53 protein-coding genes and 1 tRNA gene (1 of these 54 cut by a window edge) are annotated in these 56887 nt (G+C 57.6%); 14 read left to right on the forward strand and 40 right to left on the reverse strand.

Annotated elements, in window-relative coordinates; all coding sequences use genetic code 11:
- Nucleotides 1-121 precede the first annotated feature (121 nt).
- The 5 genes from AC2FIP_RS07485 to AC2FIP_RS07505 are packed head-to-tail and all read right to left on the reverse strand — an operon-like array spanning nucleotide 122 to nucleotide 7067.
- Nucleotides 122-2752 (reverse strand): phosphoenolpyruvate carboxylase, encoded by a 2631-nt coding sequence (locus AC2FIP_RS07485; protein WP_496696583.1) that lies wholly within the window; start codon nucleotides 2750-2752, stop codon nucleotides 122-124.
- Nucleotides 2752-3723 (reverse strand): 2-hydroxyacid dehydrogenase, encoded by a 972-nt coding sequence (locus AC2FIP_RS07490; RefSeq protein WP_496696581.1) that lies wholly within the window; start codon nucleotides 3721-3723, stop codon nucleotides 2752-2754. The genes AC2FIP_RS07485 and AC2FIP_RS07490 overlap by 1 nt, the downstream gene beginning before the upstream one ends.
- Nucleotides 3723-4613 carry a succinate--CoA ligase subunit alpha gene (gene sucD / locus AC2FIP_RS07495; protein WP_496785823.1) on the reverse strand — a complete coding sequence of 297 codons (891 nt, stop codon included), beginning with the start codon at nucleotides 4611-4613 and terminating at the stop codon, nucleotides 3723-3725. The genes AC2FIP_RS07490 and sucD overlap by 1 nt, the downstream gene beginning before the upstream one ends.
- Nucleotides 4613-5809, reverse strand: coding sequence for a malate--CoA ligase subunit beta (locus tag AC2FIP_RS07500; protein WP_496785824.1), 1197 nt, complete (start codon nucleotides 5807-5809; stop codon nucleotides 4613-4615). The genes sucD and AC2FIP_RS07500 overlap by 1 nt, the downstream gene beginning before the upstream one ends.
- A gap of 16 nt (nucleotides 5810-5825) precedes the next feature.
- Nucleotides 5826-7067 carry a pyridoxal-phosphate-dependent aminotransferase family protein gene (locus tag AC2FIP_RS07505; RefSeq protein ID WP_496785826.1) on the reverse strand — a complete coding sequence of 414 codons (1242 nt, stop codon included), beginning with the start codon at nucleotides 7065-7067 and terminating at the stop codon, nucleotides 5826-5828.
- Nucleotides 7068-7286: 219 nt separating this feature from the next.
- On the opposite strand from AC2FIP_RS07505, the gene AC2FIP_RS07510 reads away from it, so the two are divergent.
- Nucleotides 7287-7916, forward strand: coding sequence for a response regulator transcription factor (locus AC2FIP_RS07510; RefSeq protein WP_246097171.1), 630 nt, complete (start codon nucleotides 7287-7289; stop codon nucleotides 7914-7916).
- Nucleotides 7917-8402: 486 nt separating this feature from the next.
- On the opposite strand, the gene AC2FIP_RS07515 is transcribed toward AC2FIP_RS07510, so the two are convergent.
- From AC2FIP_RS07515 to AC2FIP_RS07525, 3 genes are all read right to left on the reverse strand, one after another.
- Nucleotides 8403-8651: a hypothetical protein gene (locus tag AC2FIP_RS07515; RefSeq protein WP_496785828.1), complete on the reverse strand. Its 249-nt coding sequence runs from the start codon at nucleotides 8649-8651 to the stop codon at nucleotides 8403-8405.
- An 85-nt stretch (nucleotides 8652-8736) separates the two neighbouring features.
- Entirely contained in the window at nucleotides 8737-10971 is a 2235-nt protein-coding gene (locus AC2FIP_RS07520; RefSeq protein ID WP_496785829.1) for a CHASE2 domain-containing protein, read from the reverse strand.
- A 67-nt stretch (nucleotides 10972-11038) separates the two neighbouring features.
- Nucleotides 11039-11830 carry a FecR family protein gene (locus AC2FIP_RS07525; protein ID WP_246097172.1) on the reverse strand — a complete coding sequence of 264 codons (792 nt, stop codon included), beginning with the start codon at nucleotides 11828-11830 and terminating at the stop codon, nucleotides 11039-11041.
- Between the two features lie 495 nt (nucleotides 11831-12325).
- Between AC2FIP_RS07525 and AC2FIP_RS07530 the strand changes: the two genes are divergently transcribed.
- A tRNA-Ser gene (locus AC2FIP_RS07530) sits at nucleotides 12326-12415 on the forward strand.
- Between the two features lie 387 nt (nucleotides 12416-12802).
- On the opposite strand, the gene AC2FIP_RS07535 is transcribed toward AC2FIP_RS07530, so the two are convergent.
- From AC2FIP_RS07535 to AC2FIP_RS07625, 19 genes are all read right to left on the reverse strand, one after another.
- The gene (locus AC2FIP_RS07535) at nucleotides 12803-13705 is read right to left on the reverse strand and encodes an FAD:protein FMN transferase (RefSeq protein ID WP_496785830.1); all 903 of its coding nucleotides are present in this window, start codon (nucleotides 13703-13705) and stop codon (nucleotides 12803-12805) included.
- Nucleotides 13702-14217 (reverse strand): nitrous oxide reductase accessory protein NosL, encoded by a 516-nt coding sequence (locus AC2FIP_RS07540; RefSeq protein WP_496785831.1) that lies wholly within the window; start codon nucleotides 14215-14217, stop codon nucleotides 13702-13704. The genes AC2FIP_RS07535 and AC2FIP_RS07540 overlap by 4 nt, the downstream gene beginning before the upstream one ends.
- A complete protein-coding gene (locus AC2FIP_RS07545) occupies nucleotides 14214-15035 on the reverse strand; it encodes an ABC transporter permease (RefSeq protein WP_271948643.1) in 822 nt (273 codons plus the stop codon). The genes AC2FIP_RS07540 and AC2FIP_RS07545 overlap by 4 nt, the downstream gene beginning before the upstream one ends.
- On the reverse strand, nucleotides 15032-15925 hold the full coding sequence (locus tag AC2FIP_RS07550; protein ID WP_281972627.1) for an ABC transporter ATP-binding protein: 894 nt from the start codon (nucleotides 15923-15925) through the stop codon (nucleotides 15032-15034). The genes AC2FIP_RS07545 and AC2FIP_RS07550 overlap by 4 nt, the downstream gene beginning before the upstream one ends.
- Nucleotides 15915-17171 carry a nitrous oxide reductase family maturation protein NosD gene (locus AC2FIP_RS07555; protein WP_496701035.1) on the reverse strand — a complete coding sequence of 419 codons (1257 nt, stop codon included), beginning with the start codon at nucleotides 17169-17171 and terminating at the stop codon, nucleotides 15915-15917. Before AC2FIP_RS07555 ends, AC2FIP_RS07550 begins: the two co-directional genes overlap by 11 nt.
- A gap of 3 nt (nucleotides 17172-17174) precedes the next feature.
- Nucleotides 17175-19082: a TAT-dependent nitrous-oxide reductase gene (gene nosZ / locus AC2FIP_RS07560; RefSeq protein ID WP_281972625.1), complete on the reverse strand. Its 1908-nt coding sequence runs from the start codon at nucleotides 19080-19082 to the stop codon at nucleotides 17175-17177.
- A gap of 14 nt (nucleotides 19083-19096) precedes the next feature.
- Nucleotides 19097-21220, reverse strand: a complete 2124-nt coding sequence (locus AC2FIP_RS07565) for a 4Fe-4S binding protein (RefSeq protein WP_496786137.1) — start codon at nucleotides 21218-21220, stop codon at nucleotides 19097-19099.
- 598 nt (nucleotides 21221-21818) lie between these two features.
- Nucleotides 21819-22010, reverse strand: a complete 192-nt coding sequence (locus AC2FIP_RS07570) for a hypothetical protein (RefSeq protein WP_496691879.1) — start codon at nucleotides 22008-22010, stop codon at nucleotides 21819-21821.
- 28 nt (nucleotides 22011-22038) lie between these two features.
- Nucleotides 22039-23592, reverse strand: a complete 1554-nt coding sequence (locus tag AC2FIP_RS07575) for a cytochrome D1 domain-containing protein (RefSeq protein ID WP_496785833.1) — start codon at nucleotides 23590-23592, stop codon at nucleotides 22039-22041.
- Nucleotides 23567-24781: a heme d1 biosynthesis radical SAM protein NirJ gene (gene nirJ / locus AC2FIP_RS07580; RefSeq protein ID WP_496785834.1), complete on the reverse strand. Its 1215-nt coding sequence runs from the start codon at nucleotides 24779-24781 to the stop codon at nucleotides 23567-23569. The genes AC2FIP_RS07575 and nirJ overlap by 26 nt, the downstream gene beginning before the upstream one ends.
- Entirely contained in the window at nucleotides 24769-25269 is a 501-nt protein-coding gene (gene ahbB, locus AC2FIP_RS07585; protein ID WP_496689127.1) for a siroheme decarboxylase subunit beta, read from the reverse strand. The genes nirJ and ahbB (AC2FIP_RS07585) overlap by 13 nt, the downstream gene beginning before the upstream one ends.
- The gene (locus AC2FIP_RS07590) at nucleotides 25266-25715 is read right to left on the reverse strand and encodes an Lrp/AsnC family transcriptional regulator (protein WP_496696565.1); all 450 of its coding nucleotides are present in this window, start codon (nucleotides 25713-25715) and stop codon (nucleotides 25266-25268) included. The genes ahbB (AC2FIP_RS07585) and AC2FIP_RS07590 overlap by 4 nt, the downstream gene beginning before the upstream one ends.
- Nucleotides 25712-26701 (reverse strand): siroheme decarboxylase subunit beta, encoded by a 990-nt coding sequence (gene ahbB / locus AC2FIP_RS07595; RefSeq protein ID WP_496696563.1) that lies wholly within the window; start codon nucleotides 26699-26701, stop codon nucleotides 25712-25714. The genes AC2FIP_RS07590 and ahbB (AC2FIP_RS07595) overlap by 4 nt, the downstream gene beginning before the upstream one ends.
- A 3-nt stretch (nucleotides 26702-26704) precedes the next feature.
- On the reverse strand, nucleotides 26705-27850 hold the full coding sequence (locus AC2FIP_RS07600) for a cytochrome D1 domain-containing protein (protein ID WP_142635237.1): 1146 nt from the start codon (nucleotides 27848-27850) through the stop codon (nucleotides 26705-26707).
- Nucleotides 27847-28197 carry a c-type cytochrome gene (locus AC2FIP_RS07605; RefSeq protein WP_271948625.1) on the reverse strand — a complete coding sequence of 117 codons (351 nt, stop codon included), beginning with the start codon at nucleotides 28195-28197 and terminating at the stop codon, nucleotides 27847-27849. Before AC2FIP_RS07605 ends, AC2FIP_RS07600 begins: the two co-directional genes overlap by 4 nt.
- Nucleotides 28190-28951: a uroporphyrinogen-III C-methyltransferase gene (gene cobA, locus AC2FIP_RS07610; protein WP_281972619.1), complete on the reverse strand. Its 762-nt coding sequence runs from the start codon at nucleotides 28949-28951 to the stop codon at nucleotides 28190-28192. Before cobA ends, AC2FIP_RS07605 begins: the two co-directional genes overlap by 8 nt.
- 189 nt (nucleotides 28952-29140) lie before the next feature.
- Entirely contained in the window at nucleotides 29141-29548 is a 408-nt protein-coding gene (locus AC2FIP_RS07615) for a cupredoxin domain-containing protein (protein WP_281972618.1), read from the reverse strand.
- 53 nt (nucleotides 29549-29601) lie between these two features.
- The gene (locus tag AC2FIP_RS07620; RefSeq protein WP_496785835.1) at nucleotides 29602-31386 is read right to left on the reverse strand and encodes a NapC/NirT family cytochrome c; all 1785 of its coding nucleotides are present in this window, start codon (nucleotides 31384-31386) and stop codon (nucleotides 29602-29604) included.
- Between the two features lie 123 nt (nucleotides 31387-31509).
- Complete coding sequence (locus AC2FIP_RS07625; protein WP_496691871.1) at nucleotides 31510-33186, reverse strand: cytochrome D1 domain-containing protein; 1677 nt, start codon at nucleotides 33184-33186, stop codon at nucleotides 31510-31512.
- Between the two features lie 231 nt (nucleotides 33187-33417).
- Here AC2FIP_RS07625 and AC2FIP_RS07630 point away from each other — a divergent pair, with 231 nt between their 5' ends.
- From AC2FIP_RS07630 to AC2FIP_RS07660, 7 genes are all read left to right on the forward strand, one after another.
- Nucleotides 33418-34599 carry an NnrS family protein gene (locus AC2FIP_RS07630; RefSeq protein WP_496691870.1) on the forward strand — a complete coding sequence of 394 codons (1182 nt, stop codon included), beginning with the start codon at nucleotides 33418-33420 and terminating at the stop codon, nucleotides 34597-34599.
- Between the two features lie 98 nt (nucleotides 34600-34697).
- Nucleotides 34698-35147 carry a c-type cytochrome gene (locus tag AC2FIP_RS07635; protein WP_142635251.1) on the forward strand — a complete coding sequence of 150 codons (450 nt, stop codon included), beginning with the start codon at nucleotides 34698-34700 and terminating at the stop codon, nucleotides 35145-35147.
- A 15-nt stretch (nucleotides 35148-35162) separates the two neighbouring features.
- The gene (locus tag AC2FIP_RS07640; RefSeq protein WP_496676741.1) at nucleotides 35163-36530 is read left to right on the forward strand and encodes a cbb3-type cytochrome c oxidase subunit I; all 1368 of its coding nucleotides are present in this window, start codon (nucleotides 35163-35165) and stop codon (nucleotides 36528-36530) included.
- A 5-nt stretch (nucleotides 36531-36535) separates the two neighbouring features.
- Nucleotides 36536-37345, forward strand: a complete 810-nt coding sequence (locus AC2FIP_RS07645) for a CbbQ/NirQ/NorQ/GpvN family protein (protein WP_416383916.1) — start codon at nucleotides 36536-36538, stop codon at nucleotides 37343-37345.
- A 9-nt stretch (nucleotides 37346-37354) separates the two neighbouring features.
- Nucleotides 37355-39277, forward strand: a complete 1923-nt coding sequence (locus AC2FIP_RS07650) for a nitric oxide reductase activation protein NorD (RefSeq protein WP_496728692.1) — start codon at nucleotides 37355-37357, stop codon at nucleotides 39275-39277.
- On the forward strand, nucleotides 39274-39822 hold the full coding sequence (locus tag AC2FIP_RS07655) for a cytochrome c oxidase subunit 3 (RefSeq protein ID WP_496785836.1): 549 nt from the start codon (nucleotides 39274-39276) through the stop codon (nucleotides 39820-39822). Before AC2FIP_RS07650 ends, AC2FIP_RS07655 begins: the two co-directional genes overlap by 4 nt.
- Nucleotides 39823-39827: 5 nt before the next feature.
- Nucleotides 39828-40115, forward strand: coding sequence for a cytochrome C oxidase subunit IV family protein (locus AC2FIP_RS07660; RefSeq protein ID WP_496728688.1), 288 nt, complete (start codon nucleotides 39828-39830; stop codon nucleotides 40113-40115).
- Nucleotides 40116-40171: 56 nt separating this feature from the next.
- On the opposite strand, the gene hemA is transcribed toward AC2FIP_RS07660, so the two are convergent.
- Entirely contained in the window at nucleotides 40172-41395 is a 1224-nt protein-coding gene (gene hemA / locus AC2FIP_RS07665; RefSeq protein ID WP_496785838.1) for a 5-aminolevulinate synthase, read from the reverse strand.
- Between the two features lie 179 nt (nucleotides 41396-41574).
- Here hemA and AC2FIP_RS07670 point away from each other — a divergent pair, with 179 nt between their 5' ends.
- The gene (locus AC2FIP_RS07670) at nucleotides 41575-42267 is read left to right on the forward strand and encodes a Crp/Fnr family transcriptional regulator (RefSeq protein ID WP_271948599.1); all 693 of its coding nucleotides are present in this window, start codon (nucleotides 41575-41577) and stop codon (nucleotides 42265-42267) included.
- Nucleotides 42268-42853: 586 nt separating this feature from the next.
- On the opposite strand, the gene AC2FIP_RS07675 is transcribed toward AC2FIP_RS07670, so the two are convergent.
- From AC2FIP_RS07675 to pgsA, 3 genes are read right to left on the reverse strand one after another with little or no spacing between them, the layout of a single operon-like run.
- Complete coding sequence (locus AC2FIP_RS07675; RefSeq protein WP_281995277.1) at nucleotides 42854-43297, reverse strand: molybdenum cofactor biosynthesis protein MoaE; 444 nt, start codon at nucleotides 43295-43297, stop codon at nucleotides 42854-42856.
- A 4-nt stretch (nucleotides 43298-43301) separates the two neighbouring features.
- On the reverse strand, nucleotides 43302-43547 hold the full coding sequence (gene moaD / locus AC2FIP_RS07680; RefSeq protein ID WP_142635267.1) for a molybdopterin converting factor subunit 1: 246 nt from the start codon (nucleotides 43545-43547) through the stop codon (nucleotides 43302-43304).
- Nucleotides 43548-43550: 3 nt separating this feature from the next.
- Nucleotides 43551-44219 carry a CDP-diacylglycerol--glycerol-3-phosphate 3-phosphatidyltransferase gene (gene pgsA / locus AC2FIP_RS07685; protein WP_142635269.1) on the reverse strand — a complete coding sequence of 223 codons (669 nt, stop codon included), beginning with the start codon at nucleotides 44217-44219 and terminating at the stop codon, nucleotides 43551-43553.
- A gap of 175 nt (nucleotides 44220-44394) precedes the next feature.
- On the opposite strand from pgsA, the gene AC2FIP_RS07690 reads away from it, so the two are divergent.
- Nucleotides 44395-45279 (forward strand): DMT family transporter, encoded by an 885-nt coding sequence (locus AC2FIP_RS07690; protein ID WP_496785839.1) that lies wholly within the window; start codon nucleotides 44395-44397, stop codon nucleotides 45277-45279.
- Here AC2FIP_RS07690 and uvrC read toward each other — a convergent pair.
- The 6 genes from uvrC to AC2FIP_RS07720 all read right to left on the reverse strand — a co-directional run bounded on the left by uvrC (nucleotide 45276) and on the right by AC2FIP_RS07720 (nucleotide 51987).
- A complete protein-coding gene (uvrC, locus tag AC2FIP_RS07695) occupies nucleotides 45276-47171 on the reverse strand; it encodes an excinuclease ABC subunit UvrC (protein ID WP_271948594.1) in 1896 nt (631 codons plus the stop codon). The two genes, AC2FIP_RS07690 and uvrC, sit on opposite strands and share 4 nt — an antisense overlap.
- Before the next feature lie 290 nt (nucleotides 47172-47461).
- Complete coding sequence (locus AC2FIP_RS07700; protein WP_496785840.1) at nucleotides 47462-48241, reverse strand: SDR family oxidoreductase; 780 nt, start codon at nucleotides 48239-48241, stop codon at nucleotides 47462-47464.
- Between the two features lie 16 nt (nucleotides 48242-48257).
- Nucleotides 48258-49220: a calcium/sodium antiporter gene (locus AC2FIP_RS07705; RefSeq protein ID WP_142635277.1), complete on the reverse strand. Its 963-nt coding sequence runs from the start codon at nucleotides 49218-49220 to the stop codon at nucleotides 48258-48260.
- Between the two features lie 168 nt (nucleotides 49221-49388).
- Complete coding sequence (locus tag AC2FIP_RS07710) at nucleotides 49389-50186, reverse strand: S49 family peptidase (RefSeq protein WP_142635281.1); 798 nt, start codon at nucleotides 50184-50186, stop codon at nucleotides 49389-49391.
- Nucleotides 50187-50299: 113 nt separating this feature from the next.
- Complete coding sequence (locus tag AC2FIP_RS07715) at nucleotides 50300-51061, reverse strand: ABC transporter permease (protein WP_142635283.1); 762 nt, start codon at nucleotides 51059-51061, stop codon at nucleotides 50300-50302.
- Nucleotides 51058-51987 (reverse strand): ABC transporter ATP-binding protein, encoded by a 930-nt coding sequence (locus AC2FIP_RS07720; protein WP_496696542.1) that lies wholly within the window; start codon nucleotides 51985-51987, stop codon nucleotides 51058-51060. Before AC2FIP_RS07720 ends, AC2FIP_RS07715 begins: the two co-directional genes overlap by 4 nt.
- A gap of 154 nt (nucleotides 51988-52141) precedes the next feature.
- Between AC2FIP_RS07720 and AC2FIP_RS07725 the strand changes: the two genes are divergently transcribed.
- On the forward strand, nucleotides 52142-53236 hold the full coding sequence (locus AC2FIP_RS07725; protein WP_496785842.1) for a CaiB/BaiF CoA transferase family protein: 1095 nt from the start codon (nucleotides 52142-52144) through the stop codon (nucleotides 53234-53236).
- Here the strand turns inward: AC2FIP_RS07725 and hemE are convergent.
- Entirely contained in the window at nucleotides 53233-54267 is a 1035-nt protein-coding gene (gene hemE, locus AC2FIP_RS07730) for a uroporphyrinogen decarboxylase (protein WP_271948582.1), read from the reverse strand. The two genes, AC2FIP_RS07725 and hemE, sit on opposite strands and share 4 nt — an antisense overlap.
- Nucleotides 54268-54374: 107 nt before the next feature.
- On the opposite strand from hemE, the gene hemC reads away from it, so the two are divergent.
- Together hemC and AC2FIP_RS07740 are read left to right on the forward strand one after the other, a co-directional pair.
- Complete coding sequence (gene hemC, locus AC2FIP_RS07735) at nucleotides 54375-55334, forward strand: hydroxymethylbilane synthase (RefSeq protein ID WP_271948580.1); 960 nt, start codon at nucleotides 54375-54377, stop codon at nucleotides 55332-55334.
- Between the two features lie 469 nt (nucleotides 55335-55803).
- Nucleotides 55804-56205, forward strand: a complete 402-nt coding sequence (locus tag AC2FIP_RS07740; protein ID WP_142635290.1) for a carboxymuconolactone decarboxylase family protein — start codon at nucleotides 55804-55806, stop codon at nucleotides 56203-56205.
- A gap of 130 nt (nucleotides 56206-56335) precedes the next feature.
- Here the strand turns inward: AC2FIP_RS07740 and AC2FIP_RS07745 are convergent, their stop codons facing one another.
- Complete coding sequence (locus AC2FIP_RS07745; protein ID WP_142635291.1) at nucleotides 56336-56656, reverse strand: hypothetical protein; 321 nt, start codon at nucleotides 56654-56656, stop codon at nucleotides 56336-56338.
- 1 nt (nucleotide 56657) lies between these two features.
- Nucleotides 56658-56887, reverse strand: partial view of an OmpA family protein gene (locus AC2FIP_RS07750; RefSeq protein ID WP_496785843.1) — the 3' end only. The gene runs 1669 nt beyond the window's last position; only the last 230 of its 1899 coding nucleotides appear in the window; the start codon falls outside the window, past its right edge; it ends in the stop codon at nucleotides 56658-56660.

The raw sequence follows: 56887 nt of genomic DNA on the forward strand, positions 1-56887 counted from the left end.
CGCTGACGGCCCAGTTCGGACGTGATCGAGCCGAACAGCTCTGGGTCGCGCGCTGAGAGAGACTGGGTGAAAAAACCTTGAGTGCGTTGCGGGGCGTTCACTTTGAAACCTCCTAAAAGGGTTAGCCGGTCCAGCCAAGGCCAGCGGAAATAGCGTTCATGGATTGCAGCAGGGGAACAGGAACCGATCCTGCCTGAGGCTCGGATCGAGCTTGTCGCAGCAATTCGACCTGCAGCGCGTGAATGCGGGCCAGTTCAGCCCGTTTGCGATCAAACCGTTCGCACAGGCGAGGGAAACGGTGTCCGATAGTTTGTCCTCCCGTCAGAAATTGCACTGCACTGCAGGCGCTATCGTATTCTGCTTTGATTGACTGAAAGACGATTTGTCGGGTGTTCTCATCGTGCACTAGTTCGCCGTATTGTGCGGCGATGCCCATATCCGCCTGATAGAGCGATTTCTCCATTTCATCGACGGCAAGGCGGAACAGCCGGGAGTGCTGAAACATATCCTGCAGCACTTCATCACCGCGCGCGCCACGAAATTTGCGGAAGCTGGCCATTGCGGCCCCGAAACCATACCAGCCCGTGATCAGGTGGCGGTTCTGCGACCAGGCAAAGACCCATGGAATGGCGCGCAGATCATCCAGACTGGCCGCGCCAAAGCGACGTGCCGGACGAGATCCTATTTTCAGGCGGGCTAATTCCTCGACCGGGCTGGCCTGCTGGAAATAGTCCAGAAAGCCTGGCATCTTCAAAAGCGAGACATAGGCTGTCTGTGACAGTTCCGACAGAGCATCCAACGCGTCGTCGAACTCGGGCCGGGCCAGGGTTTCGCCGGGATTGGCGGTATGACGCAACGTGCTTGAGAGGAGCAGTTCCAGATGGGCCGCGGCTGTTCCGCGGTTGGCGTATCTGGTCGAAACAACTTCGCCCTGTTCAGTTACGCGCAAGCGCCCGGCAATTGTTCCGCTGGGTTGCGCAGCAATCGCCCGCCCAGTGGGAGCGCCGCCCCGACTGACTGAGCCTCCGCGTCCATGGAAAAACGTGACCTTGAAACCTTGCGAAGCCAGTGCCGTCACGATGCGACGTTGGGCGCGCTCCAGCTCCCATGTTGAGCAGAAATACCCGCCATCCTTGCCGCTGTCCGAATACCCCAGCATCACTTCGATTTCATTTCCATCGGTTTTGAGGCTGCGGCGGGCAAGCGGTACTGCCAAAACGTCCAGCAGGATCGCAGGGGCATTGCGAAGATCTGCAATCGTTTCGAATAATGGCACCACCGAGATATCCAATGTCTCGGACCCGAAACCGGAATAGCGGGCCAGCAGGTACACACCGAGAATATCATCGGCAGACCGGGTCATGGACAGGATAAATGGCCCAATTGCCTTGGGGTCCGGCCCCGAGCGAACACTATGAACAAGCGCTAAAAGCGCCAGCATTTCCTGCGCCTGATCGCTCAGCGCCTCGCGGTTTTGATAGGGCAGGTTTTGATCTGCCAGCTCTGATCGCAGACGGGCAGACCAGTCGGGCGTGCCATATTCCGGAGCATGTCCGGATTGTGACCAAAGTTCCGTCAGAACGTCATTCGTGACGGTTGAATTCTGACGAATATCCAGGGTTGTGGTTCGGAACCCGAAAACCGCAGCGGCGCGGCACAGCGGACGGATATGCCTCTGTGCCAGGACGTCGGCGTTGACCGCGCACAAAGCCGCATCAAGTGCCCCAAGATCGCTTACGAATTGTGAGATGTGATCGTAGCCGCCATCGGTCAGCCGATAGCGAATGGCATTGAGAGCCTGCCGGAACGGTTCGTTTCGATTGCGATCGTCGTCCGGAGTCCGGTCGATAATTTCTTGTACACGTGCACGGTTTGGCTCAGGAAGCGGCAATATGAGCGCGCTGATGCTCAACCGGCTTGCAGCTTGATCGATGGCCTGACGATAAAGATCCTGAACCGTTTCACGGCCGCGTTGCAGGGCCAGTGCGGTCATCTCGGTTGTGACATTCGGATTGCCATCCCGGTCGCCGCCAATCCAGCTGTGAAAGCGAATGTTGGGTGTTTTGGCTAGAGTCTGACCCAACACATGCAGGCAGGCCTGATCGAACCGATCCATGACCTGCGGGACGGCGTCAAAGATTGCATCCCGGAAGAATTGCAACCCCCATTCGATCTCGTCGCGCAGGCTTGGGCGCGACAGGCGAAGTTCGCCTGTCAGCCACAAAAGATCAATCTCGCCTTCCAGACCATTCAGCAATTCGGTGCGTTCGGTCGGGGTCCATCGTTGCACTTCAAGACTGACAAGATTGCGGTAGATCCGCCGGTGAATTTCCAAAACGGTGACCCGTTTGGCCTCGGTCGGGTGCGCGGTTAGGGTGGGACCGGCGCATAGGTCAGCCGTCAGTTTTTTTGTCTGGCTGTCCGTTAATTGCAGTTCAGACAACACCTCAGCAAACCCGCCTTCGACCGCTTCCGCGCCGCTTAGGGTCTCGGTAAGGCGCCGGTCCCGGACATGGGCGTTTTCATCAATGATGCGTAACAGTTGGAACCAGATCGATAGGGCTTGCAGATACGGCGTTGCCTCGAGCCCTGTAGGGATGGGTTGCAACGGCATGGCCTCGGCCCATGTCGCCACATGCGGCGCCCGCTTCGACAGAATATTCCGCCACAACGCCCGCAGTTCCGAGCGCAATTCCTCGGCATAGCCCGAAGGGTCCGGGGTGGACGGAATATTGCGGGCCAGCGCTTGCATCAGATCACCTGGTCCCGCGGGGTGCGACCTGCGAAGAAGTCGGCCAGATTGTCGAGTACGCGAAAACCCATGGCCTCGCGCGATTCTTTTGTGGCGCTACCCAGATGGGGTAGCATCACCAGGTTGTCGCATTGCAACAGATCCGGGCTAATGCGAGGTTCGCCATCGAACACGTCCAAAGCAGCCCCACCGATCGTGTCGAACATCAGCGACTGCACAAGTGCGTGCTCATCCACGACCTCACCGCGCGCAGTGTTGATGAGGAAGGCGTTGGGCTTCATCAGATCCATTCTGCGCCCGTTGATCAGGTGCCGGTTTGCGGCCCCACCCGGGCAGTGCAGTGAGACGAAATCGCAGTGCGGCAGCAGATCGTCCACGGTATCGACCTGAGTTGCGTTGAACTGTTTCAATACCTCGGGCGAGACCGTGCTGCGGTTCTGGACAAGAATATTCATGCCGAACCCATGGTGCGCGCGACGGGCCATTTCCTGACCGATGCGGCCAAAACCGATGATGCCCAGAGTCTTGCCGCTGACCTTGGTGCCGACCAGATGGGTCGGACGCCAGCCGGTCCAGCCGCCCGCGCGCAGCTCACGTTCGCCTTGGCCGGCGCGGCGGGCTACCATCAGCAGCAATGTCATGGCCAGATCAGCCGTGCATTCGGACAAGACATCAGGCGTATTGGTTACAGTCATACCAAGGCTGCGCGCAGCGGGTTCACAGATATGGCTGTAACCAACTCCATAATTGGCGAGGATTTTGGTTTGCGCCGCAGATACGTCCAGCGCCTCGGCGCTGAGCGTGTCGGTGACCGTGGGCAGAACCGCGTCATAGCGTTTCAACGCATCACGGATCTCGGCCGGGGACAATGGTTTGTCCCCGATGTTGAGTACGGTGTTATAGTTTTCGGCCAGTTGCGCCTCGACGGCGGCGGGCCAGCGACGGGTGACAAGGACCGAAGGTTTGACCATCACGCAGCCTCTCCCATGACGCGGGCGATGGTCTCGCCAATTACCGCAGGGTTTTCAGCAACAGTCACACCCGCCGCCGATAGGATTTCGACCTTTTCCGAGGCGCTTTCGCCAAATGCCGAGATGATAGCCCCGGCATGACCCATGGTCCTGCCTTTAGGTGCGGTCAGACCGGCGACATAGGCCACGACGGGTTTGGTGACGTGGTCTCGGATATACTCGGCCGCCTCGGCTTCCTGAGGGCCGCCGATTTCGCCGATCATGGCGATGACCTCGGTGTCCGCATCCTGTTCGAACCGCTCAAGGATATCGCGGAAGGACGAGCCGTTGATCGGGTCGCCTCCGATACCGACGCTGGTTGAGACGCCAATGCCACGCTCCTTCAGCTGCGCCGCGGCTTCATAGCCCAGCGTGCCCGAACGACCGATGATGCCGACATTGCCCGGCAGGTAGATATGGCCCGGCATAATCCCCAGCAGCGCCTTGCCAGGGCTGATAGTTCCAGCACAGTTCGGGCCGGTCAGCACCATGCGATTGTCCTTGGGATAGCGATACATATAGCGTTTGACGCGGATCATGTCCTGCGCCGGGATGCCGTCGGTTATGCAAACGCAATAACGGATACCGGCATCTGCGGCCTCCATGATCGAATCCGCCGCAAACGGGGGCGGCACGAAGACAAGGCTGGCCTCTGCGCCGGTGGCCGTGACCGCCTGTTTGACAGTGTCGAAGACAGGCACGCCTTCTACGATTTCGCCGCCCTTGCCAGGGACGACACCGCCAACAACATTGGTGCCGTATTCCAACATATCCTTGGTGTGAAAGCGCGCCATACGTCCAGTGATGCCCTGAACAATAACGCGGGTGTCGCGGTCCAGAAGAATGCTCATTACACAGCCCTCATCTTGGTGTTTTGGGTCAAATCGTTTTGCCACGCACCAACGGCGCGTTCGGCAGCTTCCATCAATGTTGTTGCACGAATAATCGGCAGGCCGGACTTGGCGAGTATTTTCTGACCTTCTTCAACATTCGTCCCGGCAAGGCGCACGATGACTGGGATGTCGATATCCAGTTCCTTCAGAGCCTGCACGACGCCTTCGGCAACCCAGTCGCAGCGGTTGATGCCGGCGAAAATGTTGACCAGAACCGCTTGGACGTTCTTGTCGGACAGTACCAATCGGAAAGCTTTGGCAACACGTTCTGGTGACGCGCCGCCTCCGATATCGAGGAAGTTTGCAGGCTCTCCCCCGGCCAGCTTGATCGTGTCCATCGTCGCCATGGCCAGACCGGCACCATTCACGATGCAGCCGATATTGCCGTCCAGCCCGACATAAGACAGGCCACGATCCGCCGCGCGGCTTTCACGGGGGTCTTCCTGGCTTTTGTCGCGAAGCTCCGCGACCTGCGGGTGGCGGAACAAGGCGTTGTCGTCAAAGCTCATCTTGGCGTCCAGCGCCAACACGCGATCGTCGCCGGTGATGACGAGCGGATTGATTTCAACCATAGTCGCGTCCAGCTTGTTGAAAGCGGCGTAACACCCTTGGAGGGTGCGGACCATGTTTTGGATCAGACGGGGCTCCAGTCCCAGATTGAAGGCAATCTCGCGCGCCTGAAACTCCTGCAGACCTACCGCAGGTTCGACGATGGAGCGGACAATGCTTTCAGGGCGTTTTGCGGAAATATCCTCGATCTCCATTCCGCCCTCGGACGAGGCGACGATCATCACGCGTTGGCTTGAGCGGTCGAGCACAAAACCCAGATAGATTTCCCGATCGATCGGAACGGCAGATTCGACGTAGACGCGATAGATGCCTTTGCCATCGGGTCCGGTCTGATGCGTCACCAGCTTGCGGCCAAACATCTCGTCACAGGCTGCGTATATTTCGCTTTCCGAATTGCACAGCTTTACGCCCCCAGCTTTGCCGCGGCCACCTGCGTGAACCTGAGCCTTTACAATCCACTTGTCGCCGCCCAGCTCACGTGCACGATAGGCAGCTTGCTCGGGGCTGTAGGCCAAGGCCCCCGAAGGGACTTCGACGCCGAAATTCGAAAGAAGTTCTTTCGCCTGATATTCGTGGATATCCATCTGCATTTCCTCCCGTTTATGCAGCGATAGATGTGCCGTAGCGGCTTTCCAGAAGCGCTTCGATCGCTTCGAGATTCACCGAACCACCCATCTCGCGGATTGCTTCGGCAAACAAATGCACGATGCTGCCGATCGACTGATGATTCAGTTGGTTCAGGATGCCGATGCGGACCTGAACAGGGGCGCTGAGGGTTGGCCAGATGCCAAAGCCGCGGGCCCGGCAATTCTGCACCAGCTCCATTTCGCGGCCTGCAAGTTCAGCGGGCAGGTTCAGCACCACAAGGCTGGACATGTCCGAGGTGACCTCGCAGCCCATCGCAATTACGGCATCGCGCAGCACGGCCTCGTGCGTTTTGTAGGCATGCGCGCGCTTCGCTAGCCCCTCCTGCAGGGTCAGGCGTAATGATTCATGAAAGGCCGCGACGGCATAGCCCGAATGTGTTCGGTGATATGTGCCTTTTTCGACATCCTGGCCATCGACGATGCCCCAGTGGCGGGCCTCGAAAATGGGATTGTGAACATAGCTGTAAGCACCCGTTGCTTTCAGGCTGTCGATATATGCGTCGGTAAAGCTGACGGGAGCATAGGTCAGCGGCAAGCAGCACAGGCCCTTTTGCGGACAAGAGGCCCAGCCCGCGATGCCCGGATAATCATCAACCCGGAAATCTTCGACACCCAAAGACGAAACGGCGTCGATCAGACCCATTGCACCATGGCGCTCGCAGGCATCCGAGAAGCCGCGCAAATCATTGATGCGTCCTGATCCCGTTTCCCAATGCGCCATAAACGCCCATTTGGGCTTGTGTTCAGCCAGTGCGGCTTCGACCAAGTCACCGGTCACCGACTGACCATGCGGCACGTCGATGATCGTGACACTGGCGGCCTGCGGGTCCAAGGGGTTGGCAGCATGTTCGTCCGGTGTCGCTGCCTTGATCCGAAGGGTCAATGTATCGATGCCCGAAAAGGTCCCGTTGTTGAACGCAACAACCTTGTCACCGGGCATGACAGCCGAGAACATGGTGTCCAAAGCGCTCCAACCAGTGCCCGCGACCGCAAAGGTGTATATGTTCGTGGTGCCCCAGATTTCGCGCAGCATGTGCTTGCATTCGATCATGCCGCGCAAAACGTCGCCCTGCATGTGATCCGCAACTCCGGCGCTGGAAAAGGCTTGTAGAACGCGCGCGTCTGTATTGCCCGGCCCGGGGCCTGCGGCCAGCGTCTCGGGGATTTCGAGCGTTGGATAAATCTGGAAAGTCATTGCGATCCTCCTTGATCGTTGGGGTGGTCAACCACGCCCAGACATCTCGTTGTGGATCAGGAAAGCCTTGCTTGCGTCATCGCGCAACGTAACTTACTACTGCTTTAGGACTTCTAATAGGATGGGAAAAAACCTACCCGTATTGGCAAGGATACCGAAGTATACCAAGTTTTGCCCTATACGAATGGGTAGTTTATTGAGGATTTGGATGTAAAATCAATGACAGAGCCTTCACAACAACCGATTGACGTCATGCTTGCCGACAACAATCCGCTGGTCTTATCGGCCATGTCAGAGATTTTTGAACGTGATCCGCGATTCTCTTTGGTTGCCACATCGGCGACTGCTGAAGGGTTCCTGGGCGCGGTCATGAGAGTTCCGGTCCAGGTGTGTGTGATCTCCTGGAGCTTGCCGGTTCTTGGCGCGGCCAAATTGATCGAGGTTTTGCGAGAACAGGAAGGCGCGCCCCGTTTTGTCATTTACGGCGATGATGTCGGAGATGTTCCGCGCCTTGCAATGCAGGCAGGAGCTGCGGGGTTCTCATCCCGGTCAGGTGAAGTTGAAGCGTTGCTGGAAACCTGCGCGGACGTGGCTGCTGGCAAGATGGTGTTTCCGTTCATCGATGTCCGCCAGATGCAACAGAATCCGATCCACAGCCTGTCGCGGAAAGAGCGCGCGATTCTGGAAGCTCTAGCCAAGGGCATGTCCAACCGCGAGTTGTCCAAAGAGCTTCAGATATCGACCAATACCGTGAAATTTCACCTGTCAAACATTTACGAAAAACTATCGGTTAAAAATAGGACGCAGGCCATCGCGTATTACTATTCGTCTAATGCGGCCTCGCATTAGATAGATTTGCCCAAATGCTCCAATGGTGTGGTCATTCTGTTGGTCGCGTGATCGGCCTTTCTTAGGAACCCGTGGGGAATTGGGTGGCGGTTTCGTAAAAGCTCTGATCGACGGCGACGGTCGCAATGCAAACCCGAACCTGTTCTTCGATAGCTCTGCGCGCGAAAGAGGTCACGGCTGTGTCCGACGCGAAGGCATCGTAGATTACAGTTGGTTGAGCTTCGATACTATATCGAGTTGGAACCAGAAACACGTCAATCTCACCATAAAAATGCTGCTTTTTTCGCCATATAGCGGGCCGTCCCATCTGATTTCGTCTTTGGCGACGGCGTCTTTGATCGCGGTCAGGTCTTGCTCCAGAGGGCCGGTCCGGCCAGGATCATTTCGACATCAACCCAGAGAGAGTGCAGAGATCCGGCTGTTTCAAAAACATCGTACAGCCCTTTCTCGCGGGACAGGTTGCTTAGAAGCCCGACCCGCAAATGGTCAGGAGACGGCAGGCTGGTCTGTGTTTGGGGGCGAAAACCGCGTTTTCGGCGACGTGCCATTTTTGATTGCTTCGGTAAGCGTGTGGGCGCCAAACAAGGTCAGAATGGTCGGAACATAGGCCATAATGGCGTCTGTTTCACGATGAGCACCCAACATGGTCAGCTCGGTGCAGTAAGGTGCTGATCCAGTTTCTTCAGGCCAGAAGTAAGGAGCCAAGTTCAGGATGGATGATTTGGCTTTAGCCATATGGTTCCCCAACTTCCGTGCCTGCTTCTGGGCCGTTCTATGGGGTTCACAAGCTCGCTTAAAAGTTGCAATGGCTCTGGGCCCGCTAGGCCAGATTTTGTCCTTCACGGGCGTGATGACTGAACAACAGCTTGTTTGATTGGACATCGGACAGAAAATCCGCCGTGCGTCCAGACAGCGCGCGATAAAAGGACAGAAGACCGGGTTCGATTTCTTTGGCAATGTCGATGCAGTTTTGGCGCAGCTCATCGGTGCGCTCCAGCGGTTCACGCGCACGTATGGCCGACAAAAGTTGAGCATGCGCATCGCGTAAGTTCTGGAATGCCTCGCTGTCGAGCATGTCCTGATCGCCAATCAGTATGTAAACGGGCTCCAGGTTCTTTTTTCCTTTCAGGTCCACAAACCCAGCTTCCAACATCGCCAACTCTTGTTTGCCTAGAATGTAAACTGAATTCGAAACCAGGATGTCATAGTCGACATGTCGGCAGCTTTGTTCGATCCTGGCGGCGACGTTCACCACATCTCCGATCACAGTATAATTGAACCGCCGCCTCGACCCGATATTGCCCACACAGGCCTGTCCTGTCGCGCAGCCAGTGGCCAGCGCAATGGGTGGACGTTCGCGCATGATTTCGGACCTATTGAACTGTGCCAATGCACCGCGCATCATCAAGGCTGCCCGTGCAGCGCGACAGGGATGATTTTCGACCGGAAGCGGAGCGTTCCAGAACGCCATGACTGCGTCGCCGATGAATTTGTCGATTGTGCCTCGCTCGTGCAAAATCTGATCTCCGACCTGTGAAAACAGCTCATTCAGAATGGCGACGAGCTCCGTGGCCGAAACCGACTCGGATAACGGGGTAAATCCACGGATGTCGGCGAACATGACGGTGATCTCTTGTGTTTCTCCACCAAGGACCAACTGATGGTCCGAGCCTTCCATTTCATCCAAAATTTCAGGAGCGACATAGTGAGAAAAAATCTTTCGGATCGCTCTTTTCTCTCGCTCGGTCGAAATGAATAGATATCCGGCCAACAGCCCGAAATTCGCCATCCCACCAGCAAGTGGGAAGGTTGCGTCAAATAATACGAGTTGATTTTGAAAGGCCATCCAGCTGATCAGCACAACTACGGCTGCAGAAACGCCACCCGCAATGAAGGATGCGACCGCACCAAAGCTGGACATGACGGCGACGACCACTAACCCCAGTAAGACGAATGAGACCAACTCAAGCGCAGCGGTCACATCGGATCGGCTGAGCATTTCGCCCGTTAGGACCTGTTCAAGTAACTGCGCGTGGATCGAGACGCCGGGCACGGATTCTCCGAGCGAGGTCTGGTGCATATCAAACAGACCCGCCGCAGAGGTGCCAACAAGAATAATCTGGTTTTCGATCCGGGACCGCAGCGCAGGATCATCCGGATTCGTCATAACGTCATTGGCAGAAACATACAGTTCAGGCCGGTCTCGCCTGTACCGAATCCAGACTTCGCCGTTCTGAGTTGTTGGCAATCGAAAATCGCCCAGTTCAAGCGCCAGCATGACACCGGATTCATCGGGCGCGCCCTCGGCGAAAATGACTGTTTCCCCGATGGCCACCCTAAGGGCCTCAATTCCCAGGCTTGGCAGGGCGCCATCCGGTCCCCCCCAAAGTACCGGGACGCGGCGGACCACACCGGTCCCACCAAGTGGTGAGACATTCACGCCCCCAATACCTGTTGCATCTGAATAAAGTGGCGGAGCAGGAGGGGTCCAATGCGGAACCTGGACGAGCCCTGAGGTCGGAGACTCACCGATCTCGATGATCCCCGCCTTGGATATGACGGGCTGACTATCATCGGCCACACGGGCCGCTACACCCAGAACAACCGGCCATTTGGCGATTTCGGCTCCGAAAAAAACGTCGTTGTCCAGGTTTTGGGCGTCTTCATCTACCGAGAGCACCTCGGCCAACGCAGGGTCTTCCAATAATCGAGCAGGCGAATAGCGGTCGGGTTCGACAAACAGCATGTCAAAAGCGATGACCGCAGCGCCATTTTGGCCGAGGTTTTCAACCATCTGAGCCATGAGATTGCGCGGCCACGGCCATTGCCCCCAGTTGGCTAGTGACTGTTCGTCTATGTCGACAACACGGATTGGCAGGTCGGGGGTGTAATCGCGTGGGGCCATGCGCTGAAGGATGTCGAAATATATCAGCCGAGTCATGCGCACGGGAAACGGATCTATGACCCTGACAAAGCATCCAAACAGGATCAGGCACAAACCCACAAGGCGAAAACCCCTGCGGCGAGTGCTCCGTTCTTTCGACTTAACCGTCACGGTTGCCTCCGAAGACAGTGGTCGCTTTCACTGCCCGACATTACCGATTACCCATATCAGCCGATGCTCAGTTAACAGGTCTATTCGGTTTCGTATCCGGCGCTGCACCGCCTTCTATACTGGGCGCCTCAACGGGTGCAGATGCTACCGAAGCCTTCACCGCTTGCCGCTGCGGGGGCGCTGGGCGGGGCTCGGGAGCGTCGGATTTTTCGATGGGCTGCACGGGTGCTGATTCTCCGGCGCAGCCTTCGATATTCACGCGCAGCGGACTGAGAAGCCGTTCCTGAGACTGAATGAACGGAAATCCATTTTTCACTGCTTCGTCGTACTGTGCCTGATCGGCCGGGCGGCCCACCTTGCCTTTTTGACTGGTGGCAAACAGGCTGCATTGACGTCCAGTTGATCTGCAGCCGCCTTTCAGGCCGCACATCTGCACGGTGCCTTCCAGCACCAGCATCGAGCTTTGGGTGCCAGGCACAACCCACATGTCGAATATGGTCCCACGCACAGCCATTGTCGCAGTGGGGGTCTGGATGGAATAGGCACGTTTTCTGCTGTTGCCCGAGATGAAACGAAAGCTTCCACCCAAGGCCTGAACGGCAAAATTCTTGGCCTTCTTCTTGTTTCGCAACATGGTCACATCCAGCGCCATCTTTGCATTAGGCCCTATCGCGATCTTCGTTTCGTCAACAAAGATCAGCTGAACTACCCCTCTGCTGTCTGTGGATATGGAATCACCCGAGGCAACTTCCATGCCTTCAAGCAGTGGCCGGGAATTCCCGGCTCGGGTAATTTCTGCGCCTTGCTTGACGCTTACGACAGTACCAATGTTGGCCAGGATCTGCGACGGCAGTATCAAAACACAACAGGAAACACACAACACTCTTAACCAGACCAAACTAATTATCCCTTCCCCAAGGTTATTCCAGAGCGCAATGCGCCCGCTGCCCGGTCTGTGCCTCGTGGAATTTATTTCTTTGTATTATTTGTAAAAAATCTAAGCAAATATGCCTTAATGCCTATGTGTTTGGCAAGTTTTCTATGAAGCTGGAGAAAATTCCCACCTAATTGGGCTGACCCGGAGCTTCGGAAACTCTCTGTTCGTACATTGCCGGTGTCTCGGACAGGGCTCTTTTCAAATCAGTGTTTCGTTGGGCCGTCGCTCGCTTTCCCAGCCGATGTCTCTTGGGTCTGATCGCCTTATGGAAGGCCCGGCAGACACGCATTGCGGGTGACGTTTCGCGGCTGCCTTTGATCAAGCCCGAAAGCCATAGACATCATGGATTTGACTTTTTGAAGATTTTTTCACGAGGTCCCTTGTATTTCTTGGCGCTTATCGAATACACCGGCCAGCGGAGACGTGGCCGAGTGGTCGAAGGCGCTCCCCTGCTAAGGGAGTAGGCCCGGAAGGGTCTCGAGGGTTCGAATCCCTTCGTCTCCGCCACCAAATCTTCGTATGATGTTTTTTGTGATGGCTTACACGTTTTGAAGGCTTTACCCGCCACATCCGCCAAGAAATAACGTGATCGGAAGGTCGGGTGTTCCGTTTCCAGCACTCAATGACCCGGCCCTTCGAAATCCTCGCGGGACGCGGTAGGTTCGAAGCTTGCTCTCGTGATCGACCATTGGTGCCTGGATTGTTGGCAAATCCGCTTATACCACCGAAACCGGTACCGTTGGTGTTGCAAGAGCCGGCACTACCGGGGTGTTTCTGAATTCGGATGACTGTTCGGTATGAGGCTGCTGGCGCTCGAAAGGTTGACCACCGGTAAAGTTGATTCAGCGGACAGGTCCTATTTGCCGATTTGACTGCCTTGGAACAGACTGCGGATTATCCGCTCAGCTCCAAACTGGCCAATGGAAAACTCTGCAGAATTCTACCGGTCCATTCCTTTGGGGCGGCGCAAAGGGCTGTGGACAGACCGTCAGCTAAGGCTGCATTGGGTGCGGAAATGGAAACAGTGTGGTTGCTTGGGCTTGGGCCGAATGGGTTCAGGATATGGCCGTGGTCGCCAGGCAAGAGCGTGCCTGCAACCGATGATGTGGCTACTGAGCGTTCTCGTAAAGTGATCTTCTTGAGGACTGTATTATTGTGACCCGCAAGGCCGACCCGCCAGTCTTGCCCGTCACCTCGCTGACCCATTGCCGCGATTTCTCCCATGTTAACCAGAACATCGCGTAAGCCAAAAGACCGTAACAGCGCCGCAATGCGATCGGTGATTGCGCCTTGTGCGATACCGTTCAATGTCAAGGCTGAGACACCGGGCTCCGGCAGCTGGATCGCATCAGCGTCATATCGGACTCGGTGCCAGCCGACAGTTTCTTGGGCGGCAGTCAATTCAGATGCGCTGGCGCGCGCGGCCATCGCCCTCCAGACGGGTTGTATTGTGGGGTCAAAAGCCCCGTCTGATGCACTGTGAAGGGTCGAACACAGGCTCAGTACATTCAACAGTTCGGGGGCTGGTTGCTGCAGCAATCCGCTTCGGTTCAGCTCTGAAATCTGTGATCGCGATCGGTACAGACTAAAGATATCTTCCAGCCGGTTCAGTTCAGCCTCGATTGATGACAGCAGGGGCGCCGCCTCTGCCTCAGAAAGGCCAACAAGGTCAAGGCTGGCCCTAGCCCCCAGCGCGATGCCACGCCAATGCGCGACTGGTGCGCCAGATGCGACCGCCGGTAGCGCGGCGCATGCCGCAGACATGATCAGAAAACGACGTCGGGACAAACGGCTCATGCTGGTGTCTCCAGTTTCAGGTCCAGATCGACGGGGCCAAGCACTTCGGCGTCGGGTATGTCAGTCAGGGGCAAAGCGGACCCTCCGTACAGGATGATGAAGCTGTCCGCATCGGTCGGGTCTGCAAAGGGCACGACCTCGCGCGCGCCCATGCCGCCGGCGACATTGGCCCCGACGACGAAAGTCGCACCTTCGGCATTGATCCAGTTGGATTGACCTGGTTGATGCCAGCTTGGGGCGGTTCCCATATCGCTGACATAGATTGCAACAATGGCTGCCTCGCGTTCGGGGCTTTTGAGATAGGCAACCATGTCGCGAACCTGCGCAAAAAACAGTGGTGTGGGATAGCCGTCGAGGTGAATCTGTCCTTTTGGACCACCATGTTCAGCAATATTCATCTGGCAAAAAAAGCTGAGTGCGTCTGGCGTCAGATCGACCGGGTCAGGCGCGGCAATCTGTTCTTCCCTACAGGCAGTCAGGGCGAGTAGAGCAATCAGGAAAAGACGCTTCATGGCTCGACCCTTCGGAACGCGAGCCGGGCAAGTGCAAGGCCTAGCAGGGGCCAGATCAGCAAAGACAACGGGGCGGCCCAGACAGGCAGAGCCTGCGCAGCGCCGGTCATGCCGGATGCCATCGCGACGCCCTCGGTCGCGGCGATATTCCACAGACGGAAAGCGTCGGCCGGGTTGGCCACCATCACCCATGGAAAGACGGATTGAGTGAAGGTGCCGCCCTTGTCCATGACGACGGCCCCCAACAGGCCCAGATCATAGAGGACGACAAAAACCAGCCAGAGCCCGGCCGACAGACCTGCTGCCGCCGTGGCCCCCTTTGCCAGGGCGGACAGCAAGTATCCCAATGCCAGAAACACGGCGCCCAGCACGATCGAAGTGAGGATAAGACGGACCAGAGCCAACAGGCTTTCTGGACCGGCACCACCGAACCATGCTGCCACCGCGCCAGCCGTGCCAAAACCGATGGTCATCGCAAAGGCAAGCGCCGACAAATGGGCGGTGAATTTTCCCAACAGGATTTCTCCGCGCCCGGCGGGATAGGACAAGAGCAGCGATAAGCTGCCCCGATCCACATCGCCTGCGATGGCGTCAAAGGCAATCATCAGTGCCAGTAGGGGGGCAAGATAGACCGACAGCGTCGTCATCGAGGCAACCGAGACAGTCAGCATATCAACGCCAAGCGTGCCTGTGGGTGCACTGCCTGCAAAGGTAAGTGCCAGCGCGAATAACACCATGATCAGTGTCGCCATCAGCAGCCAGCGGTTGCGGCGCAAGATCAACATTTCAGTGCGGGTGATGGCGAGGAAGCGGGTCATGGCCTCTTCTCCTGTGCATAGTAGCGATAGAGATCTTCCAGCTTGGGAGGTGTCATTTCCACATCTGCCACCGCATCGCCCAATCCGGCGATCCGGCGCAGGGCCTCCATCTTGTCGTCGACGGTGCAGAGCAACTCAACGGACGCGCCATTGATCCGGCTGCCGCCCAGTTTGGCGGCCAAGGCGTCAGGGTTAGAGCTGGCGCGCACCTTCAGGCGGATTGGCAGACCCGCCAGCGCCGAAAGGTTGTTTAACGTGTCATCGGCCACCATCCGGCCCCCGCGCATGATTGCGATCCGGTCTGTGCGGGCCTCGACCTCAGTCAGGGCATGCGATGCGATCAGGACGGCGGTGCCTTTTGCGGCCAGTTCGTCGATGATGGCGTACAGATCCTGCCGAGAAATCGGGTCCAGTCCGCTTGTCGGCTCGTCCAGCAATGCCACTTTCGGCTGGCCCAGCAGCACTTGCGCCAATCCCAGACGTTGCCGCATCCCCTTGGAGTAGGTCCCGATCCGTCGGTCCAGTGCGTCGCTGAGGCCGACGCGATCCAGCAAACCGGGCACATCGGCCTTGGACCCCGAGAGCTGCGCGAAAAGAGTCAGCTGTTCCCGGCCCGTAAGCGCCGGGTGGAAGGACACCGCCTCGGGCAAGTACGCCGTATCCCGCCGCGCCTGTGCGCTGCCGGGTGTGGCGTCTCCGATTCGAATGGCTCCGCCCTCAATCGGGATCAGGCCAAGGATGGATTTGATCAGGGTCGATTTGCCGGCGCCGTTATGGCCCAGTAGCGCCACGCGCTGACCAGGGGCAAGAGACAGGGTGATGTCGTCAAGAACGCGGGTTTTGCCTCGGTCCTTACAGACGTTGTTTATCGTCAGGGCCTTATCCGTCATGAGGCACCTTTTTCATAGCTGAGGGTTCAGGGGCTTGCATCAGTGGGTTGCTGTCCATCACACCCCCCGGCAACAGCGCCGGGAAGGCTGATTGCGACCAGCGCACCAGTTGCACGGCAGGCGAGCCGAGCAGCAGTTTGGCTGCGGGTTGGGTCCACAGCACATGGTCCATCGAGTCGTTGGGGCGATAGGGGGCGTCGGCAATGCCGTTGCCATCCACATCATAAGCGGCGAAATCGGACCAGTAATTGCCGCGCCCGTCTTCTGACCACTCGACCCATTTGGTCGAGACGTATTTCACCTGTGTCCGGTTGCCGATGAACGCGTTGCCAACGATATGGTTGCGTTCGCTGCCAGCGGTAAAGTGGATGCCGATGCCGCACCCTTCGAACCAGTTATCGGTGAATTTGTTCTTGTTCGAGTTATACAGGAAGGTGCATTTTTCCTTGGCACCTATCACCACATTGCCGGTGATCTGACTCTTGTTCGCGTAGTTCAGCATCACGCCATGTTCGCGGTCGCCGATCGAGACATTGTTGGCCACCCGCACATTGGTGGTGAACATCACCGCATAGCCCAGATCATTGCCGATCGAGACGTTATCGCTGACCACCGAGTCGTCGGCATACATGTAGTGCACCGCGAACCGCAGGTCGCGGAACAGGTTTCCAGTAAAGGTGTTCTTCTTGGACGAGTTCACAAAGATCCCATCGCGCCCGTACCGGATATCATTGTCTTCGACCCGCGCACCCGGTGCGTTCCAGACATAGACGCCGTTGCCGCGGTCATTCATCCGCTTGTCCTGACGCCCTTCGATCCGGTTGCCGCGCACGACACTGTCCTTGGCGCCGTGGATGTCGATGCCATAGAGATTGCCCAGCAACACATTGCCTTCGATCACCGGCGCATGGGCCGTTTTGACCAGCTGAATGCCACTGTCGATCCCATCATGGCTCGAGCCCGAACCAATCACGGTCAGACCGCGCACGGTCACGCCCGGTCCGGTCACGGTGATGACGCTGCCGACGCCTTGTCCGTCAATGGTGGCCTGCCCCAGCCCATCAATTGTGACGGGCCGGTCCAGAACCAGTGTTTCCGAATAAACGCCGGGGCTCAGGCGAAGGGTGTCTCCATCCGCCGCCTGCGCCAGTGTTTCATTGATGGCCCCCGCCCGGTTGGGCACATCCCAATCCGCCGCCCAAAGGGGCGAGCCGAGCAGGAGCGGTATGAGCAGGGGCCAACGCATGGGTTATGCTCCCTGCGGCTCGACCAGCATCCGGCCGCGCATTTCCATGTGCAGCGCGTGGCAGAACCACTGGCAATAGAACCAGTGCACGCCCGGACGGTCAGCGGTGAAGGTGACCGAAGCGGTCGCCATCGGCGCAACTTCCATCGCGATGCCGTAGTTGCCAAGACAGAAGCCGTGGGTCACATCGTCCACGTCATCCAGGTTGGTGATGTAGACTGTTACCTCATCACCCTGTTTGACGGTGAACTTCTCAAGGCTGAAGGTTGGGGCCTGCGAGGTCATATAGACCCGCACCTTGTTGCCGTCCCGGATCGGTTCCTCGGCACCATCTTCCAGATCGATGCCATCGGCCTCAGCCTGTTTGCGGGCGTCCTCCCAGGTGATGTCGTTACGGTCCCAGACGTTGACCGGGTTGACGATGTCAGCGCGCACCATGATCGAGTCATGCGGCTCGGCAAAGGTCGGTCCGTCGTGAACCACCTTCATCTCGTTGGTTGAGATATCGATCAGCTGCTCGTTTTCAGGCTTAAGTGGACCCGTGTTCAAGAACCTGTCTTTCGAGAACTTGTTCATCGAAATCAGCCATTTGCCATCAGCCTCCTTGGTTTCACCCATGGTGGTCGAGTTATGGCCCGGCTGATAATGCACATCGACCTTCGAGATGATCGGGTCAACATCGGCGCCGCCGTAAGCCTCGATTGCCTTGTCGAGGTTCCACTTCACGATCTGACTGTCCAGGAATAGCGTGGTGAACGCGTTGCCCTGGCCGTCATAAGCAGTGTGAAGCGGGCCAAGACCCAGCTGCGGCTCACCCACGATGCAGGACCGTGGATCGGCATCACTTTCGAACAGGGCGTCCAGTTTGGTGACATCCATGATCGATACGGTCGGCGACAGTTTACCGTTGATGCAGACATGCTTGCCGTCAGGCGCAGTGTTGATGCCGTGCGGTGAGTTCGGGATCGGGATGTAACGGGTGTATTTCTTGTTCTGACCCTTACGGCCGTCCAGAACCTTGACGCCTTTCAGCTCCTGATAGTCACCTGCTTCGATACCTGCTTCGATTTCGGCGAGGTTGAAGACAACAACATGGTCCATCTCGTTCTCGGTCATCTCGGCCAGGTTCATACCCATTTCCGAGTTGTACGAGGTCGAATAGGCGTACTTACCCTGATAGTCGCAGTCGGTGTTGTCGAGGTTACCCGACACGATCACCTGCCATGCCACTTCCATGGTGTCGCCGTCCAGCGCGGTGAAGATGTTCACGTATTGCGACGGATCGTCCAGCACAGTGCCGTCATTGACCAATGGAGTTTCATCTTCGCCATTGGCAAAGACATAACCAGTGCGCGGGAATTTCTGCGGACGCAGACCATGAATCGCCTTGGCGTTCGGGATTTCGGTGATCTTGTCGCATTTCATCACGTCGCAGCGTACGCGAGCAACGCGCGTGTTGGCCTTGTCGTTCATGAACAGGTAACGGCCATCGTAGGTGCCGTCGGTGAACGACATATGCGGGTGGTGCAGGTCACCGTTATCGTAGGTTTTCATGCCGCGCTTGGCGAGGAATTCCTTGGTTTCCGGCAGCAGGCCATCGGTCATGATCTTCAGCGATTCATTGGTCTGACCCCAACCGGTGGCCGAACAGCGGTTGAACACCGGCACCCGCATCAGCTCGCGCATGGACGGGAAGCCCAGAATGCGCAGCTCACCGGTCTGACCCGAGGACCAGAAACCGTAGTATTCGTCCAACTCACCAGGTTCGAGATTGGCGTTGGCCGCGGCGCTGGCCTGTTTTGCGGTCATCAGGGTTGATCCCAGACCGGTTCCGGCCAGCACGGCGCCAGTGGCGGTCGCCCCCAGCATACCGCGGCGTGTGACGGTTAGTTTGTTGTCATGTTCCGACATGATCGTTCCTCCTTTTAGGAAACGGTTTTCGGTTTGGCGTTTGGATGGTCCGCCGGTGGTTGTCCGAGTGGGGTCTTGAGATCGACCGACCCTGTCTTGGCCCGCCGTTTCAGTTGGCGGATAACGACGGGACATTTGTCCTCGGACTGGTAGAGCACCTGACAATGCAGGCAGGTGACGCACTCGTTCGGATTGATCTCACCTGTGGGGTGGATCGCCTGAACGGGGCATTCATTGGCACAGGTCTGACAGGGGGTGCCGCAGTCCTTGTAACGGCGTAGCCAGTCGAACATGCGCATGCGGGCCGGGATCGCCAGTGCTCCGCCCAACGGGCAGAGATAGCGGCAGTAGAACCGCTCAACGAACAGGCCGATCCCCAACAGGGCCAGCGCAAAAACCACAAACGGCCAGTCGCGCATGAATTTCAGAATGATCGCGGTCTTGAAAGGCTCGATCTCGGCATACTTCTCGGCCAGCGGGATGGAGACAAAGCTGAGGCCGAAGAGACCCAAGAAGATCATGTATTTCGCGGGCCACAGCCGTTCATTCAGGCCCCAGGGCAGGGTCCATTGCGGCACGCGAAAAGCCCGCGCGATCTTGTTGGTCAGTTCTTGCAGCGCACCAAACGGGCACAGCCAGCCGCAATAGGCACCGCGTCCCCAGAACAACAGGGCGGCTGCCACGGCGAACCATTGGATGAACACCAGCGGGTCCAGTAGGAAGGCATCCCATGAGAAACCCGTGCGCAAACTGCCCGCCAGTGCCATCAGGTTCACCACGCTCAACTGGGCATTCGCGTACCAGCCGATGAAGAACAGGGTCATTGTCAGATAGCCGATGCGGAACCAGTAAAAGACCCGCGCGTTCATCGTGGCATGGAACTGGAAAAAGAAGGTCGCCGTCAGTATCAGCAGCATGACGCCCAGACCGGCAATCTCGACTGTGCGATCCTTCCAGATACGTTTCCAAAGAGCGGCTTTGGCGGCCGCTTCACCTGTGGCGTCATCCACAACGGTGGGGGCTACGACTGGCAACAGGTACTGCTCAGGCAGTTTGTAGCCCAAATCGAAGGTCAGGAACGTCTTTTCAACCGCACCGACGGCGCGTTGCACCAACAGTTGCAGGCGGAACGGTTCGGCCGGATCAAACTCTGCCTCAGCGGGGATTTTGAAGATATCCAGCTCGGTGAAACTGGGCGCATCGGCGGCCGCAACTCTGCCCAGACGCTCTTGCTGTTTATCAAAGAAGCGTACCGAATTATCACCTTGAATCAGCTGAATACGGTCGAAAATTCCGCCACGTACATAGCCTGACCCCTTGAAGCTATAGGCGCCACGACCCAGCACCAGGATGGCTTGCTCGCCCTCGCCCAGCCACTCGGTCAGGTTTTGATACTCGGCCTCGCCCAGCAGCGACTTGCCGATCGACGGGACTGAAACCAACGCTAGATGCATATCGATGAAGGTGTCGTCGGGCGCGCCCCGTTCACGGCGCCTGATGGCGCGCTGGTCGCCGGTGGCCTCGAACGCAGCGTTGACCTGACCGACATCCAGTGTCAGGCGTCGGACCGAGCCGTCACCCGAAAGCGTTGTCCAGTCATAAGTGGCGTCTTGTGCCATATCGACTTCGCGCTTCGGCCCGTCGGCCTGCAGCGGTGACAAGCCACCCAGCCCCAGCGCCCGCGCTACCTTGATGCCGCCACGCACGAGACTGTCGTCGATCACCATGATTGTGACAGTCGCGCCCGAGATAATGTCGAGGTCATGGCCCTCACCGCCTGTTTCAGCCTCAACCCTAAGGTCCAGGCCGGCATAGCCTTCGGTCAGTTCGACCATACGCGCGTTCGGAATCCCGATCAGTACGATGGGTTCCGAATGCTTGACCAGCTTAACGCCAGTAAGCACCGCATCATTGTCGATCGCTGCAACGACGTGAATGGGTTTGCCGGAATAGCCTGTGGTGCCCACGAAATCCGAGGTCAGAAAGGCCCAGGCAATCGTTTTGCCCCCTTTCAGGATCGGCGCAACCGGAATGTCTTTTCTGATCGGGCCAAATGCCTCGGCGCCGGGGATCAGGTCCGCGGGCTCAAGTTCTGGCAGAAAGCTGGCAAGGCTGTCGGCATGTGCGCTGATCGCCATCAGGCAGGACAGAAAAAAGGCCAGCAGGAAATGGATTGCGCGACTTACGACCACGACGCACCTCCGATGATTGGGGTGGACGCCATGGACGCGCGCGGGGCGCGTTCGGTTTTAAATTCTGGTGCAGGGGGAGGACCCCGGGTTTCTGGCCACAGCCGGTCAGAGCCATTTAGCTCGAAGGACCTGTTGTTTTGGCAAGATAAGAATTGAACCCTTCCTCGTTGCGTCACTTCCAGCGGCATGGGCAGAGGTGCGGCACCGGTCACGGCGCACAGCGCGCAATCGGCGCATTTGGGGCAAGGTGCGGTCGGGTCTGCATCGCCTTTTTCAAGATCAACCTCGACCCAGACCGCGCCGCCCTCCGAGCAGATCTCAACCCACATGCTTTGCCCGGGACTCGCCAGCGCCGGGCTAAGCAGCTGCAAAAGCAGAAGGATTATACCTGCCACCGCACAAGCTGCGCGGGACGCGCAAACAGCTGAAATGTGCAAAGGATTATGGGCGGGCATGGAGAATCCAACTCGGTGATCTTTCCCAAGTCCTAAGAGATTCCCGAAAGCAGATACTTGACTTCGGTTAGGCCTTTGGAGAATCCGACCTAGCCGTCTGCTTCGTCCATCAAACTGCGTACCCAGCGCCCTGCAAACCAGCAGGCAGGTACACCCAATGGGATTGACCACAGGATGGCTGTGACAGGCTCAATCACTCCGAATCCGGCGCTGTTGGCGATCAGGCCAGCCAGAAAAAGGTTTATGGCCACGGTCAGCGCAGACGCTGGATACAGCAACATGGCCAGTTTCCACACCGGCCATTTGCCCTCAGTGGCTGGTTCCTTCCGAGAAGGTGATTTTGTTCCAGACATTGTACTTTCCCGAAGGTTTGCGCATCGGCAGACGGCGGACCTCTTCCAGTGTTTTTGCATCATAGATGATCACCGCGCCGTCATCTTCCCAGATCGAAACCAACGCATGGCTTCCGTCCTTGGTGAATTCCACATGGGCCACGGTTTTGCCCGGCGCTGGGCGCAGGGTCCGCACGATCTCAAGGGTTTGCTTGTCGATCACATGCATCACATCCTTGTTGGGCCCAAAGAAAACATCGGCCCAGACATATGGCGAGTTTTCATGGCTGCGCATGAAAAACCCCGGCCCTTCGGTCTTGATCCGCTTGACCGTTTCCCATGTCTCCATGTCGATCACCGAGACGGTGCCATCAGTCAGGTGCGGCGTTGCCATCACAGTTGTATCGCCGCGCCGCCAGGTAATCCCGGAACCCAGATGCGGCATGCCGGGCAGATCCAGGTCAGCCACTTTTTGGCCAATGACCAGATCAATCACCTGACCGCCGTTCCCGTCGCGAGATGCGCCCATGACGTATTCATAAGTCTGGTCGAAAAAGAAATCGTCCAGATAGTCGGGCGTAGTGATCTTGCGTACTGGGAAAGGGTTAGGGTTCTTGAACTGCCCTTCGATACGAAAATCGTGTCCCAGCCCGGATTGGGGTGGATTGGCGCCATAGAAGACCTCCCAAATCTCTGGCACATCCTTCAAGGCCAGCACAAAGCTTTCCCGTGGCGGAGCTTGATAAACGGCCGAAACGCGGCTGGGATTACCTTTCCTGCTTTTAATCTCGATGACTTTTGCCACCGAAAGATCCCGGGTGGACAAAAGGGTTAGGCTGTTGGGTAGGTAATTCGCCACCGCCAGCCATTTGCCATCGCCTGACATGGCAATGTTGCGGCTGTTTAGTCCCGCCCGCACGCGACCCACCTGTTGCAACGCCCAGATGTCATATTTCTGGACCCAGCCATCGCGGGACATGATGAACACGTAACGTCCATCGGGGCTGAACTTTGGGCCGCCATGAACGGCAAAAGGAGTTTCAAATCTGTCCAAAACCTCAAATGTGTCACCGTCCAGAACGCTGACATGGTGGTCTCCGGTTTCCACCACCAACGTGATGTTCATCGGATCACTGGACCAGACGGGCGCATCAATCTCGACATAGTCTGCGTCCAGCGTACGGCTGGCCATGATGTCCGCCTCGGCCCAGTCCGGGGCGGTCTCGAGCGGGGATTTCAGCCAACCTGCCAACTCCTCGATCTGCAGGGCGTTCAGATTATGCGCAAAGGCTGGCATCTGGGTGGCGGTGCGCCCTTCGGCGATCACGGCGGCGACCCGCGGGCCGCGCATGCGTTTTAGCGTTTCGGGTATCAAGGCCGGACCAACACCGCCCAGCCGGGTGTCACCGTGGCAGGACGCACAATGTTCGGCATAGTCGGACTGGGCGTCGGCCCATGCGGCGCTGGTCAGCAGAAGCGCGCACAGTGTTCCAAGCGTCCGAGCCCTAAAAGAACTGATGCGCCGGATCATGGCTTTTCCCCCGGAAAGGTGTGACCTGCAGGCGTTTGCCCACTTTTTCCACGCCAATTTCATCGTTTGACAGGTAACAGGCCGGGTCCTCGGCCCAGGGATCGCCCGTCAGTTGCAGGGCCCGGATGCGCGTGTTGCCACCGCAAACATCCCTGAGCTGACAAACTCCACAGCGCCCTTTCAGCGGACGTGGGCGAGTGCGCAGCATGGCCAGCATCTTGTCGTCCCCGGTCCACAACTCGGAAAACGGCGTCGTTTTCACATTCCCGACCGTGTAATCTGACCAGTAGGTGTCGGGATGGACCCGACCAAGATTGTCGATATTGGCCACCCCCAACCCGCTGGAGTTCCCGCCCCAGGCCGCCAAATGCGCACGTATATGCGAGGTCTTTTCGGCATCAAAATGCGTCCTGACCCAGTTCAGAAAATATCCGGCGTCGGCATCGTTATTGCCGGTGACGATATCCAGCGGGCGCCCGCCCGAGGCAGCCTCCCACGCACGGTCCAATAACAGATCCAGACCTTTGCGCGTGCGCAGATGCTCGGCATCCTCGCCCCTGTTCTTGTCGCCGCGACCGGCGTAGACCAGATGAGACAGGTAGAATTTGTCGACCCCCTCATCATCACATAGCTGCAGGAGATCGGGCAGATGGTGCTGTGTGCCCTCGGTCAAACAGAATCGCAAACCAACCTTGATGCCGCGTTTCTTGCACTCGCGTACGCCGCGCAGGGCATCTGAAAAGGCGCCCTCGACACCTCGGAACCAGTCGTTTGTGGCCCCGATCCCGTCAAGTGATATGCCGACATAGTTAAAGCCGACATCAGCGATCATATCGGCGGTTTCATCGTAAATCCGCGTGCCATTCGTCGACAGCGCCAGCATCGGCACCAATTTGCGCGCCCGGTTGGCGATATCAAAGAAATCGAACCGATCCAGCGGTTCCCCCCCCGAGAGGATCAGGGCCGGGACGCGAAATTGGCCGAGATCCTCAAGGGTTACCATGGCTTGCTCGTGGCTGAGCTCACCCGGGAACGCGACATCCGCCGAAACAGTATAGCAATGGCGGCATTTCAGGTTGCAGCGCCGGGTCAGATTCCAGATGACCACCGGCTTAACCGGGCCGGGGCGGCGCTTGCGCACGGGGGTCGGGGTGACCAGTTGCTGCATGTATTCAGTCAGGCGGAACATGGCGTTTGGCCTTTCGGTTTCAGGCGCAGCCCGGTCTTTTTCAGGATGCGCGTTGAATACAGGATGTCCTTGCCCCGGCAGGCACTGCCCAGAATACCGGCAATCTCGGCCCGTTTTTCTTCGACTTCACCCCTGTCTTTGCCATGGACCATGGCGAACAGGTTGTAAGGCCAGTCGGGCAGGGCACGTGGACGTTCATAGCAATGGGTGACAAAAGGCAGACCGCCAATATGTGCCCCCAAATCAGCGATTTGACTGTCATCGACGTCCCAGACTGTCATGCCGTTCGAAGTCATGCCCAGTTTGTAGTGGTTCGGGGCTGCGGCGATACGACGTATAACGCCGCGCGCCTTAAGTTCTGCGAGGCGATACAGCAGCGCTTGTTCGTCCATCCCAAGGCTTTCAGCGACCCGAGCGTAGGGCGAAGGCACCAGGGGCAATCCGCCCTGCAGAACCTCGATAATCAGTCTGTCTTTTGCGTCGATCATGCCGCCACCCGGAAGCCGATGAAAAATTCCTGCAACTTGGGAAATCTGAGAACTTCGATCCCCGTCTCTTGTTCGATCGCATCGGCGCAGGCCTCAATCCCTTGGGGCGTTTCGGTGGCCAACACGAACCACATGTTCAGCCGGTGCGTACGTTCATAATTATGGGCAACTTCGGGATGCGCATTGACTTTGGTCAGGACGGATTCAAATGCCTCTGTCGGTATGGCCATGGCACATAGGCAAAAAGCCCCGCCCATCGCGGCCGCGTCAAAGAACGGGCCAAAGCGCGTGATGACCCGTTCATCCTTCATCCGTGATAGGCGAACCAACAGATCCTGTTCCGAAATCCCCAGTTCTTGGGCCACCATCGCATAGGGTTGTGAGGTCAGAGGTAAGTCGTCCTGCATTCGGTTCAGGATTGCCCGATCAGTTTCGTCCAGGGTCATGCCGCTGTCTCCTTGGGTTGGATCAGCGCGCCGGTCTGTTTGAAACAGCGCGTCGAAAACAACACCTTGTGCTGCGCGCCAAACAGCTCAGGCAATGCCGCAGCCCCGGCCAGGACGTTTCGCGCTTCGCTGCGCGAGCGGGCGTGGATCATGGAATACAGGCGGTAAGGCCAGATGTTTTCAACTGGTCGACGCTCATAACACAGTGTCACGCCAGGGTATTTTGCCAGCGCAGGTCCGGCACGATCGACCTGATCAGTTGGCATATCCCAGACCACCATCGCATTGGCCGACCAGCCCAGTGCCCGGTGTCTTACGATCACGCCAAGTCGCGAGACGATTCCAGCCTCATGTAAGATCCGGATCCGCGTCATGGCGTCCTCTGGTTTACGGTCCAAAGAGGCGGCCAGTGCTGCGTAAGGTTCGCAAACCAGCGGTAAGCCGGAACTAAGCGCCTGCATCAATGAGCGATCACCCTTTTGCAGAACGGAACAGTCCACCTTGCGCGGTGCCGGTACGTTGCGTTGCTTGCCTGTCATTCGAAAGCCCAAATCAACATTGAACGGCCGAACCAGACGCAAGTCCAAAACCTGCAAACCGGTTTGCAGACCAATCCGGGCCAGAGTGGCGTCCACATGCGCGCGATCAGGGCCGGTCGCTACAAACCAGAGGTTCCATTTGTCCTCACGTTGATAATTGTGGTTCACACCGGGCTCTGCGTCGATCAGGGCGGCAATGTCCTCCAGATGCTCCTCGGGTGCGGCCACCGCGGCCAGAGTGCTGGCCGTCACCGCGCCCGGAGTGATCGTGGCCCCGACCCGGGTGATCCGGCCGGTCGAACGCATTCGCGCCAGACGGTTCAGCACTTCAGCTTCGTCCAGCCCCAGCGCCTTGGCCACTGGCTGAAACGGGCGGTCGACAATCGGAAATTCGCGCTGAAAATCGTCCAGCAGGCGACGGTCGATCGGGTCAGTGATATGTTGCATGGGTTACAACCCTGTTCTGTGCGCGCGGGCGGTGAAAAAGATACCCGAGGGGCTGTCCGCCGCGATCTCGCGCAGCTTTTCAAAGCTATGCGTGTCGTAGACCACGACCTTGTTGGCGTCGCGGACACTGATCCAGACCTCATGCCCGCGTGCCGTGAACTCCATATGCAGGACGGCAGGGCCCGGAGAGAATTCGTGGATGACCTGTTTGCTGACGCTGTCGATGACCTGAATTGTATCGTTCAATGGATGGGCAAAATTCACCCAGACCTGTCGCCCATCCGGGCGCGCCATGGCAAAGACCGGCTGACCATGGGTTTGGGTGCGGCCTGTTTCTGTCAAGGTTTCGGCGTCAATCCAAAGAACCTCATGGTGGCCGACCGCGGGCAGGACAAATTCGCGATCCGTCAGTGCCCAGCCCTCAAGATGAGGCATCTTGTATACCGGCATCTCTTCCTGTCCGCGCCCATAGCCCGGAAGCACGCGGATCGGTTTTGGATTGTCTGCCCATAGGTCCAGCGCGGTCAGCCCGTCCTCGCCAAACAGACCGGTGATATAAGTGCGACCATTGGCGGTGATCAGCGCGTCATAGGGGTTCTTACCCATATCGGTGATCTTGGTGATCTCGGGCGCGCCATTTGCGAAATCAGCAATCCAGGTCTCGCCCGTGTCCCACATGGAAAACACGAACCGACGGCCCGGCGCATCGACAAGACCTATGGTTTTGCTGTCGGTGGGAATGTCGGCAACCAGTTCCAGCGTATCCGCGTCGAACACGCGTACGCCACCCGGCTCATAGTTCGACACCGCAACCAGTTGGCCGTCATCCGAAATCGCGCCGCCAATGGCATTGCCAGCCTGCACGACCCGATTTGCAATCTGACGGGTCACTATATCAACCTTGGTCAGCCCGCCATCGCGGCCAAAAACATAGGCAAAGCGTTCGTCGGGTGAATAGACCAGGGAGGCGTGGGACAGATCGCCCAACCCTTCGATCCGTGCCAATGCGGCCCGGTCCGACTGGTCCACCAATAAGACCGACCCTTTTGCCCGTTCGATCACAAGGCCCAGATCTCCGGTGGCGGTGGGGTCTGCATTGGCAGGTGTCATCATCATTAGGGCAACGATGCCAAGGGCAAGTTGTTTCATTTTGCCTCCTGTTCCAGCAGGTATCGGGCGATCCATTCGGCCTCTTCTTCGCTGATCAGGGGGCGCCAGGGGGGCATAGCCGTGTCGGGGATGCCGTCTAGTATGACCCCCGTCAGGACGTCCGCCTCGTAATGTTCCAGAGTTTCCGGTCGCAGATCAGGACCAAGCCCACCTTTCAGGGACAATCCGTGACACGAGCCGCAATCCTGGTGGACCAACCGTTTCAGGGCGGTTGGGTCGATGGCGTCAGCGGCCAGAGCGGAAGTGGCAACCAGAACGACGGCTGTCAGAACAGTATGCGCGGCCCAGCCCGGCTGCTTGCGGTCCATATGCGCCAGGCTACCCATGCGCCCGCTCCAAAATCTCGGTCAGGGCCTGATTGGCATAAAGCGAAACGACCTTTCCGATAATGAATAAGGTAGGGGCCTTCAGATCCGCCTTGCGCACATCCGCGGCAATCTGGTCCAGTCGGGATACAAGGCGGCGTTCAGAGGCACTGGTGGCCTGCCCAACAGCCAGGACCGGGGTGGATCCGGGTAGGTTCTCGGTCATCAAGCCGATGGCGATCTGGCCGATATTGGCCACGCCCATATAGACGACCAGCGTCGTATCCGGGTCCGCCAGTCGTTTCCAATCCAGATCAAGAACTTTGTCGGACTGCCTGTGCCCGGTGACATATTGAACCGAGGTCGCCAGTCCGCGATGGGTCAGGGGCACGCCGGTCGAACAGGATGCGCCTTGTGCCGCCGTGATGCCCGGTGCGTATTCGACCGTAACACCGTGTGCCATCAGAAAAGCGGCCTCTTCCGAGCCGCGACCAAAGATCATCGGATCCCCGCCTTTCAGCCGGGCCACAACGTGACCTGCGCGTGCGTGTTCCAGCAGGATTTCGTTGATGCGATCCTGAGGAACAGTGTGGCACTTGGGGGCCTTGCCGACGGCGATCAGCCGCGCGCCTTCGGTGTGCATGGCCAGAATTTCATCCGAAACAAGGCGGTCATAGACCACCACGTCCGCCTCCTGCAGCATACGCAGGGCGCGCATGGTGATCAGTTCGGGATCACCAGGGCCGGCACCAATCAGAAAAACCTTACCGCTCATGTGCAAACTCGCTTGTTCGGAATGTCTTCGGAACCCGGTGTTTTGGTCGTTTCCATGCGCGAATATGGGACGTTGCTGGGGGAACCGGGCGTGTCATGGAAACAAGTTGGCGCACAGGTAAACCGACCTCCTTGACTTAAGTTAAGGAGCACGGGAATTGCGCCCGCGCATCTTTCAGCCTGCCGCTTATCAGGGCTCTACGGTGACCATTCCGAACATGTTCTGTGTCTCCCAATGTGGTCCGCACAGGTAATCCTGGGCGCCGGGAACAAGAAATGTCAGATCAACAAATTCCTCGGGGAACAGGCGGTCACTCTCGGCTTTGCTGCCATCTTTCAGCAGGACGCTATGGCTGGTGCGTTTGTCTACGTTCACCCAACGCACTGTGGTCCCCGCTTTGACCGTCAGTTGGGCTGGGCAGAAATTGTATTTGTACATCAGCACAACCTCTGCATCTTCCACATCTGAAGACGGCTGACCGAACAGATCCACGTAGCGGGTTTCTGCCTCGGCGCAGATCTCAGCTGTGTCTTCGTCTGCGGCCACTGCAGGTGACGCCAAAGCCAGAAATGCAGGAAGAAGTAGGCGGATCTTCATCGTCCAAGTCTCCATACCTAATACTTTGGGGCCGGTTTACCCGGCCCCATCAGTCATTGCCCGACCACGTTGATATCAGCACTGTCGTCGTCCAGCGCGAAGCTTGTGTTCAGCGTTACGTGGTGAAATCGTGCCGCGGCAAAGTCATCGTGGATTGCAAAGCCGACCGTATAGGTCTTGCCCGGTTCCAATGGCACATCACCCGGTGCGCCCGAGTTTAAGGGCCGCGAGAACGTGACGGTCCAAATACCACCCGACAAGTTGGCCGAGGCGGCGATTTCGCCATCATTGACTATGCGCTGTTCCAGAAGATAGCCGTTGCTGGCGCTGCCATCGGCATAGACGCGCATCAGATCCAGATAGGTGCCGTCATCCAGATATTGCGCGATCTGCGCTTCGGCCTGCAATTTGTCCCAGCCACCCAGAGCTTTCCCACGCCGGCCTTTGACTTCGACCTCGGTGCGGCTTTCGCTGATATATTTGGTCACAGTGTCCTGAGCGGCCAGGCGGCCTGCAACATCGCCATTGGCGACAATCGCATCTGCACCCGGATCAAACGGCATATAGGTGTTGTCCGCGTGGCACGAGGCCCAGCAGCCCACCTGATCCCCCATTTCGATCCCGGTTCCGGTGATCATCATGGCGACCTTGATCTGGTTGTCCGGGTCCATCTTCCCGCCATCCACAAATGGTGCTGGATTGTGACCTGCATCCGGCCATTGCAGGCGGATATAGAGGTTTTCGGCATCATGGGCCGCCTGAACAGTTGCGTCGATCACACCACGTTTTCCAGGGATCGGGGTTGGTTCTAGCTCGCCGCCTGCGACGATCTTGTTTCCAATCATGTCCAATTCCTTGGCATGACAAGTCGAACATTGGTCGCCACCTTTTGTCAGTGGCCGGGCGCCGCCGTGGAACTTGCCATTCTGAACCCATTCAAACGAAGCCTGACCGGGATAAAACAGCTTCAGATCCGCGCTTGTGATGCTGGTCCAGTCGATATCGCCTCCGATATCGCTGCCACCGCCTGCCGGGGCTGTAGATTCTTCACCGCTTGATTTGGCGCGTTCTTCGGCGACTGCAGCGTCCACAGCGGCTGCGATCTGGGCTTGCACCGCCTCTTGTTGTGCTGTCTTGGCCGATTTTTCGGCTTCGGCCTCAGCCGCCTCCTTGGCTTCTACACGGTCGAGACTGGCCAGGTATTCTGGCGGAATTGCACGGATGAAATCAGGATTCGGGGCTTCAATCTGTTCCAGATATTCATCTGTGGCCCTGTCGCGGATGTTCGAATGCGCAATCCCTTTGTGGCAGTCGATACAGGTCTGGCCTGTCTCCATTGCGTTCAAATGTTGCTGGCGCGCGCGGGGGCGCTGGAACTCGGGCATCATCGATTCAAAGTCGTGGCAGTTGCGGCACTCGCGCGAATCAGTGGCCTTCATCCTTTCCCATTCATTCATCGCCAGATGGATACGCTTAGCTTCGAACTTCTCGGGTGTACTGATCGAGCCAACCACCTTGCCATACAGTTCTTTGGACGCCTTGATCTTGCGGATCATCTTGTGGGTCCAGTCCTTGGGTACGTGACAGTCGGAACAGACCGCCCCGACCCCCGATCGGTTCACATCGTGGATGGTCCCGGTGTATTCTTCATAGACGAAATCGCGCATCTCATGGCACGAGATACAGAACTCTTTGGTGTTGGTGGCTTCCATGGCGGTGTTGAACCCACCCCAAAAGACGATCCCGGCGGCAAAGGCAGCGGCAATACCGGCCACAGGCATTCCCCACAGGAAATACCGACGCCAGATCGGTGGTTTCTTATCTGGATCGGAGGTCATGTCCGGGCTCCGTTTTGGCTGTGTTGACTGGCGCGGCGTGTCAGGCCTGCGCATTCGGCTGATGGATGAAACAAGGACAGGGCGGGCGAGGGGCCCGCCCTGCTCCGAGTTGATCGAAACCCGTCAGGTGACGTGGTTCGACCGGTTGTAGACGTTGAACTTGCCGGTCGGGGCGTACAGCCCTTCGATGCGACCGATCTCTTCCAATGTCTTGGCGTCAAAGATCACGATCTGACCGTTGGGTTCTTTTGAATCCGACAGGTTCCACTTGGACACCCAGACCTCGGTTCCATCCGCGTTGAATTCAAAGTGAACAGCGGCGCTGCCTTCGTCTTCGGTGATCTGGATGGTTTTCACGATCTCGCCGGTCTCTTTCGAGATGACCTGCACAGATTGCTGCACTTCCGGTTCCGGGTGTTTGGTCTGGTCAGCCCAAATATAGTCCGATTCCGGATGCGTACGGACGAACAGGCCCGGGCCGTCTGTTTCCACTTCGTAGCAGATCTTCCAGGCGTCATCGGGTCGGTTTTCGGGGTCGTTGCCCCAGACCGTCACGGTGCCAACCCCGAGGTGGGTTGTGCCAGCTACCGGCCCGCAATTCGGGTCAATCCAGTTTGCGCCCGGACCGGGATGCGGCAACGCGGCCGTGTCGATCATCGCCTCAAGCTTGTGGGTCTCGGTATCTACAACCACCATCTTGTTCGATGCGTTTGCAGCGATCTGGAAATACCGGCCAGTCGGATCGAAGAACCCGTCATGCAGGAATTTGGCGCTGTCGATCTTGTCGATCCGCAGATTGTCTAGATCAGTATAATCTACTTGCCACAGTTGCCCCAGCTCTTTGACGGCAACGATCCAGGTCGGCTCATTTGGAGTTGTGTAGATAGCGGCCACGCGAGCCTCTTCCACATAGTCCCCGTCCACGTTCACGCCGCGGGTCGATACAACCTTGACCGGCTCCATCGTTTGGGCGTCAACGATTGCAAAGTGCGGCGGCCAATAGCCCCCACCGATGACGTATTTGCCATCGCCGGAAACAGCAACGTCGCGGGCGTCATAGGCAATCTTTACCTCAGACACCAACATCTTGTCCGGCGTCTGCCAGAGGTCGATCTTGGTCATCTTGCCGTCGCGGCCCATGGTGTACCAGAAGCGACCGGGCTGTTCCGGCTCTTCCAGAGAATGGTGTTCGGATGCTTTCAGAACGTGCACCGCATAGCCGGTCGGAATATGTGTCAGCACCTCTTTGGTGTCGCCATCGATAACAGCGACTTTGCCGACGTCGCGCTCGATAACAACAAAGAAGTTTTCCCAGTTGCGGCCATGCATCGGCTCAGTTGGGTAGTCCTCTTCTTCAACATATATCTTGCGGGTCGCCATCATCTGGTCCAGCGACATTTCAGGTGGTTTGGGCGGCTCCATCATGATGTAAGTCGCCATGTCTTTGATTTCCTGCTCGGACATGATGTCCGAGAAGTTGTTCATCCCGCCTTCGGTGCCCCAGGCGATGATCTTCTCAAGCCGCTCTTGCCCAAGCGCAAGTGTACCGCCTTCGGTCACGGCGCCGTCAGCTGCGGTTTTCTTCCAATGCGGTTCAAGGTTCTTGCCAGTGGCGCCTTTACGCAAGACACCGTGGCACCCCGCGCATTGTTCAAAGTAAAGTTGTTTGGACGCTTCAAACGCTTCTTCGTTCAAAGTTGGCTCTTCGGCGAAAGCTGGTGCAGCGACACTGCCCAGCAACATCGCCAAACCGACCCCGAAGACGCGGCCCGTTTTGGTATAGCTGATTCCAAGTGACATGATCACTCTCCATTTGCTGGTGAGGCGGTCCAAGCGTGGGGCATCGCGCAAGGGTGCTCCTTGACGAAAGTCAACACCAGTCGCGCAATTCAGGTGGCGGGCAGGGAAAAACGTCAATTTTCCGGCTGGGAAAATCTGTATCTTTGGCACACTTTTTCGCCGGTTTGATTTTTGTTAAGTCGCGCAGCCGGGCGGCTTGCTAGGGCTTGGAAAACACCAAGGAGAGCAGCCATGCCCGCAATCATCACCCGCGTGTTTGGTGAAGGGTTTCGTGTATTCTTTCTGTCCGCCGGCCTCTATGGCCTCTTTGTCGGAGTGGTTTGGGGGCTGTGGCTGACGGTGCCATATGCAGTGCCGGATTATGGCATGGCCCCGCCCATGTGGCACGCGCATGAGATGATCTTCGGCTATGCAACAGCCGCGCTGGGCGGGTTCTTTCTGACCGCAGTGCCAAATTGGACCGGCGCACCAGATGCGCGTGCGCAGTTCATAACGTTGGCCGCCGGATTGTGGTTGGCTGGTCGGATGGCGATGTGGTTTTCGGGGATGCTGCCTGCGGCGCTTGTGGCGGTGGTCGACCTGGCCTTTGTACCGATTCTGGCGGCCAAGATTGCAACCCAGCTCATCCGGAGGCCGAAACCTCAGAACATGCTCTTTCTGCTGTTGCTCAGCTTTATCTGGATTGCTGATCTGTTCACGCATCTTGAATGGACGGGGATAACAGATGACACATTGCATACCGGGCTGCGCGCGGGGTTGCTGGCGCTCTGCGCGATGATTGCCATTCTTGGCGGACGGATCACCCCGGCCTTTACCCGAAACGCCATGAGACGCGCGGGCGTTCCCGAGGCGAACTGGCCAATATCTGTGCCAATTCTGGACAAATCAGCGATGGCGGTTGCCCTGACCCTGCCACCAATCGTTCTGGTGCTGGGGTCAGGTGCTGTGGCTGGATCGATGGCGCTGGTTCTAGGGGTGGCGCAGGTTTCGCGCATGGCCCGCTGGCGCGCGGGCTGGGCTGCGCGGGAGCCGATCCTATTGGCACTGTATCTTGGGCTTGCAATGCTGGCGCTGGGACTGATCCTCTGGGGGCTGTCAGTGCTGGGTTTCGGAAACGAGATCGCAGCCCTACACATCCTGGGCATCGGATGCGTCGGCGGCATGACCCTAGCGGTCATGAGCCGCGCCGCGCTTGGCCACAGTGGTCGCGCGCTGGTGGCACCCGGCCCAATGGCGGTGGCCTATGGTCTGATGGCGGTGGCGGCCCTGTCGCGGTGGATTGGGGCAGATCTGAATGCAGGTTACATGGTTGCGATGCTGCTGTCGGACGGGTTGTGGGTCAGCGCCTTTGCGCTTTTCCTGATCGCGATGTGGCCCGCGCTGACGGGTCCCAAGGTGCAACGGTCAGCGTGATTTCATTTCCTTTTGCAAGTCTTGACTTTCGTTAAGGATATACCGTGCTCATCCCGTCATTTTAGCCAGACTAGCTAATCTGCGCAAAGGAGAGCGCAATGCGAGAAGTCATGACCAAGAGCATGGCACGCAATATATTCTATGGCGGGTCACTGTTCTTTATCCTCATCTTTCTGGCTCTGTCGGCCCATTCTCACTGGTATATCGTGAACTCTGAGAACGCAGCAAAGCTCGATGAAAGTGTGATCAGGGGCAAGCACGTCTGGGAAAAACACGCCTGCATCAACTGTCATACCATCCTTGGCGAAGGTGCATACTTTGCACCAGAGGTTGGCAATGTGATGACACGTTGGGGCGTGCTGGACGACCCGGAATCGGCCTTTGAAGCCCTCAAAGGCTGGATGGAGGCGCAGCCGACAGACATTCCCGGTCGTCGTCAGATGCCCAATTTCAACCTCAGCGACGAAGACATCCGTGATCTGACCAACTTTTTGATCTGGACGGACAATATCGACGCTCAGGACTGGCCGCCCAACGAGGCGGGCTGAGAAGGGAACGGAGCAATGAAATACGAATCCCAAAAAATCGCCTATGCCTACTTTGCGGTGGCAATGGCCCTGTTCGCGATACAGGTTCTAGGCGGCCTTCTGGCCGGCTTTATCTATGTATCACCCAATTTCCTGAGCGAGCTTTTGCCGTTCAACATCGTGCGGATGCTGCACACCAACTCGCTGATCGTGTGGCTGATCCTCGGGTTCTTTGGTGCGGCCTATTTTCTGATCCCGGAAGAGGCCGAGCGTGAGATCCATTCGCCCATGCTGGCCTATCTGCAGCTGATCATTCTGGTGGTCGGTACACTGGGCGTGGTCTTGACCTATACGTTCAACCTGTTTGAAGGCAACTGGCTGCTGGGCAAAGAAGGGCGCGAGTTCCTAGAGCAACCCAAATGGGTCAAGGCCGGCATCGTCGTGGCCGCACTGATCTTCCTGTACAACGTGTCGATGACCGTTCTGAAAGGCAAGAAGACCGCGATCACCAACATCTTGTTGCTGGGTCTTTGGGGTCTGGCGCTGCTGTTCCTGTTTGCCTTTTACAACCCGGGCAACCTGTCCTTGGATAAGCAATACTGGTGGTATGTTGTCCACCTGTGGGTCGAAGGTGTCTGGGAACTGATCATGGCCTCGATCCTGGCCTATCTGATGCTGAAGCTGACCGGGGTAGACCGTGAGGTTGTCGAGAAATGGCTCTATGTCATTGTCGCCGCCGCGTTGTTTTCGGGTATCCTTGGTACAGGTCACCATTACTATTGGATAGGCACACCAGGGTACTGGCAGTGGATCGGCTCGATCTTCTCAAGCCTCGAAGTGATCCCCTTCTTTGCGATGATGGCCTTTGCCTTTGTGATGGTCTGGAAGGGCCGTCGAGACCACCCGAACAAAGCGGCGCTGCTGTGGTCGCTGGGCTGTGCCACATTGGCCTTCTTCGGTGCCGGTGTCTGGGGCTTCCTGCACACGCTGCATGGGGTGAACTACTATACCCACGGTACGCAGATCACTGCGGCTCACGGTCACCTAGCTTTCTATGGAGCGTATGTCTGCCTCAACCTGGCAATCTTCAGCTATGCAATGCCGATCCTGAAGAACCGTGATCCTTATAATCAGGTTCTGAACATGGGCAGCTTCTGGCTGATGTCCAGCGGTATGGTTTTCATGACCTTTGTGCTGACCTTTGCTGGAACAGTGCAGACGCACATGCAGCGGGTGGTCGGAGACTACTTCATGGATGTGCAGGATCAGGTCGCGATCTTCTATTGGATGCGCCTTGGCTCTGGCATCGTCGTGGTCTTGGGTGCGCTGCTGTTCATCTACTCGATCTGGGTTCCCCGGAAAGAGATCATTGAAGCCGGCGCGGCCGAAACCCCAGCGGAGTGATGGATATGGATGGCTCCATGAAACTGAGAACGGGGGCGGCTGACGCCCCCTTCTACCTGCCACAGGGTGATGAATGTGACGTGTTCGCTGCTGCCTATACCAACAACCTGCCGGTCCTGCTGAAAGGCCCGACAGGTTGCGGCAAGACCCGGTTTGTGGCGCATATGGCCGCCAGTCTTGGCCGCCCGCTTTACACAGTGGCCTGTCACGATGACCTTGCCGCTGCGGACCTGATCGGGCGCTACCTGCTGAAAGGCGGGGAAACGATCTGGGTCGATGGGCCCCTGACCCGCGCGGTGCGCGAAGGCGCGATCTGCTATCTGGATGAAGTGGTCGAGGCGCGCAAGGACGTGACCGTCGTGCTGCACCCGCTGACTGACGACAGGCGCATCCTGCCGATCGACCGCACCGGTGAGGAGCTTGTGGCCGCGCCCGGTTTCATGCTGGTCGCCTCATATAACCCGGGATATCAGAATATCCTGAAAACCTTGAAACCCTCGACCCGGCAGCGGTTCATCTCACTGGAGTTCGACTTTCCGTCGCCCGAGATGGAGGCAAAGGTCGTCGCTAAGGAAAGCGGGCTGGCGCTGGAACGCTGCAAGCCGCTGATCCGCTTGGCAGGTAAACTGCGCGGGCTCAGGGGGCAGGATCTTGAAGAGGGCGTTTCCACCCGTCTGGTCGTCTATGCCGCCACGCTGATCGCGCAGGGCATGTCCACCGACCGCGCGATCCTTGCCGCCATGATCGAACCTCTGACAGATGACGAGGACATCAAACGCGGGCTCCTCGATCTTGTCACGGCTGTCTTTGGGTGAGGCCGGCCGATGGTCAGGATCGATTTTGAGCCATGGGAACCCGAAGAAACGATCGGGAAACTGTGGCACTCCCTTGCCAGCCGTCTCGATGCACCCCAGGTGCATGTTGGAGCCGCGGTCGACCTTTCTGAGGTCGCGGGGCGGCTGGCAGTCCTTTTTCGCGGGCTTGGGGGCAGCCCGGGCGTTGAATTGCGCCCGGTCTCGCCCGAGGTTTCACACCATCGCCTAAGCTGGCGCCGTCGGTTGGGTACCGAAGTTGAACTGATGCCGCGCGCTTCGTTCGATGGCGAAGTGCTGCGCCTCCCGGACCGTCTGGCGGTGTTTCCCGCGCGCGAGGCGAACGGAGCGCTGTATGTTTGGCTGGCCGCCGCAGCGGCCCATGCGGGAACCCGGATCGTCGAAGGTGATCCGTTGCGCGCCGATCTGCACGCGCTGAGCGCTGCACAAACCATGGTTAATGCAACCTTGGACAACGCCCCCGGCTTGCGACCGCTTTACACCGAGCTTTGCAAAGGTGTTCTGCATGAACGCAACAAATCCGGCCTCCCGCCTGTGGAAACAGCGGTTGAAGAACTGATCCGCCATCGGCTGGGCGACCCCGCGCCTTTATCCCCGAAGGCCAGGCAATTCATGTCATTTGACGATGACCTGACTGCCCCACGCGGATATCAATCTTTCCGCCCTGTCCCTCTGTGGCCGGAATTACGCGCTGTTGGTTTTTCAGAGCATAACGATGTCGAAAACCCCGATACCGAAGGCCCGCCCGAGGAATCGGGTGAGAAAACCCACCGTGCCCGGCGGCGCAAATCCGACCAGGCTGAACGCAGTGACAGTTTCATCCTTCATAAATTCGAAGCGATCCTCAGCTGGGCCGAGTTTCTGAACATCAACCGTCGCATTGATGACGATGATCCCGACAATGCCAAAAAGGCCGCCGATGATCAGGATGAGATCGGTTTGGGCCAGATTTCCAAGGCGCCGCCGACCAAGCTGAAATTGCATCTGGACCTGGCACCCGAGGATGTGAATCGCGAACGTCTGTCGGGCCGTATTCTCTATCCGGAATGGGACGTGCGCACCGGGCAATACCTGCCCGATCACGTCAACGTTCTAACTTCGGACGCCGATATTCGTGAGGATGCCGCCGAGTTTGGAAAAGACCCCGCCACCGCCCGCCGTATCCGCGCCGTCAAACGCCAGTTCGAAGCGCTGCGCCCGGGCCGCGTGATGACCCGAGGCCATCTGGACGGCGATCAACTGGACATAGAAGCCGCCGTTCGGGCGCAGGTTGACCGCTGTGCAAACGGTGAAGGTACCGAACGCATCTGGCAACAATCCCGCCCCGAGGCACGCGATCTGGCGGTATCCATCCTGCTGGATGTCAGCCGCTCGACCGAAAGTGCCGTGACTGGCCGCGCCGTGATCGACATCGAACGCGAGGCGCTGGCAGCGCTGGCCTGGGGCCTGAACGCCTGTGGTGACGATTTCGCCATTCACGCCTTCAGTTCACTGAAACGACAGCGGGTCTATGTGCAACGCTGCAAACGGTTTGATGAGGTGATGGGCAGCCAGGTTGAACAGCGCATCGCATCGTTACGCCCGGGGCACTATACAAGGCTGGGTGCCGCGATCCGCCATTGCTCGGCCGATCTGGCCACCCAAACGCGTAAGCGCCGGTTGTTACTGGTGATCACCGATGGCAAACCCAATGATCTTGACCACTACGAAGGCCGCCACGGAATCGAAGACACCCACATGGCCGTGCGCGAGGCGCGCCGAGCCGGGCAATCGGTCTTTGGCGTCACCATCGACAAGACAGGTAAAAGCTGGTTCCCGCGGATGTTCGGGCAGGGCGGCTTTGCCGTCATCCCGGACCCGCATCGCCTGACTATGGCGCTGCCGCAAATCTACCGCCAACTGGTCGGCGCATGAGCGACGCGTCCCTTATCGACGAGTTGCCCGGCGAATTACTGATGTGGGTTCTGATCATTTCGGAACTGCTGGTCTTTGGTGCGGGCCTGATCGCTTTCATGGGCGTGCGCCTGACCGATCCGGCGGGCTTTGCCGAGGCGCAATCGCATCTGCACCGCACCGGAGCCGCGCTGAACACTGCGGTTCTGGTCACCTCTGGCTATCTGGCCGCGCAAGCCTTGCATTGGCGGCAGATTGCGCGTCGGACTGCTGCCCGCCTGGCGTTAATCGCAGCTGCCGCGCTGGGCGTTGTATTCCTGATTATCAAAGGTGTGGAATACGCGGACAAGGCTGCACAAGGAATTACCTACGAGACCCATCCGTTCTTCCTATTCTACTATCTGCTCACCGGCTTCCACGCGGCACATGTGTTGGCTGGGGTTGTTATCCTGCTGCTGGTCGCCTGGAGGGACAATCCCCGCAACATCGAGGCCGGCGCCCAGTTTTGGCACATGGTCGATCTCGTCTGGATCATGCTGTTCCCCGGGATCTACCTGTTGGGATGACGGACATGACCCAATCCTCATCGGATCCAAAAAGCTCCCGCTGGATGCTTCCAAACCCGCTCACCCGCGCATGGCTCAGCCTGTTGGTTCTGAGCACCGCTTCGGCCCTGCTGACGATACTCCCCCTGTCCTCACCGGTGTTGAGCGCAGGCATTTTGATCCTGGCCCTGACCAAAGCCCGCATTATCCTTGCACGATATCTGGACCTGACGCACAGCCCGGCCTGGCTGAGCGGTTTCACCATGGTACTAACCGGATTTGCGATGGTGATCTTCGGCCTCTCACTGTTTTGACATGAAAAAAGCCGCCCCCGTGGGGCGGCAGTTCTCCAAGCGCAGGGACGCCTCAGTTATTGTGCGGCCATCGGCATTCGCGCGATCTGACACCGTTGCCACAGGGCCGATAAGGCACCGACCAGATGGTCGATATCTTCGTTCGTATGAACCGGAGAGGGGGTAATTCTCAGGCGTTCGGTGCCTTTGGGAACGGTCGGATAGTTGATCGGCTGAATATAGATCCCGAATTCTTCCAGCAGCGTATCCGAGATGAATTTGCATTTCACCGGGTCACCTACCATCACCGGGATGATGTGGCTGGGATTGGGCAAATGCGGGATGCCTTCGGCGTCCAGTTTGGCGCGCACCTGCGCAACGCGGGTTTTCTGCAGATCGCGCTCGGTATTGGATTGCTTGAGGTGTCGGATCGAGGCGGCAGCGCCTGCTGCTATTGCGGGTGGGAGGGCGGTGGTAAATATGAACCCGCTGGCAAAGCTGCGGACAAAGTCACACAAGGCAGCGGATGCCGCGATGTAACCGCCAACCACGCCGAAGGCCTTTCCCAGCGTCCCTTCTATGACGGTCAGACGATCCATCAACCCTTCGCGTTCGGCGATGCCACCACCGCGCGAGCCATAAAGGCCAACGGCGTGGACCTCGTCCAGATAGGTCATCGCACCATATCTATCTGCCAGGTCGCAAATCTCTTTGATCGGAGCGATATCCCCATCCATCGAATAGACAGATTCGAAGGCGATCATCTTGGGCGCATCTGGATCGGCTGCGGCCAGCTTTGCCTCGAGGTCCGCCAGATCATTGTGCTTCCAGATCACTTTTTGTGCCCGCGAATGGCGGATGCCTTCAATCATGGAGGCATGGTTCAAAGCGTCCGAGAATACGATCAGACCTGGGATCTTCGCAGCCAGCGTCCCAAGTGCCGCCCAGTTCGACACATAGCCCGAGGTGAACAGAAGGGCGGCTTCTTTCCCGTGGAGGTCGGCCAGTTCCTGTTCCAGCAAAACGTGGTCATGTGTCGTGCCCGAGATATTGCGTGTGCCCCCTGCGCCCGCGCCGCAACGGTCGAGTGCATCGTGCATTGCCCCGACTACGTCAGGATGCTGGCCCATTCCCAGATAGTCGTTGGAACACCAAATTCGTACGTCGCGCTGTAAAGCGCCGTCCGTCTGGCGTGCATTCGGGAACGCGCCACAGCGGCGCTGTAGATCAATGAAGATGCGGTAGTTGCCTTCGTCGCGCAGATGCTCAAGGCTTTCGCTGAAAAAACGCTCGTAGTCCATCTCGAACACTCCTGGGAATACTGGCTTTCCAGCAAGACTATGTGCCGGACCCGCTACGCAACATGACAAATGTCAAGCCGCAGAAAGGAAAGGCTGGCTTGGAAGCCGAAGGTTTGGCATAGCCTTAAGAGGACGGACGTACTGATCGGGTACGCAACTAGAAAAGAGGGGAAAGCTTCGTGGCGCATGAGGCACTAAAAGCGATCGCCAAGCAGTCACTATTGCTCAAGAGCTTTCCCGAGCATCATATCGACACGCTGTTAAGCCACGCGATCTGGCGGAAATATGATCGCGGAGAGACGATTTTTCTACAGGAAGAAAAAGCCCAGGCCATTCATGTGGTTCTGTCGGGCTGGGTAAAGCTGTTTCGCATGTCCCCTACCGGTGCCGAAGCAGTTGTCAGCGTTTTCACCCGCGGCGAAAGCTTTGGCGAAGCGGTCGCCTTGCGTAACGTTCCCTATCCGGTTTCAGCCGAGGCAGTTTCGGCCTGTGAGATCATGCACATTCCAAGTCCGGTCCTTTTGTCCCTTATGCGAGAGGACCCGGAAATTGGGGTGTCAATTCTGGCAGCTACCTTTACCCATCTGCATTCTCTGGTCGCCCAGCTTGAGCAGCTTAAGGCCCAGACCGGCGCACAGCGGGTGGCAGAATTTCTTCTGACTCTCTGCGAAGCCGAGATGGGGGACTGCATTGTCGAGCTGCCCTATGACAAGATGTTGATTGCCGGGCGCCTGGGCATGAAGCCCGAAAGCCTGAGCCGCGCCTTTTCCCGGCTAAAGCCGTTTGGCGTTAAAATTGACCGGACACATGCCCTGCTCTCGGACATTCAAGTACTGCGAGACTATGCAGAAAGTGACCCCTCCGAAAAGTGACCGAATTTATTGGCCGGTGCTTTGCCGGGTGCGCCAAAGAGCCCCGAGAACGTGCTTCTTTATTCAGGCTAGGACATGCGCATCGATCCCGTGAACACGATTCCCTGTTTCCGGATAAGGGCCTTGTGCAACGTCAGGTAATCCAGAACTTCAAAATAAGCTGGTTTTGGTGCTTGCTGGGTCCACGCAGCTGAGGTGATATGCCGTCAAGTTCCAGTCGGCATCTTCCGTCTGTACTTAGGGTCGAAATCGAATGGGAAACTCTAACCTTTAGGGGCTTCTACGATGTCAAAAATCCGTTCAACGACTATCTATTCGGAACCGGCATTCTGACAGCGCTGATTACCGCTTTCCTGTCGATAGTCACTTCTATTGCGACTTCGACGGACGAAGTTGGTACCTAAATCTATGTCCACATGCGGGATGTTTTGCTTACGGTTCTAGCGTTGACCGAAGCTGAGCGGCTGCCTGAAACCAACACATTTATCCAGCATAGTTTTGGCGGATCCTGTAGCACACGATGATAAGCATGTGAGCACCGGATACGAACAGCATGGTGCAAAGGCTTATATGCAGGGACCCGTGTTTACCACCGGGTCAGTGCATCTTCGTCTTCGTCCTTGGCCGAAACCCACTCCGCACCAGCGGTGGTGATTTCTTTCTTCCAGAAGGGGGCGCGGGATTTTAGGTAGTCCATCAGATATTCGGCCGCCTCGAATGCATCCTTGCGATGCGGTGCGGCAGTGGCCACCATCATGATCCGATCCCCCGGAGCGAGCCTGCCATGCCGATGGATCACCAGCACATTGCCCAGCGACCAGCGGTCCATTGCTTCTTGCGCAATCTGGGTCAAGGCCCGTTCCGTCATGCCCGGATAATGCTCAATCTCCATCACGTCCAAATCGCCCGTGGCCAGATCACGCACAACACCGGTAAAGGTCACGATTGCGCCATTTGCAGCATCGCCCGCCGCAAAGTCATTTGCCTCGGTACCTAGGTCAAACGGGTCTTCCTGCACCACGATGCGCATGACCTCAGCCACCTGTCATTGGTGGGAAAAAGGCAACCTCACGAACGCCCGCCAACGGGGCGTCAAAATCCGACAATTCCTGATCCAGTGCAACACGTAAGGCCGACAGATCCGCAAAGGCCGCTGCATAGCGATCCTCGCGCGCGCTAAGTTCTGCGACCAGATCGGATACGGTGGCGGCCTCGGTTTCAACCCGTTCTTTCGGCAGGCCAATCCGTTCGCGGACCCATGCGAAATACAGCACATCCATCCCTTAGTTCTCCTTCAGGTGTGGCATGGCTTTACGTAGGTAGTCATAGCCGGTGATCAATGTCAGCGCTGCTGCGATCCACAGCAGCCACAGGCCGATCCGACTGGACCAGAACATCCCTTCAAGATGCCAGCGCAGGCCGTTCAGGTCGTCTTCCTGCCCGGTCAGAATCTGGTCGATCAGCGTTGGGTCCATGCCGAAGCTGGCCATCACAAAGTAATGCTCGAAGATGCCCTGTGAAAACAAGACGGCTATCGCCACCATCTGGGCCGTGGTTTTCCATTTGGCAAGTTTGGTAACTTTCAGCGTCCCAGCCGTATCACCCAGATATTCGCGCAGGCCTGACACAAAGACCTCTCGGAACAGGATCACAGTGGCAGGCAGGACCAGCCACGGCGTCCAGTGTTCGGCCGAATACCCGACCAAGATCATCAGCGCGATCACCACCATCGCCTTATCGGCAATCGGGTCCAGCATGGCGCCAATTTTTGTTTCCTGCTTCCACGCTCGTGCCAGATAGCCATCGAACCAGTCGGTTAAGGCGGCTGTCAGAAACAGGATCAACGCGAACCAGTCGGCATAGGGCCGGGTGAAATACAAGAACATCACGGCCAGCCCCGGGGCTGCCAGCAGACGCAGGACGGTCAGAATATTGGGCAGGTTCCACTTCATGCAGCGGACCCTACATCGCTAAAATCCAACAGAAAAGATAGACAGTCAAAAAACCGTACTTGTCCCATGAACTTGGTCAAAGCGCCGCAGGCAGGGCGTGGTGCGTCCATGCCCCTTGGAGTTTGTTCTTTTTGCGGTCAGGTTCACCGCACGTATCCGGGACAGAAGGCACATCATGACAGATCATATACAAACCGATGCCCGGTCAAATCTGACCGGCAGCCTGTGGATGATCGCCGCAATGGCGGGGTTTGCGCTGGAAGACGCGCTGTTGAAAGCGGCTTCGGGTGCCGTACCGATCTGGCAGGTGATGGTTCTGTTCGGGGTGGGTGGGGCGCTGGTCTTTGCGGCGGTTGCACTGGCGCGCGGCACGCAACTGTTTCAGCCGGATGTCCTGTCGCGCCCGATGAAAGTGCGCGTGCTCTTCGAGGTATTCGGACGGTTATTCTATGTCTTAGCCATTGTGCTGACGCCTTTGTCCTCAGCTACTGTGATTTTGCAGGCCACTCCGTTGGTCGTGGTCGCTGGCGCTGCGCTGATCTTTGGCGAAACAGTTGGCTGGCGACGGTGGAGCGCGATTCTGATCGGTCTGATTGGCGTTGTAGTCATCCTGCAACCGACCGGAGACAGCTTTTCGGCGCTGTCCATTCTGGCGGTGCTGGGCATGTTGGGCTTTGCCGGTCGCGATCTGGCCAGCCGCGCAGCCCCGGCGACACTGGGGACCGAGGTTTTGGGCTTTTACGGCTTCCTCAGCATCATCGTTGCCGGTTTGGCCTATCGCCTGTGGGAGGACGTGCCAATCGTCCCGCTCGATCTGTACAACGGTCTGTTTCTGACCGGTGCGGTGCTTATGGGTGTGATGGCCTATGCCTCGCTTATGAAGGCGATGCGGATCGGAGAGGTCTCGGCCGTGACGCCGTTCCGCTATACGCGTCTGCTGTTCGGTATCGGTCTGGGCGTGTTCCTGTTCGGCGAGCAACTAGACCAGACCATGTGGATCGGCAGCGCGTTGATTGTGGCCTCGGGGCTGTACATCCTGTGGCGCGGGCGGCGGGCCTAGCCCTTGTCGTGGAAGAAATCATAGACCTTTTGCGCCAAGCCGGCCGAAATCCCCTCGACCGCTTTCAGATCGGCCAGGTTGGCCCGGCCAACTGCCTTGGCGCTGCCGAAATGAGCCAACAGGGCACGTTTGCGCGCGGCCCCCACGCCGGGGATTTCATCCAGCGGTGTGGCCCCCACGGCCTTGGCACGCTTGGCTCGATGGGTGCCGATGGCAAACCGGTGGGCCTCGTCTCTTAGGCGCTGAATGAAATAGAGCACCGGGTCGTTGCGTTTCAGCGCAAAGGGCCTTTGGCCAGTGCGGTGAAATTCTTCCTTACCATGGTCGCGGTCAACGCCTTTGGCGACACCTATCATGGGGATCTCCTCAACCCCGTGCTGCGCCATAATCTCATGGACGGCACTCACTTGCCCGGCGCCACCGTCAATCAGCAGCAGATCGGGCCACATTCCCTTGTCACGGTCGGGATCTTCTTTTTGCAGGCGGGTAAAGCGGCGGGTCAGCACCTCTTTCATCATGCCAAAGTCGTCACCGGGGGTCAGGTCATCTCCACGAATGTTGAACTTGCGATAGGCATTTTTCATGAAACCTTCGGGGCCGGCCACGATCATGCCGCCCACGGCATTTGTTCCTTGAATATGGGAGTTGTCGTAGACTTCGATCCGGTTTGGCGGGGCATCCAGATCAAATGCCTCGGCGATCCCGCGCAATAGTTTGGCCTGGGTGGCACTTTCCGACATCCGCCGGGCCAGGGATTCACGCGCGTTGCGTATGGCCCCTGCGACAAGTTCTTGTTTCTCACCACGCTGGGGCACAAGGATTTCTACCTTGCGACCGGCTTTTTCGGTCAGCGCCTCTTGCATCAGATCGGCGTTTTCAATGGCATCTGACAGGATCAACTGACGGGGTGGTTCCTTGTTGTCGTAGAACTGACCCAGAAACGCCTCCATCACCTCGGCGGCTGACACATCTGCCCCGACGCGGGGATAGAAGTCCTTGTTGCCCCAGTTCTGGTTGGCGCGGATGAAGAACACCTGAACGCAAGCCTGCCCACTGTCCATATACAGGCCGATCACATCCGCCTCGGCCACACCGCGCGGGTTAATGCCTTGCGAGGTCTGCACCTGCGTCAGCGCCCGGATGCGATCGCGTAGGCCAGCGGCGCGTTCAAACTCCATCGCCTCAGACGCGGCCATCATCTGTTCGGCCAGCTCCTCTTGCACTTTGGTCGACCGGCCTGACAGGAATCGTTCCGCATCCTTGACGCTTTCACGGTAATCCTGATCCGAGATCAACCCGACACAAGGCCCAGAACACCGCTTGATCTGATAGAGCAGGCAGGGACGGGTGCGGCTTTCGAACATCGAGTCAGAACAGTTGCGCAGCAGGAAGGCCTTTTGCAGCTGGTTCAGGGTTCGGTTCACGGCACCCGCGCTGGCGAAGGGGCCGAAATACGCACCCTTTTCCTTTTTTGCTCCCCGATGCTTTTTGATCTGTGGAAAGACATGGTCCTTTGCCACCAGAATATTGGGAAAGCTTTTGTCGTCGCGCAGCAGCACGTTGTATTTCGGTTTGAGCTGCTTGATCAGGTTCTGTTCAAGCAGCAGCGCCTCGGTCTCGGTCCGGGTCGTCAGGAACATCATCGAGGCCGTGGCCGCAATCATCCGCTCGATCCGGCCAGAGTGTCCCGGTCTTGTATAGTTCGACACCCGTGCCTTCAGATTGCGCGCCTTGCCGACGTAAAGAACCCGGCTGTCCGCATCCAGCATCCTGTACACGCCAGGTGAACTGTCGAGCGTTTTCGCATATCGCTGGATGCAGGCGTATCCTGTCGACTGGGCCGTCGAATGGGCGTCATTCTGAGAGCTGTTGGTGTCGTCTTGAGAGGTCATGGCCAAAATATGTGATTCTTTGACCATGGCTGCAATCTTGAGCGCTTCAGATCAAGGGAAAACAAATCCACGTATTCTGTGGATAACTGTGCAGATAACTTTTGTGGGGCTTGAATTTTCCCTTGTTTCATTAAGGATTCCTTGATTTGCTTAAAAAATAGGCACATATGTAATCTATTGAATTTAAACAGTAAAAATTTCTACACATGGCAAGTGTATGAAAAAAAAGACATTTTTGTAACGGATTGATAACAGAAATGAGAGCGGTGCAAAACTTCCGGCACCAAACGTTATTCCACGCCCAGAACATCCGGTGTCTGCCATCCCAAATGCTGTCCGCCATCCACGCAGAGGATCTGGCCGGTGACCGCATGAGCATCCAGGAAATACCCAAGTGCAGCGGTGATGTCAGAGGGGTTTGACCCACGTTCCAGAATGGTGTTGGCGCGCTGTGCTTTGAAGTGATCTTCGGATTGCCTGTGACCCTGCATCGTCGGTCCCGGTCCGATGGCATTGACGCGGATCGCCGGGGTTAGCGCCTGAGCTGCAGTACGGGTCAACGCCCATAGCCCCATTTTGGCGACGGTGTAGGACATGAATTCGGGCGTCAGTTTGCGGACTCGCATGTCGACCATATTTACAATCAGGCCCGTTGCCAGCGGCTCTCCTGCATTATCGGTTTCAGGTTCCAGACCCTGTTCAGCCATCGCCTGAGTCAAAACGAATGGCGCCCGCAGGTTGCTGTTCATGTGGCGGTCCCAGCTTTGCCGGGTGGCCGTGTGGATGTTGTCGTATTCAAATATCGAAGCGTTGTTGACCAGGCAGGTAATGGGTCCGCCCAGTGCCTCGGATGCGCGTGGCAGCAGGGCAGCCACGCTTGCTTCTTCTAACAGGTCGGCCTGCAAAGCTACCGCACTGCGGCCCAGGGCCCTGATTTCAGCGACAACCTTAGATGCCTCTTGTCCAGAGGAGGCGTAATGGACCGCCACGTCGTAGCCACGCCCGGCCAGATAAAGGGCCATTGCCCTACCAAGGCGAATTCCGGCACCGGTAACTAGGGCTCGGGTCATGCGGCCTCTCTTTGTGTCACACCAACAAGGAAATAACGTAAACCGCGTAAAGGCTTGTCAACAGAATTCCCCATCCGCGGGTGATATCCCGTTTGAAAAATACAAAGGGGACCAAAAGGAGTGATGCGCCCAGCATGACCCAAAGATCAAATCGCAGGAATTCTGGATCAACAGGAATGCGCCCAAACAGGGTTGCAATGCCGACGATGGCCAACAGATTGAACATGTTGGACCCGATAACATTGCCCAATGCGACATCGGCTTGTCGGCGCAGTGCAGCCATAACCGTGGTCGCCAGTTCCGGCAGGGAAGTTCCCACCGCTATAAGTGTCAGTCCGATTACAGTCTCGCTGACGCCGTAAGTGCGGGCAATGATTGTAGCGTTGTCGACCAGAAGATGTGCGCCCATCGGCAGGCCTATCAGTCCGAGCACCAGGTAGACTGAAATCTTCCAATAAGGCATGTCTGGATCGGCTTCTTCCAGGCCATCAAAATCGTCATCCTCGGCGCAAGCTTTGCCGCAGGCCTTGCGATGGGCATGGGCTTCTCGGAAGGCGGTCCATAGAACAAAGCTGAGAGCAGCCAGCAAAATCGCGCCGCTGAACAGGTTGAACACGCCGCAGAAGGCAAGGCCGATGAACAGAACGGTTGCCAGCAACATGAACACATAGTTCTTGCGGCTGTCACATTCGCTGGTGTGCAGCGTGGCAAGCAGCGCAGGCAGGCCCAGCACCAGCAGGATATTGGCCGTGTTCGACCCCACAACGTTACCCAGGGCGATGCCCGGTGCGTTTTCCTTAATTGCACTGATTGCAATCAGAAGTTCTGGCGCCGAGGTGCCGAATGCCACGATCGTCAAACTAACGATCAACGCCGGTACTCCAATCCGCAGGCTGAGGTTCACGGCACCGCGTACCAGCGCATCCCCCGCCAGCAACAGGATCAACAAACCGAGACCGGATAACAGCCATGCCGTCATGCGCGGCCTCCTTTTTCGCAGGCACAGGGACCTTTACCGATCCTGAACCGATGACAGCGCGGGCATCTTGCGGATTGCAGTTTTTTCTGCCCCGGGAACCGCAGTTTGCCGAACATTGCCAGGACGCCCATGGCAATCAAAAAGAGGGTCACGATCTTGATAATCACGCTACAAACCGAAACGTGCGTATGCGGCACGCTCCTCAAGTCCGGCAACCGCGTCCTGTGCCAAGGAGGCGCCGAACCGTGACCAGAATGGCTTGCGCAGCCCGTAACGGCGGAATTTTACTTTATCGCCAAACCGGTCCTGCATTTTGGGTTTGAGATGAGCGATGCCGTCGATCAGGCCAAGTTCATGCGCGCGGCGTGCCAGCCAGACTTCGCCAGTGAACAGATCAGCACCCGTTTCAAGCTTTGCCCCGCGTCGTGCTTTGACATGAGCAGTGAAGTTTTCGTGAATATCGCGTAGCAGGCCTTCAAGCCTTGCGACATCTTCGGGTTTTTCCGGGGCAAAGGGATCCAACATGGATTTCGAATGACCCGCCGTGTGCACTCGCCGTTCGAAACCCTGCCTCTCAAGGAAAAGATGTGCGCCGAACCCCGAAGAGATCACGCCAATCGAACCCAGTACCGAACTGTCATCGGCGTAAATCTCATCAGCTGCCGCTGCCAACCAATAGCCACCCGAAGCTGCCACATCCTCGACAAATGCGAAGACGGGAACATCCAGTTCTTTCGACAGACGCTGAATGCGCGCACCGATCAATGAACTTTGGACCGGGGATCCGCCGGGCGAGTTGACCTCAAGCGCGACGGCGGCAGGTTTGCCTTTGCGAAATGCTTTTTCGAGAACCGGTGCCAGAGTTGTGTCAGACATCGACCCGCGCCCGGACATGCCGATTGCACCCGACAAGCGCACGACCGAAACGGTTGGCTGTTTTTTGAGAAACGGCAGGCTGACCTTCATGGGTGCCGATGTAGAGTGCGCCCACGCGGTAAACAAGGGAGCGGCTGACCGTTATCGGTCGCGTGAACGTATTTACTGAAGGTGATGGGCAAAAATGCAACGCCGTCCATGGCCTAACTCCGGATGCGCCAGCCAGTTTTGAAGATCCATCCGATGATGCCCAGACACACGCCGGTAAACGCCAGTATGGCCAAAAGGCTGAACATGATCGGCACATCGGCCAGGCCGTAAAACGACCAGCGAAAGCCCGAGATCAGATAGACGACCGGGTTGAACAGGGTGATGGTCTGCCACAGCGGGGGCAGCATCGAAATCGAATAAAAGGTACCGCCCAGAAAGATCAGCGGTGTCACCACGAGTTGCGGAACCAAAGACATCTGCTCGAAATTGCTGGCCCAGATGCCGATGATGAAGCCCAGCAAGGAAAAGCTGAGGCAGGTCAGGACTAGAAATGTCGCCATGGCAAGCGGGTGTTCAATACGCAAATCCACAAAGAATGCAGAGGTCACAAGGATCACGACACCCACAAACAGCGACTTTGTCGCCGCCGCTCCGACATAGCCGATGACGATCTCGATGAAATTCACCGGCGCCGAAAGAAGCTCATATATCGTTCCCAGAAACTTTGGGAAATAGATCCCGAAAGAGGCGTTTGAGATCGACAGCGTCACAACAGATAACATGACCAGCCCCGGAACGATGAACGCGCCATAGGATACGCCTTCGACCTCTTGTATCCGGCTGCCAATCGCCGTGCCAAAGACAACGAAATACAGCGATGTCGACAGGACCGGAGATATGAAGCTTTGCGCAAGGGTGCGGAAGAACCGGGCCATTTCGAACCGGTAGATTGCAGTAATGGCGGACCAGTTCATGTGGCTTCTCCCGACACCATATTGACAAAGATCTCTTCAAGGCTGGACTGACGCGTTTGTACATCGCGTAAAATCAGTCCGGCCTCGGCCACATCGTTCAACAGGGTGGTGATGCCAGTGCGGTCGGCATTTGTGTCGTAGGTATAAACCAGCGCGTCACCCTTGCCATTCAGTTTGAGATTGTGTGCGGCCAGACTGTCGGGGACGGTTTGAATGGGCTGGGTCAGCATGACTTCGATCTGCTTCTTTCCCATCTGCGCCATCAAAGTGTCCTTGTCCTGAACCAGTAGCAGTTCACCCTTGTCGATGACACCGACACGGTCGGCAATGGCCTCGGCCTCTTCGATATAGTGGGTGGTTAGAATGATGGTGACACCGGCCTGCTTCAACTCGGCCACGATTTCCCACATGTCTTTGCGCAGTTCGACATCAACACCTGCGGTCGGCTCGTCCAGAAACAGAACACGTGGCTCGTGTGCCAGCGCTTTTGCGATCAGAACCCGACGTTTCATACCGCCCGATAGTTCTTTGATTGCGTTTTTGCGTTTTTCCCACAAAGACAATTTTCGCAGAATTTCTTCGATACGTGCGTTGTTCTGCCCAAGCCCGAACAGCCCGCGCGACAATCGCACAGTGTTCCAGACCTTTTCAAAGGGTTCGAGCGCGATTTCCTGCGGAACCAAACCGATCATCCGGCGGGCTGCGCGAAAATCAGTCTGGATATCGTGGCCGCCGACGGTCACGTTTCCTGAGGTTGGCGTCGTTATTCCACACACCGTCGAAATCAGCGTGGTCTTGCCTGCACCGTTGGGACCCAGAAGAGCCAGGATTTCTCCCTGCTCGATGTCCAGAGACACGCCCTTTAGCGCCTCAAAACCTCCGGCATAGGACTTTCGCAAATCCCTGATGGACAGAATTGTTGTCATGCGCCTCCCCCGTTCTGGCGGCGACACTACCCTGCGAGTTAGCCACAGAACAGGCCCAATTCACACATTTTGCTCAGCTTTCCAATTGGCCTTTCCAGTCCGGGCTTGCATTTCCTGGCTGGCCCCGAAACCCTGCGCGGGCAGGAGGACTGGTATGTTAAGTGGAATTCGGATCATCGAAATCGAGGGCTTGGGCCCCGGTCCCTTTGCCGCCATGCTGTTGGCCGATCTTGGTGCAGATGTGATCACCATCCACCGCAAGGGTCAGGCCGCGACTCCGGGCATGCCCGAACAGTCAATTCTGGATCGGGGTAAGCGCTCGATCAGCCTGAACCTCAAAGACCCGGCCGATCTGGATGTGGCCCGGCGCCTGATCGCCACGGCTGATGCACTGATCGAAGGGTTTCGACCCGGTGTGATGGAAAAGCTGGGCCTTGGCCCTGATATCTGTCGCGATCTGAACCCAAAGCTGATTTATGGCCGTATGACGGGTTGGGGACAGAACAGCTCCTTGTCCAAGAATGCCGGGCACGATCTGAACTACATCGCCCTGTCCGGGGCGCTCTGGTACGCGTCGCAACCGGACCAACCGCCGCAAACCCCGGCCACTTTGGTGGGTGATATCGGTGGCGGTGCCATGTATCTGGTCGCGGGCATTCTGGCCGGATTGCTGAATGCGGCACGCACAGGAAAGGGCTCGGTCGTGGACGCCGCCATCTATGATGGCTCGGCCCATATGATGAACCTGCTGATGAGCCTGCGCCAAACCGGAAACCTGTCAGATACTCGCGGACACAGCCTTCTGGACGGTCCCCATTGGAGCCGAACCTATGCCTGCTCTGATGGTGGATTTGTGGCGGTGCAGTGCCTGGAGCCGAAATTCTATGCCGAGTTCCTGCAGATATTGGACCTGTCTGGCGATCCCGAATTTCGGCAGCAATATGATGCTTCCACCTGGTCCGCGCTGACCCGGCGACTGGCTGAAATCTTTGCTGGCAAACCACGTGATCATTGGGCGGCGCTGTTTGCAGCAAGTGACGCCTGTGTTGCACCGGTGCTCAACCCGTCCGAGGCGCAGAACCATGCCATGAACACTGCACGCCAGACCTGGCTTGCCCCCGACGGTATGCTACAGGCCGCCGCCGCGCCGCGGTTTTCCGAGCGGGAGTGGAAGCTCAGACCCAGCCCGCGCCGCGGAGATCATACACAAGACATACTGGCCGAGCTGGACGCCCGACCCAAAGCCTAGCGGTTGCGCACTGCGTCGATCATACGCTGAACATTGTCGGGATCGGCATCGGGCGTGATGCCATGACCCAGATTGAAGATATGCGGCCCTTTGGAGAATGCATCGACAATCCGCCGGGTCTCGTCCACCAGCGCTTGACCGCCGGTCACCATATGCGACGACGCCAGATTGCCCTGTACGCAACCATCCACCTGGACATGCTCGGCGCCCCATTCCGGCGAGACCGAATTGTCCAGCGCGACGCAATCAACCCCCGTGGTTTTGGCGAACCCGATATAGCCATCTCCGGCCTCTCGCGGGAATCCGATCACCGGGATGCCGGGGTGACGTTCCTTGATGGCCTGGGTGATTACGCGGCACGGCTCGACCGCATATTTGCGGAACGCCTCACCCTTCAGCGATCCGGCCCAGCTGTCGAATATCTTGACTACCTCGGCGCCGGCCTCGATCTGGGCTGAAAGATATTCGATCGTGGCCAGCGTGATCCGGTCCAGCAGCGCTTCGAACAGCGCAGTATTCCCCTCGCGCAGCGCATGGGCGGGGCCTTGATCCGGGGTGCCGCGTCCGGCGATCATGTAGGTCGCCACTGTCCACGGCGCGCCAGCAAAACCGATCAAGGTTGTCTCGGACGGCAACTCCTGTGACAGGATGCGCACAGTCTCATAGACTGGCGAGAGTGTTTCGTGGATATCCTCGACCGATTTCAGCGCATCAAACTCGGATTGCTGCGTGATAGTCGACAAACGTGGGCCTTCACCGGTGACAAACCAAAGGTCCGCACCCAGCGCCTGTGGTACCAGCAGGATATCCGCAAACAGGATAGCTGCATCGAACCCATAGCGACGGATCGGCTGCAATGTGACCTCGGCCGCAAGCTCGGGATTGTAGCACAGCGACAGGAAATCCCCGGCCTGCGCGCGCGTTGCACGATATTCTGGCAGATACCGCCCGGCCTGGCGCATCATCCAGATCGGAGGCACATCCTGCACCTGTCCTGCCAATGCCCGCAGCAGTTTCTTTGTTTCGGCCATCTGTGCCCCCAATCGTCTGGTTTGTGGCAACGGGTCTTCCTTCGGCGGCAATTTGTCAAGCTCTGCCCCCATTGTCAGGGCAATGTGACGCGACTAAAGCTGTGTCCATGACATTGACCCTGCCTTCACCCGCCTCACCGCTGAAAATCGGCACCCGTGGTTCGCCCCTGGCGCTGGCGCAAGCCTATGAAACCCGGCAGCGGTTAGGCACAGCCTTTGATCTGCCCGAAGATGCATTCGAAATCGTGGTGATCAAGACCACCGGCGACAATCGCGCGATGATCGACGCGGACCGCCCGCTGAAAGAGATCGGCAACAAAGGCCTGTTCACCAAGGAAATCGAAGAAGCGATGCTGCGAGGTGATATCGACATCGCTGTGCATTCGACCAAGGACATGCCGGTCGAACAGCCCGCGGGTCTTGTGTTGGACACGTTCCTGCCGCGCGAAGATGTGCGCGACGCTTTTATTTCGCCCAGCCTGAACTCTATTCATGACCTGCCCAATGGCGCGGTGGTTGGCACCTCGTCTTTGCGCCGCCGGGCTCAGCTGTTGAACCGGCGCCCTGACCTGAATGTGGTCGAGTTCCGAGGCAACGTGCAAACGCGCCTGAAGAAACTGACCGATGGCGTAGCGGATTGCACGTTTCTGGCGATGGCAGGTATCCGGCGCCTGAATATGGACGACGTTCCCGCAACTGCTATCTCGCCCGAGGATATGCTGCCCGCTATTGCACAAGGTACAATCGGTATCGAACGCCGCAGTGACGATCCCCGTGCTGCAGGGATGTTGGAGGCAATTCATCATAGCGAAACCGGGTATCGACTTTTGGCCGAGCGCGCCTTGCTGGCCGCGCTTGACGGGTCCTGCGAGACTCCGATTGCCGGGCTGGCTGATATCAGCGGTGGCATTCTGCGCCTGCGCGGAGAAGTCCTGCGCCCGGACGGGTCTGATTCTATCGCTGAAGACGCCACTGGCGTGATTGGTGATGGTGCAGAAATGGCGCGCGCAATGGCCGAAAAACTACTGACAAAGGCCGGCCCCGGGTTCTTTGATTGGAAGAATTGAAGAAAAATTTATTTAATGTGAACTAGTTCACTGTCGCGCTTTCAAAGATCAGGCATTAAGGATGCACACCGATTGAGAAATCGGGTTGGTCTCGAAGAAGTCGAAAGTTTTTGTTAGTCTGTCCATTTTTAAGTGGTATTCGAGGGGGCGAGACCAAACCCCGACATTCAGTCAGTAAGGGCCGCTGTCTCATTAAGACGGCGGCCCGTTTACTTTTGGGTGTCTTAAATCGCCGCGACGTCTTGAACCGCTTGCACAATCGCAGCCCGCTGGTGAAGCGATGTCAGTACATATAATTGCCTGGCTTCAAGACTGGATGCGCGGGGCAGTGGAATGATCCTCGTGCCAAGGGGCTAGAAAATCCGTCGCATTTTCTTATCCGGCGTAAAGTGCAAGCGTTGATAGTACCTGTAAGAGGCGTAGAGTGTTTCAGCGCACCGCTTCATTGTGACGATTACCGGAGACCAAAATGGCCGAGACTTTCGACGAAGATCTGTTCCTCAGAGGGCTGGAGCAACGCAAAAGCACCCTGGGCGCGGAATATGTTGAGAAAAACCTGGCTGCCGCCGACGATTTTACCCGGCCGTTTCAAGAGGCAATGACCGCTTGGTGCTGGGGTTTCGGCTGGGGCGACGATGTGATTGACGCCAAGACCCGGTCAATGATGAACCTGTCCATGATCGGCGCGCTGGGCAAGATGCACGAATGGGAACTCCACTGTCGCGGCGCCATCAGCAACGGCGTCAGCAAAGAAGAAATCCGGGCCATTATTCACGTGATCGGCATCTATTGTGGCGTGCCGCAGGCGCTGGAATGCTTTCGTGTCGCGCGCAAGGTTCTGGACGAGGCAGAGACAACCTCTGAGACATGATCATGAATTGAGCTGTGCCCAAGCTTCATCAAGCTGAGGGGATTTTCGGGCCCGGTTTGGCAGGTGTCTGAAACACACAACGGCGCCCTGTATTTGCGGGTGTCGCAAGTTGCCGATTCCTCTAGTTCTCTTAGTCCGCGTTGTTGATCCGGCCGCGTAATTCTTCGGCCTCCTGCCGCGCGGCGCGCAACCCGTCCATGGCAGCGCCCAGTTCCGCCTCGGTCTGGGTGAGCTGATTGGTTAGCTCGGCCTCGCGCTGTTGCAGATAGGTGATGGCCTGATCGCGGGTTTCTTCGGCCTCATGCAATTCCTGGCTCATGCGATCCAGATCGGCGACGTCGCTTTGGCGAACACGAGACAGACGATGGGCCAGCCAGTTGGCGAACCACCCCATGCAGAAGGCTGCGAACAGGATGATGGCGGTGGCAATGATGAATTCTATTCTGTTCAACTTACTGATCCTCTGCGCCGGTATCTGCGGCGTCTTCTGGCGTCTCTGTCTCGGCCTCCAGCGCCTCAAGCCCGGTCTCGGAATTGGCAATGGGCTCGGGCCGGATCAGGCGGAATTCAATGCGACGGTTTTCTTCTCGGCCAGCCTCGGTATCGTTGTCTGCGATCGGTTCCGTTTCGCCATATCCCACGGCCGAGTAGCTTGACGTTGGGATGCGGCGTCCGCGCAACT

This window comes from Ruegeria sp. CDSB114 (genome assembly GCF_059611025.1).

Bases quoted from the DNA above. Each gene is read 5' to 3' on its own strand.
- AC2FIP_RS07485 (WP_496696583.1), bottom strand. From the start codon at position 2,752: ATGCAAGCGCTGGCCCGCAATATTCCGTCCACCCCGGACCCTTCGGGC.
- AC2FIP_RS07490 (WP_496696581.1), bottom strand. From the start codon at position 3,723: ATGGTCAAACCTTCGGTCCTTGTCACCCGTCGCTGGCCCGCCGCCGTC.
- sucD (WP_496785823.1), bottom strand. From the start codon at position 4,613: ATGAGCATTCTTCTGGACCGCGACACCCGCGTTATTGTTCAGGGCATC.
- AC2FIP_RS07500 (WP_496785824.1), bottom strand. From the start codon at position 5,809: ATGGATATCCACGAATATCAGGCGAAAGAACTTCTTTCGAATTTCGGC.
- AC2FIP_RS07505 (WP_496785826.1), bottom strand. From the start codon at position 7,067: ATGACTTTCCAGATTTATCCAACGCTCGAAATCCCCGAGACGCTGGCC.
- AC2FIP_RS07510 (WP_246097171.1), top strand. From the start codon at position 7,287: ATGACAGAGCCTTCACAACAACCGATTGACGTCATGCTTGCCGACAAC.
- AC2FIP_RS07515 (WP_496785828.1), bottom strand. From the start codon at position 8,651: ATGGCTAAAGCCAAATCATCCATCCTGAACTTGGCTCCTTACTTCTGG.
- AC2FIP_RS07535 (WP_496785830.1), bottom strand. From the start codon at position 13,705: ATGAGCCGTTTGTCCCGACGTCGTTTTCTGATCATGTCTGCGGCATGC.
- AC2FIP_RS07540 (WP_496785831.1), bottom strand. From the start codon at position 14,217: ATGAAGCGTCTTTTCCTGATTGCTCTACTCGCCCTGACTGCCTGTAGG.
- AC2FIP_RS07545 (WP_271948643.1), bottom strand. From the start codon at position 15,035: ATGACCCGCTTCCTCGCCATCACCCGCACTGAAATGTTGATCTTGCGC.
- AC2FIP_RS07550 (WP_281972627.1), bottom strand. From the start codon at position 15,925: ATGACGGATAAGGCCCTGACGATAAACAACGTCTGTAAGGACCGAGGC.
- AC2FIP_RS07555 (WP_496701035.1), bottom strand. From the start codon at position 17,171: ATGCGTTGGCCCCTGCTCATACCGCTCCTGCTCGGCTCGCCCCTTTGG.
- nosZ (WP_281972625.1), bottom strand. From the start codon at position 19,082: ATGTCGGAACATGACAACAAACTAACCGTCACACGCCGCGGTATGCTG.
- AC2FIP_RS07565 (WP_496786137.1), bottom strand. From the start codon at position 21,220: ATGGCGATCAGCGCACATGCCGACAGCCTTGCCAGCTTTCTGCCAGAA.
- AC2FIP_RS07570 (WP_496691879.1), bottom strand. From the start codon at position 22,010: ATGTTGCTGTATCCAGCGTCTGCGCTGACCGTGGCCATAAACCTTTTT.
- AC2FIP_RS07575 (WP_496785833.1), bottom strand. From the start codon at position 23,592: ATGATCCGGCGCATCAGTTCTTTTAGGGCTCGGACGCTTGGAACACTG.
- nirJ (WP_496785834.1), bottom strand. From the start codon at position 24,781: ATGTTCCGCCTGACTGAATACATGCAGCAACTGGTCACCCCGACCCCC.
- ahbB (WP_496689127.1), bottom strand. From the start codon at position 25,269: ATGATCGACGCAAAAGACAGACTGATTATCGAGGTTCTGCAGGGCGGA.
- AC2FIP_RS07590 (WP_496696565.1), bottom strand. From the start codon at position 25,715: ATGACCCTGGACGAAACTGATCGGGCAATCCTGAACCGAATGCAGGAC.
- ahbB (WP_496696563.1), bottom strand. From the start codon at position 26,701: ATGCAACATATCACTGACCCGATCGACCGTCGCCTGCTGGACGATTTT.
- AC2FIP_RS07600 (WP_142635237.1), bottom strand. From the start codon at position 27,850: ATGAAACAACTTGCCCTTGGCATCGTTGCCCTAATGATGATGACACCT.
- AC2FIP_RS07605 (WP_271948625.1), bottom strand. From the start codon at position 28,197: ATGGGTAGCCTGGCGCATATGGACCGCAAGCAGCCGGGCTGGGCCGCG.
- cobA (WP_281972619.1), bottom strand. From the start codon at position 28,951: ATGAGCGGTAAGGTTTTTCTGATTGGTGCCGGCCCTGGTGATCCCGAA.
- AC2FIP_RS07615 (WP_281972618.1), bottom strand. From the start codon at position 29,548: ATGAAGATCCGCCTACTTCTTCCTGCATTTCTGGCTTTGGCGTCACCT.
- AC2FIP_RS07620 (WP_496785835.1), bottom strand. From the start codon at position 31,386: ATGACCTCCGATCCAGATAAGAAACCACCGATCTGGCGTCGGTATTTC.
- AC2FIP_RS07625 (WP_496691871.1), bottom strand. From the start codon at position 33,186: ATGTCACTTGGAATCAGCTATACCAAAACGGGCCGCGTCTTCGGGGTC.
- AC2FIP_RS07630 (WP_496691870.1), top strand. From the start codon at position 33,418: ATGCCCGCAATCATCACCCGCGTGTTTGGTGAAGGGTTTCGTGTATTC.
- AC2FIP_RS07635 (WP_142635251.1), top strand. From the start codon at position 34,698: ATGCGAGAAGTCATGACCAAGAGCATGGCACGCAATATATTCTATGGC.
- AC2FIP_RS07640 (WP_496676741.1), top strand. From the start codon at position 35,163: ATGAAATACGAATCCCAAAAAATCGCCTATGCCTACTTTGCGGTGGCA.
- AC2FIP_RS07645 (WP_416383916.1), top strand. From the start codon at position 36,536: ATGGATGGCTCCATGAAACTGAGAACGGGGGCGGCTGACGCCCCCTTC.
- AC2FIP_RS07650 (WP_496728692.1), top strand. From the start codon at position 37,355: ATGGTCAGGATCGATTTTGAGCCATGGGAACCCGAAGAAACGATCGGG.
- AC2FIP_RS07655 (WP_496785836.1), top strand. From the start codon at position 39,274: ATGAGCGACGCGTCCCTTATCGACGAGTTGCCCGGCGAATTACTGATG.
- AC2FIP_RS07660 (WP_496728688.1), top strand. From the start codon at position 39,828: ATGACCCAATCCTCATCGGATCCAAAAAGCTCCCGCTGGATGCTTCCA.
- hemA (WP_496785838.1), bottom strand. From the start codon at position 41,395: ATGGACTACGAGCGTTTTTTCAGCGAAAGCCTTGAGCATCTGCGCGAC.
- AC2FIP_RS07675 (WP_281995277.1), bottom strand. From the start codon at position 43,297: ATGCGCATCGTGGTGCAGGAAGACCCGTTTGACCTAGGTACCGAGGCA.
- moaD (WP_142635267.1), bottom strand. From the start codon at position 43,547: ATGGATGTGCTGTATTTCGCATGGGTCCGCGAACGGATTGGCCTGCCG.
- pgsA (WP_142635269.1), bottom strand. From the start codon at position 44,219: ATGAAGTGGAACCTGCCCAATATTCTGACCGTCCTGCGTCTGCTGGCA.
- AC2FIP_RS07690 (WP_496785839.1), top strand. From the start codon at position 44,395: ATGACAGATCATATACAAACCGATGCCCGGTCAAATCTGACCGGCAGC.
- uvrC (WP_271948594.1), bottom strand. From the start codon at position 47,171: ATGACCTCTCAAGACGACACCAACAGCTCTCAGAATGACGCCCATTCG.
- AC2FIP_RS07700 (WP_496785840.1), bottom strand. From the start codon at position 48,241: ATGACCCGAGCCCTAGTTACCGGTGCCGGAATTCGCCTTGGTAGGGCA.
- AC2FIP_RS07705 (WP_142635277.1), bottom strand. From the start codon at position 49,220: ATGACGGCATGGCTGTTATCCGGTCTCGGTTTGTTGATCCTGTTGCTG.
- AC2FIP_RS07710 (WP_142635281.1), bottom strand. From the start codon at position 50,186: ATGAAGGTCAGCCTGCCGTTTCTCAAAAAACAGCCAACCGTTTCGGTC.
- AC2FIP_RS07715 (WP_142635283.1), bottom strand. From the start codon at position 51,061: ATGAACTGGTCCGCCATTACTGCAATCTACCGGTTCGAAATGGCCCGG.
- AC2FIP_RS07720 (WP_496696542.1), bottom strand. From the start codon at position 51,987: ATGACAACAATTCTGTCCATCAGGGATTTGCGAAAGTCCTATGCCGGA.
- AC2FIP_RS07725 (WP_496785842.1), top strand. From the start codon at position 52,142: ATGTTAAGTGGAATTCGGATCATCGAAATCGAGGGCTTGGGCCCCGGT.
- hemE (WP_271948582.1), bottom strand. From the start codon at position 54,267: ATGGCCGAAACAAAGAAACTGCTGCGGGCATTGGCAGGACAGGTGCAG.
- hemC (WP_271948580.1), top strand. From the start codon at position 54,375: ATGACATTGACCCTGCCTTCACCCGCCTCACCGCTGAAAATCGGCACC.
- AC2FIP_RS07740 (WP_142635290.1), top strand. From the start codon at position 55,804: ATGGCCGAGACTTTCGACGAAGATCTGTTCCTCAGAGGGCTGGAGCAA.